General features: G+C 72.3%; 51 protein-coding genes and 1 tRNA gene. 27 read left to right on the top strand and 25 right to left on the bottom strand.

From position 1 onward, the window contains the following. Positions 1-119: 119 nt before the first annotated feature. Positions 120-1,022, top strand: a complete 903-nt coding sequence (locus ACFZBD_RS28150) for a PD-(D/E)XK nuclease family protein (RefSeq protein ID WP_391144749.1) — start codon at positions 120-122, stop codon at positions 1,020-1,022. 10 nt (positions 1,023-1,032) lie between these two features. Then, positions 1,033-1,704 (top strand): response regulator, encoded by a 672-nt coding sequence (locus tag ACFZBD_RS28145; protein WP_391144746.1) that lies wholly within the window; start codon positions 1,033-1,035, stop codon positions 1,702-1,704. A gap of 72 nt (positions 1,705-1,776) precedes the next feature. Here the strand turns inward: ACFZBD_RS28145 and ACFZBD_RS28140 are convergent, their stop codons facing one another. The 4 genes from ACFZBD_RS28140 to metH form a co-directional block, all read right to left on the bottom strand. Further along, positions 1,777-3,357, bottom strand: coding sequence for an ABC transporter substrate-binding protein (locus tag ACFZBD_RS28140; protein WP_391144743.1), 1,581 nt, complete (start codon positions 3,355-3,357; stop codon positions 1,777-1,779). A 76-nt stretch (positions 3,358-3,433) separates the two neighbouring features. Continuing rightward, positions 3,434-5,026 (bottom strand): ABC transporter substrate-binding protein, encoded by a 1,593-nt coding sequence (locus tag ACFZBD_RS28135; RefSeq protein WP_391144740.1) that lies wholly within the window; start codon positions 5,024-5,026, stop codon positions 3,434-3,436. 492 nt (positions 5,027-5,518) lie between these two features. Then, positions 5,519-6,217, bottom strand: a complete 699-nt coding sequence (locus ACFZBD_RS28130; RefSeq protein WP_391144737.1) for an HAD-IA family hydrolase — start codon at positions 6,215-6,217, stop codon at positions 5,519-5,521. Between the two features lie 178 nt (positions 6,218-6,395). After that, positions 6,396-9,905 carry a methionine synthase gene (gene metH / locus ACFZBD_RS28125; RefSeq protein WP_391144734.1) on the bottom strand — a complete coding sequence of 1,170 codons (3,510 nt, stop codon included), beginning with the start codon at positions 9,903-9,905 and terminating at the stop codon, positions 6,396-6,398. A 289-nt stretch (positions 9,906-10,194) separates the two neighbouring features. On the opposite strand from metH, the gene ACFZBD_RS28120 reads away from it, so the two are divergent. The 5 genes from ACFZBD_RS28120 to ACFZBD_RS28100 all read left to right on the top strand — a co-directional run bounded on the left by ACFZBD_RS28120 (position 10,195) and on the right by ACFZBD_RS28100 (position 16,588). Then, positions 10,195-10,959 (top strand): IclR family transcriptional regulator C-terminal domain-containing protein, encoded by a 765-nt coding sequence (locus ACFZBD_RS28120; protein WP_391144731.1) that lies wholly within the window; start codon positions 10,195-10,197, stop codon positions 10,957-10,959. Positions 10,960-11,215: 256 nt separating this feature from the next. Beyond that, positions 11,216-11,974: an MIP family channel protein gene (locus ACFZBD_RS28115; RefSeq protein WP_391144728.1), complete on the top strand. Its 759-nt coding sequence runs from the start codon at positions 11,216-11,218 to the stop codon at positions 11,972-11,974. A 34-nt stretch (positions 11,975-12,008) separates the two neighbouring features. After that, the gene (glpK, locus tag ACFZBD_RS28110) at positions 12,009-13,556 is read left to right on the top strand and encodes a glycerol kinase GlpK (RefSeq protein WP_391144724.1); all 1,548 of its coding nucleotides are present in this window, start codon (positions 12,009-12,011) and stop codon (positions 13,554-13,556) included. Between the two features lie 16 nt (positions 13,557-13,572). After that, entirely contained in the window at positions 13,573-15,177 is a 1,605-nt protein-coding gene (locus ACFZBD_RS28105) for an FAD-dependent oxidoreductase (RefSeq protein WP_391144720.1), read from the top strand. Between the two features lie 223 nt (positions 15,178-15,400). Then, positions 15,401-16,588: a PAC2 family protein gene (locus ACFZBD_RS28100; protein WP_391144718.1), complete on the top strand. Its 1,188-nt coding sequence runs from the start codon at positions 15,401-15,403 to the stop codon at positions 16,586-16,588. A 74-nt stretch (positions 16,589-16,662) separates the two neighbouring features. On the opposite strand, the gene mshC is transcribed toward ACFZBD_RS28100, so the two are convergent. The 4 genes from mshC to ACFZBD_RS28080 all read right to left on the bottom strand — a co-directional run bounded on the left by mshC (position 16,663) and on the right by ACFZBD_RS28080 (position 20,228). After that, the gene (gene mshC / locus ACFZBD_RS28095) at positions 16,663-17,892 is read right to left on the bottom strand and encodes a cysteine--1-D-myo-inosityl 2-amino-2-deoxy-alpha-D-glucopyranoside ligase (protein WP_391144716.1); all 1,230 of its coding nucleotides are present in this window, start codon (positions 17,890-17,892) and stop codon (positions 16,663-16,665) included. 145 nt (positions 17,893-18,037) lie between these two features. After that, complete coding sequence (locus ACFZBD_RS28090; protein WP_391145332.1) at positions 18,038-18,892, bottom strand: SCO1664 family protein; 855 nt, start codon at positions 18,890-18,892, stop codon at positions 18,038-18,040. After that, the gene (locus ACFZBD_RS28085; RefSeq protein ID WP_391144713.1) at positions 18,856-19,446 is read right to left on the bottom strand and encodes a DUF3090 family protein; all 591 of its coding nucleotides are present in this window, start codon (positions 19,444-19,446) and stop codon (positions 18,856-18,858) included. The genes ACFZBD_RS28090 and ACFZBD_RS28085 overlap by 37 nt, the downstream gene beginning before the upstream one ends. 83 nt (positions 19,447-19,529) lie before the next feature. Then, positions 19,530-20,228 carry an MSMEG_4193 family putative phosphomutase gene (locus tag ACFZBD_RS28080; protein ID WP_391144712.1) on the bottom strand — a complete coding sequence of 233 codons (699 nt, stop codon included), beginning with the start codon at positions 20,226-20,228 and terminating at the stop codon, positions 19,530-19,532. Positions 20,229-20,366: 138 nt separating this feature from the next. Between ACFZBD_RS28080 and ACFZBD_RS28075 the strand changes: the two genes are divergently transcribed. Then, positions 20,367-21,359, top strand: coding sequence for a CorA family divalent cation transporter (locus tag ACFZBD_RS28075; protein ID WP_391145329.1), 993 nt, complete (start codon positions 20,367-20,369; stop codon positions 21,357-21,359). Positions 21,360-21,413: 54 nt separating this feature from the next. Here ACFZBD_RS28075 and ACFZBD_RS28070 read toward each other — a convergent pair whose 3' ends face one another. After that, positions 21,414-22,199, bottom strand: coding sequence for a ferritin-like domain-containing protein (locus ACFZBD_RS28070; protein WP_391144709.1), 786 nt, complete (start codon positions 22,197-22,199; stop codon positions 21,414-21,416). 266 nt (positions 22,200-22,465) lie between these two features. Then, the gene (locus ACFZBD_RS28065) at positions 22,466-23,515 is read right to left on the bottom strand and encodes an LLM class F420-dependent oxidoreductase (protein ID WP_391144707.1); all 1,050 of its coding nucleotides are present in this window, start codon (positions 23,513-23,515) and stop codon (positions 22,466-22,468) included. A gap of 129 nt (positions 23,516-23,644) precedes the next feature. Between ACFZBD_RS28065 and ACFZBD_RS28060 the strand changes: the two genes are divergently transcribed. Then, positions 23,645-24,631 carry an aldo/keto reductase gene (locus tag ACFZBD_RS28060; RefSeq protein WP_391144706.1) on the top strand — a complete coding sequence of 329 codons (987 nt, stop codon included), beginning with the start codon at positions 23,645-23,647 and terminating at the stop codon, positions 24,629-24,631. Next, on the top strand, positions 24,628-26,895 hold the full coding sequence (locus tag ACFZBD_RS28055; protein WP_391144704.1) for a helix-hairpin-helix domain-containing protein: 2,268 nt from the start codon (positions 24,628-24,630) through the stop codon (positions 26,893-26,895). Before ACFZBD_RS28060 ends, ACFZBD_RS28055 begins: the two co-directional genes overlap by 4 nt. A gap of 88 nt (positions 26,896-26,983) precedes the next feature. Here the strand turns inward: ACFZBD_RS28055 and ACFZBD_RS28050 are convergent, their stop codons facing one another. Continuing rightward, complete coding sequence (locus ACFZBD_RS28050; protein ID WP_391144701.1) at positions 26,984-27,631, bottom strand: hypothetical protein; 648 nt, start codon at positions 27,629-27,631, stop codon at positions 26,984-26,986. Positions 27,632-27,678: 47 nt separating this feature from the next. Here ACFZBD_RS28050 and ACFZBD_RS28045 point away from each other — a divergent pair, with 47 nt between their 5' ends. Beyond that, positions 27,679-27,867 carry a DUF5703 family protein gene (locus ACFZBD_RS28045; RefSeq protein WP_005319466.1) on the top strand — a complete coding sequence of 63 codons (189 nt, stop codon included), beginning with the start codon at positions 27,679-27,681 and terminating at the stop codon, positions 27,865-27,867. 80 nt (positions 27,868-27,947) lie between these two features. Here the strand turns inward: ACFZBD_RS28045 and ACFZBD_RS28040 are convergent, their stop codons facing one another. The 3 genes from ACFZBD_RS28040 to ACFZBD_RS28030 all read right to left on the bottom strand — a co-directional run bounded on the left by ACFZBD_RS28040 (position 27,948) and on the right by ACFZBD_RS28030 (position 30,631). Then, on the bottom strand, positions 27,948-28,763 hold the full coding sequence (locus ACFZBD_RS28040; RefSeq protein WP_391144698.1) for a chaplin family protein: 816 nt from the start codon (positions 28,761-28,763) through the stop codon (positions 27,948-27,950). 155 nt (positions 28,764-28,918) lie between these two features. After that, complete coding sequence (gene chpH, locus ACFZBD_RS28035) at positions 28,919-29,152, bottom strand: chaplin ChpH (protein ID WP_030315925.1); 234 nt, start codon at positions 29,150-29,152, stop codon at positions 28,919-28,921. A gap of 153 nt (positions 29,153-29,305) precedes the next feature. Continuing rightward, complete coding sequence (locus tag ACFZBD_RS28030; RefSeq protein WP_391144694.1) at positions 29,306-30,631, bottom strand: M20/M25/M40 family metallo-hydrolase; 1,326 nt, start codon at positions 30,629-30,631, stop codon at positions 29,306-29,308. Between the two features lie 230 nt (positions 30,632-30,861). Between ACFZBD_RS28030 and ACFZBD_RS28025 the strand changes: the two genes are divergently transcribed. Together ACFZBD_RS28025 and ACFZBD_RS28020 are read left to right on the top strand one after the other, a co-directional pair. After that, a tRNA-Leu gene (locus ACFZBD_RS28025) sits at positions 30,862-30,949 on the top strand. A gap of 51 nt (positions 30,950-31,000) precedes the next feature. Continuing rightward, entirely contained in the window at positions 31,001-31,936 is a 936-nt protein-coding gene (locus ACFZBD_RS28020; RefSeq protein ID WP_391144692.1) for a pseudouridine synthase, read from the top strand. Here the strand turns inward: ACFZBD_RS28020 and ACFZBD_RS28015 are convergent. The 4 genes from ACFZBD_RS28015 to ACFZBD_RS28000 all read right to left on the bottom strand — a co-directional run bounded on the left by ACFZBD_RS28015 (position 31,920) and on the right by ACFZBD_RS28000 (position 36,137). Then, positions 31,920-32,549 carry an MBL fold metallo-hydrolase gene (locus ACFZBD_RS28015; protein WP_391144689.1) on the bottom strand — a complete coding sequence of 210 codons (630 nt, stop codon included), beginning with the start codon at positions 32,547-32,549 and terminating at the stop codon, positions 31,920-31,922. The genes ACFZBD_RS28020 and ACFZBD_RS28015 overlap by 17 nt on opposite strands. Further along, positions 32,549-33,637 carry an S-(hydroxymethyl)mycothiol dehydrogenase gene (locus tag ACFZBD_RS28010; RefSeq protein ID WP_391144687.1) on the bottom strand — a complete coding sequence of 363 codons (1,089 nt, stop codon included), beginning with the start codon at positions 33,635-33,637 and terminating at the stop codon, positions 32,549-32,551. Before ACFZBD_RS28010 ends, ACFZBD_RS28015 begins: the two co-directional genes overlap by 1 nt. Positions 33,638-33,754: 117 nt before the next feature. After that, positions 33,755-35,233: an amino acid permease gene (locus tag ACFZBD_RS28005; protein WP_391144685.1), complete on the bottom strand. Its 1,479-nt coding sequence runs from the start codon at positions 35,231-35,233 to the stop codon at positions 33,755-33,757. Positions 35,234-35,435: 202 nt separating this feature from the next. After that, complete coding sequence (locus tag ACFZBD_RS28000; protein ID WP_391144682.1) at positions 35,436-36,137, bottom strand: FCD domain-containing protein; 702 nt, start codon at positions 36,135-36,137, stop codon at positions 35,436-35,438. 152 nt (positions 36,138-36,289) lie between these two features. Here ACFZBD_RS28000 and ACFZBD_RS27995 point away from each other — a divergent pair, with 152 nt between their 5' ends. From ACFZBD_RS27995 to ACFZBD_RS27985, 3 genes are all read left to right on the top strand, one after another. Continuing rightward, entirely contained in the window at positions 36,290-36,799 is a 510-nt protein-coding gene (locus ACFZBD_RS27995) for a gluconokinase, GntK/IdnK-type (RefSeq protein WP_391145327.1), read from the top strand. Between the two features lie 156 nt (positions 36,800-36,955). Beyond that, positions 36,956-38,353: a gluconate:H+ symporter gene (locus ACFZBD_RS27990; protein ID WP_391144679.1), complete on the top strand. Its 1,398-nt coding sequence runs from the start codon at positions 36,956-36,958 to the stop codon at positions 38,351-38,353. A gap of 65 nt (positions 38,354-38,418) precedes the next feature. After that, positions 38,419-38,850 (top strand): ASCH domain-containing protein, encoded by a 432-nt coding sequence (locus tag ACFZBD_RS27985; RefSeq protein ID WP_391144677.1) that lies wholly within the window; start codon positions 38,419-38,421, stop codon positions 38,848-38,850. 30 nt (positions 38,851-38,880) lie between these two features. Here ACFZBD_RS27985 and ACFZBD_RS27980 read toward each other — a convergent pair whose 3' ends face one another. Then, a complete protein-coding gene (locus tag ACFZBD_RS27980) occupies positions 38,881-40,536 on the bottom strand; it encodes an FAD-binding dehydrogenase (RefSeq protein ID WP_391144674.1) in 1,656 nt (551 codons plus the stop codon). A 107-nt stretch (positions 40,537-40,643) separates the two neighbouring features. Here ACFZBD_RS27980 and ACFZBD_RS27975 point away from each other — a divergent pair, with 107 nt between their 5' ends. The 3 genes from ACFZBD_RS27975 to ACFZBD_RS27965 are packed head-to-tail and all read left to right on the top strand — an operon-like array spanning position 40,644 to position 41,910. Then, positions 40,644-41,159: an NUDIX domain-containing protein gene (locus ACFZBD_RS27975; RefSeq protein WP_391144671.1), complete on the top strand. Its 516-nt coding sequence runs from the start codon at positions 40,644-40,646 to the stop codon at positions 41,157-41,159. 23 nt (positions 41,160-41,182) lie between these two features. After that, the gene (locus ACFZBD_RS27970) at positions 41,183-41,578 is read left to right on the top strand and encodes a DUF202 domain-containing protein (protein WP_391144668.1); all 396 of its coding nucleotides are present in this window, start codon (positions 41,183-41,185) and stop codon (positions 41,576-41,578) included. After that, complete coding sequence (locus ACFZBD_RS27965) at positions 41,563-41,910, top strand: DUF202 domain-containing protein (RefSeq protein ID WP_391144666.1); 348 nt, start codon at positions 41,563-41,565, stop codon at positions 41,908-41,910. The genes ACFZBD_RS27970 and ACFZBD_RS27965 overlap by 16 nt, the downstream gene beginning before the upstream one ends. 88 nt (positions 41,911-41,998) lie before the next feature. Here ACFZBD_RS27965 and ACFZBD_RS27960 read toward each other — a convergent pair whose 3' ends face one another. Further along, positions 41,999-42,937, bottom strand: a complete 939-nt coding sequence (locus ACFZBD_RS27960; RefSeq protein WP_391144663.1) for a zinc-binding dehydrogenase — start codon at positions 42,935-42,937, stop codon at positions 41,999-42,001. 146 nt (positions 42,938-43,083) lie between these two features. On the opposite strand from ACFZBD_RS27960, the gene ACFZBD_RS27955 reads away from it, so the two are divergent. Continuing rightward, positions 43,084-43,380 (top strand): hypothetical protein, encoded by a 297-nt coding sequence (locus tag ACFZBD_RS27955; RefSeq protein ID WP_391144660.1) that lies wholly within the window; start codon positions 43,084-43,086, stop codon positions 43,378-43,380. Between the two features lie 62 nt (positions 43,381-43,442). Continuing rightward, complete coding sequence (locus ACFZBD_RS27950; RefSeq protein WP_391144659.1) at positions 43,443-44,339, top strand: MBL fold metallo-hydrolase; 897 nt, start codon at positions 43,443-43,445, stop codon at positions 44,337-44,339. A 42-nt stretch (positions 44,340-44,381) separates the two neighbouring features. Here ACFZBD_RS27950 and ACFZBD_RS27945 read toward each other — a convergent pair whose 3' ends face one another. Then, entirely contained in the window at positions 44,382-45,707 is a 1,326-nt protein-coding gene (locus ACFZBD_RS27945; protein WP_391144657.1) for an enolase C-terminal domain-like protein, read from the bottom strand. 133 nt (positions 45,708-45,840) lie between these two features. Here ACFZBD_RS27945 and ACFZBD_RS27940 point away from each other — a divergent pair, with 133 nt between their 5' ends. Continuing rightward, the gene (locus ACFZBD_RS27940) at positions 45,841-46,863 is read left to right on the top strand and encodes a phosphotransferase (protein WP_391144654.1); all 1,023 of its coding nucleotides are present in this window, start codon (positions 45,841-45,843) and stop codon (positions 46,861-46,863) included. Positions 46,864-46,869: 6 nt separating this feature from the next. Next, on the top strand, positions 46,870-48,084 hold the full coding sequence (locus ACFZBD_RS27935) for an acyl-CoA dehydrogenase family protein (protein WP_391144651.1): 1,215 nt from the start codon (positions 46,870-46,872) through the stop codon (positions 48,082-48,084). A gap of 74 nt (positions 48,085-48,158) precedes the next feature. On the opposite strand, the gene ACFZBD_RS27930 is transcribed toward ACFZBD_RS27935, so the two are convergent. From ACFZBD_RS27930 to ACFZBD_RS27915, 4 genes are all read right to left on the bottom strand, one after another. Continuing rightward, positions 48,159-48,305 carry a hypothetical protein gene (locus ACFZBD_RS27930; protein WP_391144649.1) on the bottom strand — a complete coding sequence of 49 codons (147 nt, stop codon included), beginning with the start codon at positions 48,303-48,305 and terminating at the stop codon, positions 48,159-48,161. 61 nt (positions 48,306-48,366) lie between these two features. Continuing rightward, positions 48,367-48,960, bottom strand: a complete 594-nt coding sequence (locus tag ACFZBD_RS27925; protein WP_391144647.1) for a TetR family transcriptional regulator — start codon at positions 48,958-48,960, stop codon at positions 48,367-48,369. A 29-nt stretch (positions 48,961-48,989) separates the two neighbouring features. Further along, a complete protein-coding gene (locus tag ACFZBD_RS27920; RefSeq protein ID WP_391144644.1) occupies positions 48,990-50,675 on the bottom strand; it encodes an AMP-binding protein in 1,686 nt (561 codons plus the stop codon). Beyond that, a complete protein-coding gene (locus ACFZBD_RS27915; RefSeq protein ID WP_391144641.1) occupies positions 50,672-51,436 on the bottom strand; it encodes an SDR family NAD(P)-dependent oxidoreductase in 765 nt (254 codons plus the stop codon). The genes ACFZBD_RS27920 and ACFZBD_RS27915 overlap by 4 nt, the downstream gene beginning before the upstream one ends. A gap of 174 nt (positions 51,437-51,610) precedes the next feature. Here ACFZBD_RS27915 and ACFZBD_RS27910 point away from each other — a divergent pair, with 174 nt between their 5' ends. From ACFZBD_RS27910 to ACFZBD_RS27895, 4 genes are all read left to right on the top strand, one after another. Beyond that, the gene (locus ACFZBD_RS27910) at positions 51,611-52,915 is read left to right on the top strand and encodes an exo-beta-N-acetylmuramidase NamZ domain-containing protein (RefSeq protein ID WP_391144638.1); all 1,305 of its coding nucleotides are present in this window, start codon (positions 51,611-51,613) and stop codon (positions 52,913-52,915) included. 198 nt (positions 52,916-53,113) lie between these two features. Beyond that, positions 53,114-54,376 (top strand): serine-threonine protein kinase, encoded by a 1,263-nt coding sequence (locus ACFZBD_RS27905; protein WP_391144635.1) that lies wholly within the window; start codon positions 53,114-53,116, stop codon positions 54,374-54,376. Between the two features lie 465 nt (positions 54,377-54,841). Beyond that, positions 54,842-55,453: a hypothetical protein gene (locus ACFZBD_RS27900; protein WP_391144633.1), complete on the top strand. Its 612-nt coding sequence runs from the start codon at positions 54,842-54,844 to the stop codon at positions 55,451-55,453. A gap of 17 nt (positions 55,454-55,470) precedes the next feature. After that, positions 55,471-56,211 (top strand): 3-keto-5-aminohexanoate cleavage protein, encoded by a 741-nt coding sequence (locus ACFZBD_RS27895; protein WP_391145324.1) that lies wholly within the window; start codon positions 55,471-55,473, stop codon positions 56,209-56,211. Positions 56,212-56,268 lie beyond the last annotated feature (57 nt).

Genomic DNA, 56,268 nt, shown 5'->3' with positions numbered 1-56,268 from the left:
TTTCGTCGCCGGACTGCATGACCCGCGTCACTGCGTCACGGTTCGATCATGCAGTGCGACGGGGTCTGCCGTCGATGGTATTCCGCTCGCTGTCGGTGGCGGGCCGTAGGGTCTGAGTCATGAGTACGAGCGAGCAGCCGCCGACCGGGTCCCGGGCGCCCATGTCGTTGTCCCCGTCACGGGCGAGCGACTTCATGCAGTGTCCCCTGCTGTACCGGTTCCGGGTGATCGACAGGCTGCCGCAGAAGCCGAGCGAGGCGGCCACCCGGGGGACGCTGGTGCACGCCGTCCTGGAGCGGCTCTTCGACGATCCGGCGGCGCACCGGACGGCTCCCCGGGCGAAGGCGATGATCCCGGGGCAGTGGGACCGGCTGCTGGAGTCGAAGCCCGAGCTGGCCGAGCTGTTCGCCGAGGACGCGGAGGGCGAGCGGCTCGCGCGCTGGCTGGGCGAGGCGGAGCGGCTGGTCGAGCGGTGGTTCACGCTGGAGGATCCGACGCGTCTCGAGCCGGCCGAGCGTGAGCTGTTCGTGGAGACGGAGCTGGATTCGGGGCTGCGGCTGCGCGGGGTGATCGACCGGATCGACGTGGCGCCGACGGGCGAGGTGCGGATCGTCGACTACAAGACGGGGAAGGCGCCCCGGCCGGAGTACAGCGAGGGCGCGCTCTTCCAGATGAAGTTCTACGCGCTGGTGATCTGGCGGTGGAAGCGGGTGGTGCCGCGCCGGCTCCAGCTGGTGTACCTGGGCAGCGGGGACGTGCTGACGTACGACCCGGTGGAGGCGGATCTGCTGCGGGTGGAGCGGAAGCTGCTGGCGCTGTGGGAGGCGATCCGGGAGGCGACGGAGTCGGGTGACTGGCGGCCGCGGCCGACGAAGCTGTGCGGCTGGTGCGACCACCAGGAGCTGTGTCCCGAGTTCGGGGGGACTCCCCCGGTGTATCCGCTGGAGATCGTTTCGCCGCGCCCGCCGGAGTCGGGCGAATCCGGGCAGGGCAGAATGGACGGGGTCCAGCCCGCCCCGTGAAGGAGTTCCTGTGGCTATCCGCGTCCTACTGGTCGACGACCAGCCGCTGCTGCGCACCGGCTTCCGGATGATTCTGGAGGCGGAGCAGGACATCGCGGTCGTCGGTGAGGCCGGGGACGGTCTTCAGGCCCAGGACCAGGTCCGGGCGTTGCAGCCGGACGTGGTGCTGATGGACATCCGGATGCCCCGGATGGACGGGGTCGAGGCGACGCGGCAGATCACCGGCCCGGGCCGGGACGGTCCGGCGAAGGTGCTGGTGCTGACCACGTTCGATCTGGACGAGTACGTGGTGGAGGCGCTGCGGGCCGGGGCGAGCGGTTTTCTGCTGAAGGACGCTCCGGCCAACGAGCTGGTGCAGGCGATCCGGGTGGTGGCGGCGGGCGAGGCGATGCTGGCGCCGTCGATCACGCGCCGGCTGCTCGACAAGTACTCCGCGCACCTTCCGTCGGGCGACGAGCAGGTCCCGGACACGCTGAACACGCTGACCGACCGTGAGGTCGAGGTGCTGAAGCTGGTGGCGCGGGGGCTGTCGAACGCGGAGATCGCGGCGGACCTGTTCGTCAGCGAGACGACGGTGAAGACGCACGTGGGGCACGTGCTGACGAAGCTGGGTCTGCGCGACCGGGTGCAGGCGGCGGTGTACGCGTACGAGAGCGGGCTGGTCCGTCCGGGCGCCCAGTAGCGGCGTACGAGGAAGGGCCCGGCGCGCGTCCCCGCGTGCCGGGCCCTTCGTCGTCGTGCGCCGGTGTCCCGGTCAGCTCTTCTTGATCTCCCAGAAGCGGAAGACGGTGGAGGCGTCCAGGGTCCACTCCAGGCCGGTGACGTTGTCGCGGGCGACGGCGTACTGCTTGCCCTGCCACAGCGGGAGCAGGGGCAGCTCCTCGGCGACGAGGTCCTGGAGCCGGCCGAAGTCCTGGGCCGTGGCGGCGCGGTCGGCGGCGGCCGCGGTCTTCGGGATGAGGGTGCCGGTGATGGTGGTGTTCTCGTACCGGTTGCCGAGGACGTTGCCCTTGCCGAAGAACGGGGTGGTGAAGTTGTCGGCGTCGGGGTAGTCGGGCACCCAGCCCTTGACGTAGACGCCGTACTTGCCGGCTTCGATGTCCTTCTCGTACTGAGCGAACGCGACGGACTTCACGTCGGCGTCGAACAGGCCGCTGGTGTTGAGCTGGCCGGCTATCGCCTTGAGCTCCTGGTCGGTGGCGGGGCCGTAGCGGCTGGGCGTGGACCAGAGGGTGAGCTTCACCTTGTCGGTGATGCCGGCCTTGCGGAGGGCCTTCTTCGCCTTGGCGGCGTCGGGGCTGCCGTAGGTGTCGAAGAAGGCGGTGTTGTGTCCGGCGATGCCGGCCGGGACGATCGAGTAGAGCGGCGTGGCCGTCGACTTGTAGACGTCCTGGACGAGGGCCTCGCGGTCGACGAGGTGGGCGATGGCCTGGCGGACGCCCAGCTTGCCGACGACGGGGTCCTTGACGTTGAAGACCAGGTGCTGGACTTCGGCGCTGGTGCCCTGGACGATCTCGATGCCCTTGTCGGCGGTGGTCTCGGAGGCTTCGAGGGCGGCGATGTCGTCGGCGGCGAGGCCGCGGTAGGCGACGTCGACATCGCCCGCGGCGAAGGCCTCGGAGAGGGCTTCGCGGTCGCCGGAGTAGAGCTTGAGGCTGACGCCGCCGTTCTTCGGCGTGGCACCGCCCTTGTAGCCGCCGTTGACGGAGAAGACGGCCTCGGTGTCGCTGAGGGAGTCCAGCGTGTACGGGCCGGAGCCGACGACCTTGCCGTCGGTGCGCAGCGCGTCGGCGGCGTACTCGCGGTGGTCGACGATGGAGCCGGCCCCCGAGGCGATCTTGCTCGGGAAGGTGGCGTCGGGGACCTTGAGGCGGAAGACGACGGTCCGGTCGTCGGGGGTCTCGATGGTGTCGATCGTCGAGAGCAGCGGTGCGGGCCCCGACGGGTCGTCGATCCTCAGCGCGCGCTCGAAGGAGAACTTGACGTCCTTCGAGGTGAGGGGGTTGCCGTTGGAGAACGTCAGACCCTCGCGCAGGGTGCAGCGGTACACCGTGCTGCCGGCCTGGAAGCCGCACTCCTCGGCGGCCTCCGGCTCGGGTACGGAGGCTCCCTTCGGGAAGCCGAGGAGGGACTGGAAGACGTTGTTGAACAGGAGCCAGGAGCCGGGGTCGTAGCCGGCGGCGGGGTCCGTGGCCAGGATCTCGTCGGACATGCCGACGCGGACGCTGCCGCCGGAGCCGCCGGAGTTCCCGCCCTGCTCCGCGCCGCAGCCGCTGAGCAGGGCGGCGGACAGACCCGCGGCGAGCGGAGCCGTCAGCCACTTGTTGTGCTTCACAGAACGTGCCTCTTGATCTCTTGCCAGGCCGGCCGCGCGCCCTGCGCGGCCGGTGTAACCGAGCTGGGTGAGGGGGTCAGGCGGTGCCGCGGCCCAGCTCCCACAGGAGCAGGTCCGAGGAGGTGTTCAGCGCCCATTCGACGCCGGTGACGTCGTCGCGCGCGGCGACGTACTGCTTGCCCTGCCACAGGGGGAGGACGGGGACGTCCTTGGCGACGATCTTCTGGATCTCTCCGAAGACGGGGCTCGCGGCGTTGCGGTCGGCCGAGCGGCGCGAGCGGGGGATCAACTGGTCGCGTACGGCCTTGTTGACGTAGGGGGTGTTGAGGAAGTTGTCCGTGTCGAGGAAGGGGGCGACGTAGTTGTCCGGGTCCGGGAAGTCGGGGAACCAGCCGAGGCCGTAGACGGGGTAGTCGCCGCGCTTCTGCGCGGTGCGGAACGTGGCCCACTCGGTGCCCTCGACGGTGACGTCGAAGAGGTCGGTGGCGTTGAGCTGGTCGCGCAGCGCCTCGAACTCCTTCTTCGTGGCGGAGCCGTAGTGGTCGCTGGTGTAGTGCAGGGTCAGCTCGACGGGCTTCTTGATGCCGGCGTCCCGCAGGATGCCGGCCGCCTTGGCGGTGCTGGGCTCGCCGTAGGTGTCGAAGAAGGCGGTGGAGTGGCCGGTGACGCTGGAGGGGATCAGCGAGTAGAGCGGCTTGGCGGTGGGGCCGTAGACGTCGTCGACGAGTTCGCCGCGGTCCACGACGGCGGCGATGGCCTGCCGTACGGCCTTGTTCCTGACCGAGGGGTCCTGGGTGTCGAAGGCGAGGTAGCGGATCTCCAGGCCGGGGACCTCGGTGAGCTCGACGCCCTCCTGGGGCTTGTCGGTGAGTTCCTTGATCTGGTCCTGCGACATCGAGCGGGCCATCATGTCGATCCGGCTGTCCCGCAGGGCCTGGCCCATGCTGTCCGCGTCGGCGAAGGAGCGCAGCTCGATCTTGTCGTTGCGCAGGGTGATGTCGCCCTTGTACGCCGGGTTGCGGGTGAAGACCACCTTGGTGATCTTGTCGCCGTCGTGTTCGGCCTTCATGGTGTACGGGCCGGAGCCGTCGACCTCGAAGCCTTCGCGCAGCTTCTTCGCGCCGTACGTCTTCTTGCTGAGGATGCCGGCGACCGGGGTGGAGAGCTTGTACGGGAAGGTCGCGTCGGGCGTCTTGAGGTGGAAGACGATCTCGCGCTCGCCGTTGGCCTCGACGGTGTCGATGTTGGCGAGGAGGGCGGCGGTGCCGTTGTCGGACTTGATGCCGAGGACGCGCTCGACGGAGAACTTGACGTCCTCGGCGGTGACGGGGGTGCCGTCGGCGAAGGTGAGGCCCTCGCGCAGTTCGCAGCGGTAGCTTTCGCTGGCCCGGTCGCTGAAACCGCAGCTCTGGGCGGCCTCGGGGACGGGCTCGCCGCCGCCGCGGGGCACGTGCATGAGGGTCTGGACGGTCTGCCGGAGGATGTTCCAGGCGCCGGTGTCGTAGGCGAAGGCCGGGTCCAGGGGGGCCGGTGCCTCGGCGGTGGCGACGAACTGGTCCGTGGTGCCGACGACGATGGCTCCGGCCTCGTCCGAGCCGCCGCAGGCGACGAGCAGGGGGGCGAGCATGCCGGCCGCCAGGGCGGGCAGCACCAGAGTCTTGCGGTTCATCGTGGTCGTTCTCCTCATCCGGCACTGGGATGCAGCGGGTACGGACACTCCGCCGCTGCCGCCCGGTCGGGGCGGGCGATCGGGCCGGGATGGTGAGCGATCGGTCCTGCGTTCACGGCGACTTGGGTGTGCGCCGGGGCACGCGGAGGGTGCGGCGAAGTACTCGCGAAAGGTTAGTCGGCGGCGCCGGTCGGGCCGGACCGCCGACGGTCCGGGAGGTCACCACACAGTGATCATGAATACGGCGGACCCGATAGTCATGCGTGGGAACGTATCGCTACGGAGGGTGCGAAACGGGACACAGAGGAAGGGCGCAACCACCGCGATCCGGACACGGTTCACAAGAAGGCCACCCGCCGGTCGGTACGCTGCGTGACCAAGGTCACGCGGCGGTCCGGAGGCGGGTGGCCGGAAGAGCTCGGTGAGGTGGCGCGGACGGGATGCCCGGAGAAGCGCCGTCGAAGGCGCGGAGGGCCGGGCCGGCCCGGGTCCTCAGGGGCCGGTGATGAGGGTCCGCAGGAAGGGGACGTCGACGTCCTCCAGGGAACGGACGACGACCCGGCCCTCGGAGGGTGCGATCGGGGCGACGGAGGGCACCGCCACCACCCGGCAGCCGGCCGCCTCCGCGGCCGCCACGCCCGTCGCCGTGTCCTCGATGACGGCGCACAGCGCCGGGTCGGCGCCGACGCCCCGGGCGGCCGTGAGGTAGGGCTCCGGGTGCGGCTTGGTCTGGACGACCTCGTCTCCCGCGACGCTGAGGGTGAACCGGTCGCGGCCGAGGGAGGCGAGCACCCGGTCGATGATGCGGCGGTGCGAGGCGGAGACCAGGGCGGTGGGGATGTCGTGGTGCGCCAGCTCGGCCAGCAGGCGCTCCGCGCCGGGCATGAGCGGCACACCGCGCTCGATGCGCTGCTCGAACTTCTCGTTGAGCAGGACCGTCAGCTCGGCGAGGGTGATGTCGGCGCCGGTGGCCTCGATGAGATAGCCGGCGCTGCGGGTCATGGGCCCGCCGACCACGATGTCGCGCCAGGTCTCGTCCAGCCGGTGCCCCAGGGCGGCGAAGGCCTCGACCTCGGCGTCCCACCAGAACCCCTCCGTGTCGACGAGGGTGCCGTCCATGTCGAGGAAGACCGCTTGCAGGGCGGAGCTTCCGTTGGCGTGGAACAAGGACGCGGGGACCGTACTGGTCATCCGGCACACCTCCATGGAGGGACGAGAAGGCCGGTCTCGCCCCCCAGCTACGGGGAGGGAGACCGGCCTGCGCTGGACCGACCAGTGTACGTCCCGATCATCCCGGGCGCTCGGAATCGGCCCGTGACGTGCGTCGCGGTGTCGCCGTGACCTTGCGGGCTCGTGGCGACCGCGGCGCTCAGCGCGCGTTGAAGTACTTCGCCTCGGGGTGGTGGATGACGATCGCGTCCGTCGACTGCTCGGGGTGCAGCTGGTACTCCTCGGACAGCTCGACGCCGATCCGCTCCGGCCGCAGCAGCTCGGCGATCTTCGCCCGGTCCTCCAGATCGGGGCAGGCGCCGTAGCCGAGGGAGAAGCGCGCGCCGCGGTACTTGAGCGCGAACATGTCCTCGACGTCGGACGGGTCCTCGCCGGAGAAGCCCAGCTCGGCGCGGACGCGGGCGTGCCAGTACTCCGCGAGGGCCTCGGCGAGCTGCACCGACAGGCCGTGCAGCTCCAGGTAGTCGCGGTAGGAGTCGGACTCGAAGAGCTTGGCGGTGGCCTCGCCGATCCGCGAGCCGACGGTGACGACCTGGAGGCCGACGACATCGGTCTCGCCGGACTCCTCCGGGCGGAAGAAGTCGGCCAGGCACAGGCGCCGGCCGCGGCGCTGACGCGGGAAGGTGAAGCGGGTCCGCTCGTTGCCCTGCTCGTCGAGGATGATCAGGTCCTCGCCCTTGGACACGCACGGGAAGTAGCCGTGCACGACGGCCGCCTCCAGGAGGTTCTCGGTGTGCAGGCGCTCCAGCCAGCCGCGCAGCCGCGGCCGTCCCTCGCTCTCGACCAGCTCTTCGTACGACGGTCCGTCGCCGGCCCGGTTCTGCTTGAGGCCCCACTGGCCCTTGAAGAGGGCGCCCTCGTCGAGCCAGGAGGCGTACTCCTTGAGCTGGATGCCCTTGACGACCCGGGTGCCCCAGAAGGGCGGCTCGGGGACGGGGTTGTCGACGGCGACGTCCGAGCGGCCCGCCGGCTCCGCCTCCTCGACCTCCACGGCGGAGGCGCGCGCGGCGACCCGGCGCTGCTTCAGCTCGGGCAGCGCCGCGCCCGGGACACCGCGCTTCACAGCGATCAGGGCGTCCATCAGGCGCAGGCCCTCGAAGGCGTCGCGGGCGTAGCGGACCTCGCCCTGGTAGATCTCGTGGAGGTCCTGTTCGACGTAGGCGCGGGTGAGGGCGGCGCCGCCCAGGATGACCGGGAAGTCGGCGGCCAGGCCGCGCTGGTTCAGCTCCTCCAGGTTCTCCTTCATGATCACCGTGGACTTGACCAGGAGGCCCGACATGCCGATGACGTCGGCGCGGTGCTCCTCGGCGGCGTCCAGGATCGCGGAGACGGGCTGCTTGATACCGAGGTTGACGACGTTGTAGCCGTTGTTGGACAGGATGATGTCGACGAGGTTCTTGCCGATGTCGTGGACGTCGCCGCGGACCGTCGCCAGCACGATGGTGCCCTTGCCGTCGGCGTCGGTCTTCTCCATGTGCGGCTCCAGGTAGGCCACCGCGGTCTTCATGACCTCGGCGGACTGGAGCACGAACGGCAGCTGCATCTGTCCCGAGCCGAACAGCTCGCCGACGACCTTCATGCCGTCGAGCAGCGTCTCGTTGACGATCTCGAGGGCCGGCTTGGTCTGGAGGGCTTCGTCGAGGTCGGCCTCCAGGCCGTTCTTCTCGCCGTCGATGATCCGCCGCTTGAGGCGCTCGTCCAGCGGCAGCGCGAGCAGCTCCTCCGCCTTGCCCGCCTTCAGCGACTTCGTGGTGGCGCCCTCGAACAGCGCCATCAGCTTCTGCAGCGGGTCGTAGCCCTCGGCGCGCCGGTCGTAGATCAGGTCCAGGGCGGTGGTGACCTGCTCGTCGTCGAACCGGGCGATCGGCAGGATCTTCGACGCGTGGACGATCGCCGAGTCGAGTCCGGCCTTCACGCACTCGTCGAGGAAGACGGAGTTCAGCAGGATCCGGGCGGCCGGGTTCAGGCCGAAGGAGATGTTGGACAGGCCCAGCGTGGTCTGCACGTCCGGGCGGCGCCGCTTCAGCTCCCGGATGGCCTCGATGGTGGCGATGCCGTCCTTGCGGGACTCCTCCTGACCGGTGCAGATGGTGAAGGTCAGCGTGTCGATGAGGATGTCCGACTCGTGGATCCCCCAGTTGCCGGTCAGGTCGTCGATGATCCGCTCCGCGATCGCGACCTTGTTCTCGACGGTGCGGGCCTGGCCCTCCTCGTCGATGGTGAGCGCGATCAGCGCGGCTCCGTGCTCCTGGGCCAGCCGGGTCACCTTGGCGAAGCGGGACTCCGGTCCGTCGCCGTCCTCGTAGTTCACCGAGTTGATCACGGCGCGGCCGCCGAGCTTCTCCAGGCCCGCCCGCAGGACCTCCACCTCGGTGGAGTCCAGCACGATCGGCAGGGTGGAGGCGGTCGCGAACCGGCCCGCCAGCTCCTCCATGTCGGCCACGCCGTCGCGGCCGACGTAGTCGACGCACAGGTCCAGCATGTGCGCGCCCTCGCGGATCTGGTCGCGCGCCATCTCCACGCAGTCGTCCCAGCGGCCCTCCAGCATGGCCTCGCGGAACTTCTTCGACCCGTTGGCGTTCGTCCGCTCGCCGATCGCCATGTACGCCGTGTCCTGGCGGAAGGGGACGGTCTGGTAGAGGGAGGCGGCGCCGGGCTCGGGGCGCGGCTCGCGGGCGGCCGGGGTGAGGTCGCGCACCCGCTCGACGACCTGCCGCAGGTGCTCCGGGGTCGTACCGCAGCAGCCGCCGATCAGGGAGAGGCCGTAGTCCCGGACGAAGCTCTCCTGCGCGTCGGCCAGCTCGGCCGGGGAGAGGGGGTAGTGCGCGCCGTTCTTGCCGAGGACCGGCAGGCCGGCGTTGGGCATGCAGGAGAGCGGGATGCGGGAGTGCCGGGCGAGATAGCGCAGGTGCTCGCTCATCTCGGCGGGGCCGGTGGCGCAGTTCAGGCCGATCATGTCGATGCCGAGCGGCTCCAGCGCCGTCAGCGCGGCGCCGATCTCCGAGCCGAGGAGCATCGTGCCCGTCGTCTCCACCGTCACCGAGCAGATGAGGGGTACGTCGGCGCCGAGGGCGTCCAGCGCGCGGCGGGCGCCGATCACCGACGCCTTGGTCTGCAGCAGGTCCTGGGTGGTCTCCACCAGCAGCGCGTCCGCGCCGCCCGCGAGCATCCCCTCCGCGTTCTGCTGGTAGGCGTCCCGCAGCGCGGCGTAGGGGGCGTGGCCCAGGGTCGGCAGCTTCGTGCCGGGGCCCATGGAGCCGAGGACCCAGCGCTGCCGGCCGGTGCTCGCCGTGAACTCGTCCGCGACCTCCCGGGCGATGCGCGCGCCGGACTCGGACAGTTCGTAGACCCGCTCCGGGATGTCGTACTCCCCCAGCGCCGCGAGGTTCGCGCCGAAGGTGTTGGTCTCGACGCAGTCGACGCCCGCCGCGAAGTACTCCTCGTGCACCGACCGCACGATGTCGGGCCGGGTCACGTTCAGGATCTCGTTGCAGCCCTCGAGGTTCTCGAAGTCCTCCAACGTGGGGTCCTGCGCCTGGAGCATGGTGCCCATCGCACCGTCCGCGACGACCACTCGACTGGCGAGTGCCTCACGGAGGGCGGCGGCGCGGGTCCGGCTGTCAGCGGAAGGGGTCGGCGACGAGGCCATGGATGAGCTCCCTGGGATGCGACGGCTGTCGGCTTTGCACGCTCGGTGGAGGGTGCACGGGGCCAGACTAGCCCCGCGGGTGCCGGGGTGGGCATGGCATCCCACGTGCCGGACGGCATCCTGTGTGCGGGGGCTCCCGTCCGCGTGTCGTCGTGGCGGACACTGTCGGGTACCACTCGGTCGGCATCGACCGATAGTGTTCAGCATTGTCGAACGGCATGATCCACGGGATCCTGTCCGTAGGACCCCGCGACCTGGCGGGATCGAGGAGAGGGAGAAGGGCCGGGCGATGGCGAAGAACATCCAGTCGCTTGAACGGGCGGCGGCGATGCTGCGACTGCTCGCCGGCGGCGAGCGCCGGCTCGGCCTGTCCGACATCGCCTCCTCCCTGGGGCTGGCGAAGGGGACGGCGCACGGCATCCTGCGCACGCTGCAGGCCGAGGGCTTCGTGGAGCAGGACGGGCCCTCGGGCCGCTACCAGCTCGGCGCGGAGCTGCTGCGCCTGGGCAACAGCTATCTGGACGTGCACGAGCTGCGGGCCAGGGCGCTGGTGTGGACGGACGACCTGGCCCGCTCCAGCGGCGAGAGCGTGCACCTGGGCGTGCTGCACCAGCAAGGCGTACTGATCGTGCACCACGTCTTCCGCCCGGACGACAGCCGGCAGGTCCTGGAGGTGGGGGCCATGCAGCCCCTGCACTCCACGGCGCTGGGCAAGGTCATCTCGGCGTACGACCCGGTGGCGCACAGCGAGGTCCTGGAGGTGCCGCGGGAGGCGTTCACGCCCCGGACGGTCACCGGCCTGGAGGAGTTCGAGACGCTGCTCGACACGACCCGGGCCCGGGGCTGGGCGGCGGACGTGGAGGAGACGTGGGAGGGCGTGGCCTCCGTGGCGGCGCCGATCCACGACCGGCGGCGGATGCCGGTGGGCGCGGTGGCCATCACGGGAGCCGTGGAGCGGGTCTGCGGCGACGGAGAGCTGCGCTCCGAGCTGGTCGCGGCGGTGCGCGACTGCGCCCGCGCCGTCTCCCGCGACCTGGGGGCCGGCCGCTTCTGAGAGGTTCGTACGACAACGGGGAACCCGCTGGTAACGATCGCGTTATCGGCGGGTTTTTCATTTCCCGGACCCTTGACGCGCTGTTAACCGGAGGGCAAAACTTCCGTTCATCGGTCGGCATTGTCGAACACCTACCGGCAATACGCGCTAGAGTGTGGCAGTGCCAAGGGCCGGCAACCGCCCTCACACGAGGGCGCGGACCACCGGAGGGACCCGGGGTTCGCCTTCCCCTGGACGAAGGACAAAGGAGTCGCGGGTGTCCAGCTCCGACATCTTCATCGGCGAGACCATCGGGACCGCCGTTCTCATTCTGCTCGGCGGTGGCGTCTGCGCCGCCGTCACGCTCAAGAGCTCCAAGGCCCGCAACGCGGGCTGGCTCGCGATCACCTTCGGGTGGGGCTTCGCGGTCATGACCGCCGTGTACATGACCGCTTCCCTCTCCGGTGCCCATCTGAACCCCGCCGTCACGGTCGGTATAGCGGTCAAGGACGGGGACTGGGGCAACGTCCCGGTCTACATCGCCGGCCAGATGCTCGGTGCCATGATCGGCGCGGCGCTGGTCTGGGTGGCCTACTACGGCCAGTTCCGGGCCCACCTCACCGACCCGGAGACGCTCGGCGAGAAGCCGCTGGAGGGCCCCGGCCCCGTGCTCGGCATCTTCTCCACCGGGCCCGAGATCCGGAACGTGTGGCAGAACCTCGCCACCGAGATCATCGGCACGGTCGTCCTGGTCCTCGCGGTGCTGACCCAGGGCCTCAACGACAGCGGCAAGGGACTCGGCGTCCTCGGCGCCCTGATCACGGCCTTCGTCGTCGTCTCCATCGGCCTCTCGCTCGGCGGCCCGACCGGTTACGCCATCAACCCGGCCCGTGACCTCGGCCCGCGCCTCGTGCACGCTCTGCTGCCGCTGCCGAACAAGGGCGGTTCCGACTGGAGCTACGCCTGGATCCCGGTCGCCGGTCCCCTGATCGGTGGCGCCCTCGCAGCGGGTATCTACAACATCGCGTTCGCCTGAGCCGTCCTTCTTCCAGACTTCCCTTGGAGTAACCGTGACCGACGCACACACCGCCGGGTCTTCCTCCCACGGCAGCGGCCCCTTCATCGCCGCCATCGACCAGGGCACCACCTCCTCGCGCTGCATCGTCTTCGACAAGGACGGCCGGATCGTCTCGGTCGACCAGAAGGAGCACGAGCAGATCTTCCCGAAGCCGGGCTGGGTCGAGCACGACGCCGCCGAGATCTGGGCCAACGTCCAGGAAGTCGTGGCGGGCGCCATCGACAAGGCCGGCATCACCTCCGCCGACGTCAAGGCCATCGGCATCACCAACCAGCGCGAGACCACCCTGCTCTGGGACAAGAACACCGGTGAGCCCGTCCACAACGCCCTCGTCTGGCAGGACACCCGCACCGACGGCCTCTGCAAGGAGCTCGGCCGCAACGTCGGCCAGGACCGCTTCCGCCGCGAGACCGGCCTGCCGCTCGCGTCGTACTTCTCCGGCCCGAAGGTCCGCTGGCTCCTCGACAACGTCGAGGGTCTGCGCGAGCGCGCCGAGCGCGGCGACATCCTCTTCGGCACCATGGACTCCTGGGTCATCTGGAACCTCACGGGCGGTGTCGACGGCGGCCACCACGTCACCGACGTCACTAACGCCTCCCGCACCATGCTGATGAACCTGCACACCATGGCCTGGGACGACAAGATCCTTCAGTCCATGCAGATCCCGTCGGCCGTGCTGCCCGAGATCCGCTCCTCCGCCGAGGTGTACGGCACGGTCAAGGGCGGCGTCCTGGACGGCATCCCGGTCGCCTCCGCCCTCGGCGACCAGCAGGCGGCCCTGTTCGGCCAGACGTGTTTCGCCGAGGGCGAGGCGAAGTCCACGTACGGCACCGGCACCTTCATGCTGATGAACACCAGCGACAAGATCATCAACTCCTACAGCGGGCTGCTGACCACCGTCGGCTACCAGATCGGCGACCAGAAGCCGGTCTACGCCCTGGAGGGTTCGATCGCCGTCACCGGTTCGCTGGTGCAGTGGATGCGCGACCAGATGGGCCTGATCAACTCCGCCGCCGAGATCGAGACGCTCGCCTCCTCGGTCGAGGACAACGGCGGCGCCTACTTCGTGCCGGCCTTCTCCGGCCTGTTCGCCCCGTACTGGCGCTCCGACGCCCGCGGCGTGATCGCCGGCCTCACCCGGTACGTCACCAAGGCGCACATCGCCCGCGCCGTCCTCGAGGCCACCGCCTGGCAGACCCGCGAGATCACCGACGCGATGACGAAGGACTCCGGCGTCGAGCTGACCGCGCTCAAGGTCGACGGCGGCATGACCTCCAACAACCTGCTGATGCAGACGCTCTCGGACTTCCTGGACGCGCCGGTCGTGCGTCCGATGGTCGCCGAGACCACCTGCCTCGGCGCCGCCTACGCCGCCGGCCTGGCCGTCGGCTTCTGGCCGGACACCGACGCCCTGCGCGCCAACTGGCGCCGGGCCGCGGAGTGGACCCCTCGCATGGACGCCGAGAAGCGCGACCGCGAGTACAAGAGCTGGCTGAAGGCCGTCGAGCGCTCCATGGGCTGGCTCGAAGAAGAGAACTGACGAGGAGTAGATCGACATGACCACCCTGCAGAGCGTCCCCGCCCTGGGGACGCACCCGGCTGCCGGTTCCCTCCCGAGCCGCGCCGAGACCCGGGAGCAGCTTTCCAAGGCGACGTACGACCTCCTGGTCATCGGCGGCGGCATCCTGGGCATCTCCACCGCCTGGCACGCCGCGCAGGCGGGTCTGCGGGTGGCCCTGGTGGACGCCGGCGACTTCGCCGGCGCCACCTCCTCCGCTTCCTCCAAGCTCCTCCACGGCGGCCTGCGCTATCTGCAGACCGGCGCGGTGAAGCTGGTGGCGGAGAACCACTTCGAGCGGCGCGCGGTCTCCCGCCAGGTGGCGCCCCACCTCGCCAACCCGCTCACCTTCTACCTGCCCGTCTACAAGGGCGGCCCGCACGGCGCCGCCAAGCTCGGCGCGGGCGTGTTCGCGTACAGCGCCCTGTCGGCGTTCGGCGACGGGGTCGGGCATCTGCTGAGCCCGTCGAAGGCCGCGCAGGACGTGCCCGAACTGCGCACGGACAACCTGAAGGCCGTGGCCGTCTACGGTGACGACCAGATGAACGACGCCCGCATGGCCCTGATGACGGTCCGCGCCGCGGTCGCCGCCGGGGCCACCGTCCTCAACCACGCCGAGGTCACCGGTCTGCGCTTCACCCGGGGCCGGGTCACCGGCGCGGAGCTGAAGGACCGCACCAGCGGGGACGAGTTCGGCGTCGACGCCCGGCTCGTGCTCAACGCCACCGGCCCCTGGGTCGACCACCTGCGGAAGATGGAGGACCCGGCCTCGGCCCCGTCGATCCGGCTCTCCAAGGGCGCGCACCTGGTCCTGAAGCGCACCTCCCCGTGGAAGGCCGCGCTGGCGACGCCGATCGACAAGTACCGCATCACCTTCGCCCTCCCCTGGGAGGACATGCTGCTGCTCGGCACCACGGACGAGGAGTACGAGGGCGACCCCGGCCAGGTCGAGGTCACCGAGAAGGACACCGCGCAGATCCTCGACGAGGCCGCCTTCTCCATCCGCGACCAGCAGCTGTCGCGCGATCTGATCACCTACTCCTTCGCCGGTCTGCGGGTGCTGCCCGGCGGCCCCGGCGACACCTCCAAGGCCAAGCGGGAGACCGTCGTCACCGAGGGCCGGGGCGGGATGCTGTCGGTGGCCGGCGGCAAGTGGACGACCTTCCGCCACATCGGCCGTACGGTGATGCGGAAGCTGGAGTCCCTGCCGGGCGGCCCGCTCGGCGAGGACTACGAGCCGGTCTCCGCGCTGCCGAAGCGGCTTCCGCTGCCCGGCATAGCCAACCCGAACGCGGTCGCGCACCGGCTGCTCTCGGACGGCCCGGCGCCCGGCCCGCGCATGGCCGCGGACACCGCCAAGCACCTGGCGACGCACTACGGTTCGCTCTCCTTCGACATCGCCCGGATGGCGAACGAGAACCCCGAGCTGGCCGAGCGCGTCCACCCGGACGCGCCGGAGATCTGGGCGCAGGTCGCCTACGCCCGGGACCACGAGTGGGCCGAGACGGCGGACGACGTGCTGCGCCGCCGTACGACGCTGACGATCCGTGGTCTGGCGACGGACGAGATCCGCGCCAAGGTGGAGGACGTCCTGCGCGCGTGAGCGGGTGAGCGGGTGAGCGGGTGAGGGAGGGGTGGGCTTCCGGACGGAAGTCCACCCCTCCCGCGTGTGCGGCGGGTGTCGGAAGGTTCGTGTGCCGACGGGAATTACTGGGTAGTCGATCATGGCGACGAAGGCCCTCGGTGGTGCACGAGGGCTGCGGACGGGTCGACGGAAAGCCGTAAGGTTGGTCCGTACGACAGGAACTTCGAAAAGGAGGCGCTGGGTGATCGAGCTCGAGGGGGTTCCCGAGCTGATCGACCCGGTCATGGTGGCCGCGTTCGAGGGCTGGAACGACGCCGGCGACGCCGCCTCCACCGCGGTCGCCCATCTGGACCGGGAATGGAAGGGCGAGGTGTTCGCGGCGCTGGACGCCGAGGACTACTACGACTTCCAGGTCAACAGGCCCACGGTATGGCTGGACAACGGCGTCCGGAAGATCACCTGGCCGACGACCCGGCTCTCCGTGGTCCGGATCGGCGGCGACAAGCCGCGCGACCTGGTCCTGGTGCGCGGGATCGAGCCGTCGATGCGCTGGCGGTCGTTCTGCAACGAGATCCTCGGCTTCGCCCACGAGTTGGGCGTGGAGATGGTGGTGATCCTCGGCGCGCTGCTCGGCGACACCCCGCACACCCGGCCGGTCCCGGTCAGCGGCGTCACCTCCGACCCCGACCTGGCGCGGACGATGGACCTGGAGGAGACGCGCTACGAAGGCCCGACCGGCATCGTCGGCATCCTCCAGGAGGCGTGCACGCACGCCGGGGTGCCCGCGGTCAGCCTGTGGGCCGCCGTGCCGCACTACGTGTCGCAGCCGCCCAACCCGAAGGCGACACTGGCGCTGTTGAACCGCCTGGAGGACCTGATCGACCTGCGCATTCCGCTGGGCGAACTGCCCGAGGACGCGCGGGCCTGGCAGCTGGGCGTGGACCAACTGGCTTCCGAGGACAGCGAAGTGGCGGAGTACGTCCAGACGCTGGAGGAGGCGCGGGACACGGCGGAGCTGCCGGAGGCCTCGGGCGAGGCGATCGCCCGGGAGTTCGAGCGCTATCTGCGGCGGCGTGAGCCCGGTCAGGGGCCGGGCCAGGGGCACGGAGTGGCCACCGAGGGCGGGGACACCTCGTATCTGCGGGACCCGTCCAGCGGCCGGACGCGACCGCCGAAACCGGAGCAGCCGGGGCCGGAGTCCGCGCCGGAGCTGCCGGGGGTCACGGGGCCGGACGCGACCCCGGAGCCGCCCGGGACGCCGAAGGTGTCACCGGCCGACGGCGCCACGGACGGCCCGGGGAACAGTCCGGAGGACACGCCGGATGCCGACCCGGGGACCGGCGGCACGGACCGTGGCAACACGGACGGCACGGAGGACGGTCCGGCCGGCGAGGCCGGGGACGGGTCCGCGGGCGACGCGGAGAAGTAAGGCGTACGGGAGAGGGGCCGCACCGGGATCGGTGCGGCCCCTCTCCCTTCTCAGGCGATGCGGCGGTGCGGGTGTTACAGCGCCACGCCGAGGAGGGCGTCGACGGCGCGGGAGACGAGGCCGGGCGCGGACTCGTCCGTGCCGCCCTCCTCGTTCTGCCGCGCGGCCCAGCGGTCGACCGCCGCGAGGGCGGCCGGGGCGTCGAGGTCGTCCGCGAGGGCTTCGCGGATCTCCTCGACGAGCGCGTCGGCGGACGTGCCGTCGGGGCGGGAGACCGCGGCGCGCCAGCGGTCGAGGCGCTCCACGGCGTCCCGGAGCACCTGGTCGGTCCACTCCCAGTCGGCGCGGTAGTGGTGCGAGAGCAGGGCCAGTCGGATGGCGGCGGGGTCGACGCCCTCACGGCGGAGCGTGGAGACGAAGACGAGGTTGCCCTTGGACTTGGACATCTTCTCGCCGTCCAGGGCGACCATGCCGGCGTGGACGTACGCCTTGGCCATGGGGAACTCGCCGGTGAGCGCCTGGGCGTGGGAGGCGCCCATCTCGTGGTGCGGGAAGATCAGGTCGGAGCCGCCGCCCTGCACGTCGAAGCCCATGCCGAGGTGGTCCAGGGCGATGGCGACGCACTCGATGTGCCAGCCGGGCCGGCCGGGGCCGAGGCTGTGCCCGTCCCAGCTCGGCTCGCCCTCGCGGGCGGCCATCCAGAGCATCGGGTCGAGGGGGTTCTTCTTGCCGGGGCGGTCCGGATCGCCGCCGCGTTCGGCGGAGAGGTGCCGCATCAGCTCGGTGTCGTAGTGCGACACCTGGCCGAAGTGCGGGTCGGCCTCGACGGAGAAGTAGATGTCGCCGTCCAGTTCGTAGGCGGCGCCGGAGTCCCGCAGCCGCTCCACGAGCGGCACGATGCCGGGTATGGCCTCGACGGCTCCGATGTACTGCTGCGGCGGAAGCATCCGCAGGGCCGTCATGTCCTCGCGGAAGAGGGCGGTCTCGCGCTCGGCGAGGCCGACCCAGTCGATGCCGTCGCGGATCGCCCGCTCCAGGAGCGGATCGTCCACGTCGGTCACGTTCTGGACGTAGTGAACCTGCCGCTTGGTGTCGAGCCACACGCGCTGCACGAGGTCGAACGCGTTGTAGGTCGCCGCGTGACCCAGGTGGGTCGCGTCGTACGGCGTGATGCCGCAGACGTAGATACGGGCGACGGGACCGGGGGCGAGGGTCACTCGTCCGCCGGTCGCGGTGTCGTGGATCCGGAGGTCGCGGCCCTTGCCGGGCAGGGCGGGGACCTCAGAAGCGGGCCAGGCATGCATGCCATGAGCCTAACCGGACAGCTGTTCCGGATACGAACCGGATCCGGGATCTTGACCTGATAGGCGGTCTTGCGGCCCAGGGGCCTGGCGTGCATACCCCAGGGGGGTGCGGCACGGGCAACAGGCCGTGGCCGGATCCGATCGGTCAGACCGGAGGCCAGGGGATGGCCGGCCACTGTCCCGACGGCTCGGGGTGCCGGCGGCTCGTGCGCAGAGCGGTGACGCGGCCGCGCAGCGCCTGCACCTCGGCGACGGTGAGCAACTGAGCCAGCCGGGTGGCGAGAGCGGTGCCCGGGGCGAGGGACCGGTCGAGCCGGTCCAGCACCTCGGACGCCTCGGCGGGCAGCTCCTCCCCCGCCCAGCCCCACAGCAGGGTGCGGAGCTTGTCCTCGACGTTGAAGGTGACGCCGTGGTCGATGGCGTACAGACGTCCGTCCGGGACGGGCAGCAGGTGGCCGCCCTTGCGGTCGCCGTTGTTGATGACCGCGTCCAGGACGGCGAGGCGGCGCAGGTCGGGACTGTCGGCGTGCACGAGGAGCGCGGTGCGGCCCTCGCCGGTCCTGGCGGGCCCGACGGCCTTCCAGCCGTCCCCCGGCTCCTCGTCCTCGGTGAGCGCGAGCAGGTTCGCGGTGGGGTCGGCCTCGATCCAGAGCTGGACCATGCCCTGTCCGTACGGTCCGTCGCGCAGCACGGTGGGCGGTACGAGCCCCCAGCCGGTGGCCTCGGAGAGCTCGTACGCCGCGACCTCCCGCTGGGCGAGCGTGCCGTCGGGGAAGTCCCACAGCGGCCGCTCCCCGGCGACCGGCTTGTAGACGCACGAGGCTTCCTCTCCGTCGTGGGCGACGGAGCAGAAGAGCACGGCGTTGGAGGCCTCGCGGACCTGCCCGCGGACGGTGAGCTCGCCCCGGGCGAGCAGCTCGATGACCGGCAGCGGCGGCGCGGTCGGCAGGCTCGGCACGTCGGTCATGCTCCGCGCCGGTAGCCGTTCTGGCGCGGGCAGACGTGCCCCTCCGGGTCGAGCGGAAGACTGCACAGGGGGCAGGGCGGCCGGCCGGCGTTGACCACGTCGAGGGCCCGCTTGGCGAAGGCTCTGGCCTGGGCTCCGGTGAGCCGGACCCGCAGCATCGGGGGGCCGTTCTCCTCGTCCTGCAGCAGGCGTTCCTCGGCCTCGGCGAGGTCCTCGTCGGTCTCGGCCTCGAGTTCGACCAGGGCCTGGGCCTCGACGATCATGCGCTGTTCCTCGCCGTCCCAGGCCAGCGCCATGGTGCCGACGCGGAACTCCTCCTCGATGGGGGCGTCCAGCGGGGCGGTGTCGGCGATGTCGGCGGGAGCGACCGCGGGGACGGGGGCGTTGCCCCCGGTGCGGCGCACCACTTCGTCGAGCAGCTCGTCGATGCGTTCGGCGAGCGCCGCCACCTGGGTCTTCTCCAGGGCCACGCTGGTGACCCGGCCGGCCCCGGACGCCTGCAGGAAGAACGTACGGCGGCCAGGCAGCCCGACCGTACCGGCCACGAAACGCTCCGGTGGGTCGTAGAGGAACACCTGACGGGACACGTCCCTGTCTCCCTTGCGTCTCGACGGTTCGAGGGCCCTGTGGAGGGCCTACAGCGGCCTGTCCACCCTACTGCGCGGATGGATCACGGTGCGCCCGCACCGCCACCGACCTCGGCGGCCCCGCCGCGGTCGGTGCCCTCGCCGCTCTCGCGGGGCGCGAGGGCGGCGAAGTCGCCGGTGTCGCCGAGGCGTACGAGGAAGGGGCGCAGGCGCGTGTAGCGGATCACGGTCAGGGAACACGGGTCGACATGGATCCGCTGGAAGAGGTCGAGGTGGAGGCCGAGCGCGTCGGCGACGACCGACTTGATGATGTCGCCGTGCGAGCACATGGCGTAGACCGCGTCCTCCCCGTGCTCGGCCTCCACGCGCGCGTTCCAGTCGTGTACGGCGTCGACGGCCCGCGCCTGCATGGCCCGCATGGACTCGCCGCCGGGAAAGGACGCCGCGGAGGCGTGCGCCTGGACGACCTGCATCAGCGGCTCGTCGCCGAGTTCGGCGAGCTTGCGCCCCGACCAGTCGCCGTAGTCGCACTCGTTGATCCGCTCCTCGGTGTGCAGCGGCAGCCCGGGCCGGGCGTCGAGGAGGGGCCGCACGGTCTCCTGGCAGCGCTGCAAGGGGCTGCTGACGACGGCCGCGAGCGGCACCCCGGCCAGCCGGCCGGGCAGGGCGGCGGCCTGCGCGGCCCCGCGCTCGTCGAGCGCCACCCCGGGCGTCCGCCCGGCGAGGACTCCGGAGGTGTTGGCGGTGGAGCGTCCGTGTCGGACGAGGATCAGGGTGACCATGGCGGCAAGCGTAGGCGGTGCGGCGCGCGTGGGTGAGTGCCGGAAGGACCGCGGGGACGGAACGGGGCACGCGCGCGTGGAGCCGGGGCGGGCGGGCCGCGCCCCCCAAGCGTGTGTGACGGGCCCCGGCGGGGGAGAATACGTCGCATGATCGTCGACTCCGCCCTGTACAAAGGCGGTGCTCGCGCCGTGGGGCCGTCCGATCTGTCGGACGCCCTCGCGGAGGCGCGGGCCACCGGGGACGCCTTCCTGTGGGTGGGCCTGCACGAGCCGACCGCCCGCGAGTTCGATCACGTCACCGCCGAGTTCGCCCTCCATCCGCTCGCGGTCGAGGACGCCCTGAAGGCCCATCAGCGGCCCAAGCTGGAGGTGTACGACGACTCGCTCTTCGTCGTCCTGAAGCCGGTGCTGTACGAGCCGGAGAGCGACCGGGTCAGCACCGGCGAGCTGATGGTCTTCATAGGCGATTCGTTCGTGGTGACCGTCCGGCACGGCGACGGCGCGCCCCTCGCGGCCGTGCGCCAACGCCTTGAGGCCGAGCCGGAGGTGCTGCGGCACGGTCCGACGGCGGTGCTGTACGCGATCAGCGACGCGGTCGTGGACCACTACATCGACGTGGCGGGTGAGCTCCAGGTCGACCTGGAGGAGCTGGAGGCCGACGTGTTCGCGCCGAGCGGCGGCTCCGCGTCGAACACGGCGGAGCGGATCTACACCGCCAAGCGCCAGGTCCTCGAGTTCCGGCGGGCCGGCGGGCCGCTGGCGGGGCCGATGGAGCGGCTGGCGGCCGGGACCGTACCGTTCGTGAGCGAGCACGCGCAGCCGTTCTTCCGGGACGTGAGCGACCACCTGATACGGGCCAACGATCAGGTGGAGGGGCTCGACCGGCTGCTCTCGGACGTGCTGTCGGCGCATCTGGCGCAGATGGGCGTGCGGCAGAACGACGACATGCGGAAGATCTCGGCCTGGGCCGCCATGGCGGCGGTCCCCACGATGGTCGCGGGGATCTACGGCATGAACTTCGACCACATGCCGGAGCTGCGGTGGGTGGGGTCCTATCCGGCGGTGGTCCTGGTGATGGCGGGCGCGGTGTTCGGCCTGTACCGGCTCTTCAAGCGCCGGGGCTGGTTGTAGCCGGTCCGTTCCGGCACTCCCCCGCACCCGCCGGCTCCGCCGAGGCGCCGGCCGTCAGAAGGCCGGGGCGGGGACCGGCGGGCCGCCCAGGGCGTCGCGCCGTTCGGGCATGGCGAGGTTCACCATCTTGTGCCAGCCGCCGACGCGTTCGTACGCGTACATGCCGTGGATGCCGGCGACGAGGGCCGCGGACTTCGCCTTGGGCCACTTCAGGATGCGGCCCATGTGGCCCATCACCGCGAGGCTGACGTCGCGGTAGATCCGGATCTCGGCGAGCGCGGACTCGTGCAGGGTCCGGTGGATGAGGCGGCCGTGACCGGCGTACGCGAGGCGCAGCAGCTCCTCGTGGCAGTACGCGAGGTGGTTCACCTCGTCGTCGCAGATCATGTGGATGGCCTTGCCCAGCTCGGGGTGGTTCCCGAAGTAGGTGACCAGCATGTCCATCTGGTCGGCGGCCCGCTGTTCGGTGACCCGGCTGTGGGAGAGGTAGACGATGATGTCCCGCTCGCTCAGCGGTTCCTCGCGGCGCAGCGTGTCGTGGGCCAGGCCGATGCCGTGGCGTTCCAGCAGCATCGTGTAGTCGGTCTCCGGCGGCACCGGTACGGGCTCCAGGCCCCGCTTCCTCAGCAGCGCGTTGAAGATCCGGCCGTGCTTGTCCTCGTCGGCACCGTGCCGGGTGATCTTGGGGGCCAGCTCGCGCATGCCCGGGGGGACGAGCGCCGCGATCCGGGCGTTCTCCCAGCCTCCCTGAGCCTCACCGCTGGCGGCGATCGAACAGAAGAGCTGGAAGGCCTCGTCGTCGTCGACGATCTCCTGGAACAGGCCCTTGGCCGTGAGCATTGCCGCCTCCTGACTGTGGGCGTCCGCACGCCGCACGTCCGCAGACCACGAGTCAAATGCGCTCCGGCGGCGCGGGCAACACGAGGGGCCGCGGGACTCGGCCGAAAGACGGAGCCCGCGATCCGTAACCGGCCGCGCGGTGGAGCGTTGTGCTCCGTGACGGCCGTGGCGGGGAAGACCCCCCGAGCCCCCACCACGGCCGCAGACTTCCCGCCCCGCGGGCCTCCCGGGCCCGGGCCCTTACGGGTCCGGCTCCCGGGTCGGGGTCAGGCCAGGCCCGCCCGTTCGAGGGCCTCGGTGCCCGCCCGCAGCGCCGCCACCCGCTCGTCGAGGGTGAAGCCGGCCGGGGCCAGGGTCAGCGTGGTGACGCCGGCGGCGGCGTAGGCCTTCATCCGGTCGGCGATGCGCTCGACGGAGCCGAGCAGCGTGGTCTGGTCGATCAGTTGGCGCGGCACGGCCGCCGCGGCGCCCGTCTTGTCGCCCGCCAGGTACTTGTCCTGGATCTCCGCGGCCTGCTTCTCGTACCCCATGCGCTGGGCGAGCTGGTTGTAGAAGTTCTGCTTCCTGCTGCCCATGCCGCCCACGTACAGCGCCGTGTACGGACGGAAGAGGTCCGCCAGGGCGTCGATGTCGTCGCCCAGGGCCAGCGGCAGCGTGGGGTGGACGTCGAAGCCGTCCATGGTCAGACCGGCCTTCTCGCGGCCCGCGCGCAGATGGCGCAGCGCGGTGTCCTCCAGATGCTCGGCGGACGGGAAGATCAGCAGCGCGCCGTCGGCGATCTCGCCGGTCTGCTCCAGGTTCTTCGGGCCGATCGCGGCGATGTAGAGCGGGATGTGCTCGCGCTGCGGGTGGACGGTGAGCTTGATCGGCTTGCCCGGGCCGTCAGGCAGCGGCAGCGTCCAGTGCTCGCCCTCGTAGCTGAGCCGTTCACGGGTCATCGCCTTACGGACGATCTCGACGTACTCGCGGGTGCGGGCCAGCGGCTTGTCGAACTTGACGCCGTACCAGCCCTCCGAGACCTGCGGCCCCGACACGCCGAGACCGAGGCGGAAACGGCCGCCGGAGAGCGAGTCGAGGGTGGCGGCGGTCATCGCCGTCATGGCGGGCTGGCGCGCCGGGATCTGCATGATGGCGGAGCCGACGTCGATCCGCTCGGTCTTGGCCGCCACCCAGGCGAGCACGGTGGGGGCGTCGGAGCCGTACGCCTCGGCGGCCCAGCAGACGTCGTACCCGAGGCGGTCCGCCTCCTGGGCCACGGCGAGATTGTCGCCGTCCATACCGGCGCCCCAGTAGCCGAGGTTGATGCCGAGCCTCATGACCGCTCCCTCTTTACTGATCAGTAACGTCCCTTGGGGCGGACTCTAGCGCGCGGGCACGGGATCCGTCAGGAGGAGGTTGTCCACAGGCTCTCTCCGCGTGGGGCCCTGGCCAGTAATCTCGCGCCCATGGAGCAGAGGCATCTCGGACGTACCGGCCTGCGCGTGTCCAGGATCGGGCTCGGCACCCTCACGTGGGGCCGGGACACCGACGAGCACGACGCCGCCGACCAGCTGAAGGCGTTCTGGGACGCGGGCGGCACCCTGGTCGACACGGCCGACGTGTACGGCGGCGGCGAGGCGGAGTATCTGCTCGGGCAGCTCATAGAGCGGCTGGTGCCGCGGCGGGATCTGGTCATCTCCACCAAGGCCGGCAGCGTGCCGGACCCCGACCGGCGGATGGACGGCTCGCGCGGCCATCTCCTGGCGGCTCTCGACTCCTCCCTGGAACGGCTCGGCACGGACCACGTCGACCTGTGGCAGCTGCACGCCTTCGACCCCCACACCCCGCTGGAGGAGTCGCTCCAGGCGCTCGACATCGCCGTGAGCAGCGGCCGGGCCCGCTATGTGGGGGTGTCGAACTTCTGCGGCTGGCAGCTGGCCAAGGCGGGGACCTGGCAGCTCGGCGCCTCCGGCGCGGGCAGGACCCGGCTCGCGGCGACCCAGATGGAGTACTCCCTGCTGCAGCGGGGCGTCGAACGGGAGGTGCTCCCGGCCGCGCTCGACCTGGGGATAGGGCTGCTGCCGTCCTCGCCGCTGGGGCGCGGTGTCCTGACGGGCAAGTACCGGCACGGGACGCCGACGGACTCCCGGGGCGGCTCGGAGACCATGGCGCCCTTCGTGGAGCCGTACCTCGACGACGCGGCGAGCCGGATCGTGGACGCGGTCACGACGGCCGCGGACGGACTCGCGGTGACGCCCTTGCAGGTCGCCCTCGCGTGGGTGCGGGACCGGCCAGGGGTGACCGCCCCGATCGTCGGCGCGCGCAACGCGCGGCAGCTCACGGCCGCCCTGTCAGTGGAGACCCTTAGTCTTCCTGACGAGATCTGCCGGGCTCTCGACGACGTGTCGGCGCCCGTGCACCGCTATCCGGACCAGGACTGGAGCACCCTGTGACCGAGCCTTCCCGGGAGACCCCTCCCGAGGCCGCCGAGCCCGTGCCGGGCGAGAACGACGACGCCCTCGCGAGCACGTCCGCCCCGGACCCCGTGGCGGCCGGCGCGGAGACCCACGCGGACGCGGACCCCGAAGCGGGGACGGGCGACACGGCCACGGGCGAGGGGGCGGCGGCCGACGCCGGGACCGCCGACGCGGAGAGCACCGACGCGGAGACCGCCGACGCCGGGACGGCCGCCGACGATGCCAGGACCGCCGAAGGTGCCGCCGGGGACGGGGCCACGGCGGCCGAGGTCTCCGAGGCGCAGGCCGAGCTGGCCGCGCAGCGGGAGCTGCGGGCCCGGATCGAGCAGCGCAAGGCGGAGAAGGAGGCGCCGATCGCCGCGGGCGCCAAGCTCAGTGGCAAGGCCGCCGACCTCCTCGCCGCCGTACGGGCCGTCGAGTCCGGTACGACCTCGGGCACCGCCTTCTTCGAGGAGCCGGAGACCGCGCCCCGGCGCCCTGCCCCGGCCGCGCCCGCCACGCCCGCGCCGGCTCCGGCGCCCCTGCGGCCGGCGCCACGGGAGACGGCGGCCGCCCCCGAGACCGTGGCGGCCGTGCGGGAGGTCCTGGTCCGCGGCGGGGCGCCGGACGCCCTGGCCGGGCAGGTGTCCGCCCTGCTCGGCGAGGGCGCCCCGCAGGCGCTGCTCGACGACCCCTGGCGGCTGCTCTCCGTGCCCGGGGTGCGCCCCGAGCACGCCGACGGCTTCGCACGGGCCCTGCTGGGCGCCGAGTGCGGGCCGGGCGACTCCCGGCGGGCCGTCGCGCTCGTCGTCTGGCTGCTCGAACGGGCCGCGGAGCGGGGGCACACGGCCCTGGAGGCGACGGACGTGAAGGCCGAACTCGGGAAGCTGTCCCTGCCCGACCCGGACGGGGCGGTCCAGGAGGCGATCTTCGAGGGGGCTGTCCTCGTCTTCCAGGAGGAGGAGGCGCCCGCCGGGGAGGAGGCGCCGGACGAGGAGGAACCGGCCGCGCCGGAGGAGGCGCCGGGCACGCCGGTGCCCGTGCTGCTGGGGCTCGACCGGTACGCCCTCGCCGAGGAGAGCCTGGCCGACGGCCTGGCCCGGCTCGTCAAAACCGTCTTCGCCGAGGTCTGGGAAGGTCCTGACCTGGTCCGCGCCGCCGGAGCGCACGGCCTGGTGCTCCACACCGGCGGCGAGGCGGCCCGCGCCGAGGCCGTCGCGCTCGCCGGGGCGGCCCGGGAGCGGGGGCTGCGGGTCGCGGTGGCCACGCACAGCGAGAACGGCCGGCGGCGCGTCGGCGGCGACGCGCTCACCCTCGCCGCGCTCCTCTCGGGGGAGGCGGGCCCCGGCCGCGACGCGGAGGGCGCGCTCGCCCTGGACCTGCTCGTCGTCCTGGACGCCCCGCAGCTCGACGTCGAGGGCGGCGCGGCGCTCGTGGAGTCCCTGCCGGACGGCTGCCGTCTGGTGCTCAGCGGCGACCCCGGGGTCCTCGGCTCCGCGGGCGCCGGCCGGGTCTTCGCCGATGTGCTGGCGTCCCGCGCGTGCCCGCAGGTGGCCTCCCGGGTGCCCGACCCGGGCCCGCTCGGCGAGCTGGTCTCGGGCATCGGCATCGGCGAGCTGAACCAGGTGGAGGCTCCGGGCAAGGAGGTCGTGATCGTCCCGGTCCGGGACGCGGGCGAGGCCGTCCACCGCACGGTGCAGCTGGTCGCCGACTCCGTCCCCCGGGCGATCGGGGTGCCGCCCGAGGACACCCAGGTGATCACGGTCGGCCACGGCGGCTCGGCGGGGACCCGGGCGCTGAACGCCGCACTGAAGCAGCGGCTCAACCCGGGCCCCGGCCGCTTCGGGGGCTTCGACCCGGGCGACCGCGTGGCCTATGTCCCGGCTCCGGGGCGGACGGTGGCGGGGACGGTCGTCTCGGCGGACGCGGAGGGGCTGCGCCTGACGTCCGAGAGCGGCGAGGAGCTGGTCGTACCGAAGGAGCGGGTGGAGTCGGCGCTGCGGCACGGCTGGGCGCTGACGGCGCACCAGGCGGCCGGGGCGCGCTGGCCGGCCGCGGTGGTGGTCCTGCCCGGCGACGCGGCGCAGGGGCTGAGCCGGGCCTGGGTGTACACCGCCTTCGGCCGCGGCGAACGGCATCTGTCGGTCGTCCACGGCGTGGACCAGGCGCTGCCGAGGGCGGTCGCCGAGGGCGTGCCCGCGGACCGCACGACCCGGCTGCGTCCGCTTCTCGAAGCGCTGCTGGCCGACACCGAGGAGTAGCGCCCGCCGGCCGGCCCGTGGGGGGGTGCGGGAACGACGCGAGGGTGGAGCGCCCGGTGCCGGGTGCTCCGCCCTCGCGAGGGGTCGGTCAGGCCCTCTGCGGCCTGAGGTCGTCGTCCGGTTCGTCGTCGAAGACCGCGCTGACGTCGAAGCGGCAGACGATCCGCTCGGGATCGGCGTGCTCGAAGGGGGCGCTCAGCCAGTCCCCCGGTTCCGGGAGCTCCTCGGCGGCCGAGACCCAGAGGGTGGAGTCCCCCTCTTCGAGGCCGAACTCCTTGTGCCGGGAGGCGATTTCGTCCGGCTCGAACTCGCCGAAGAGCAACCCCAGCGCCGCGTGGGTGCCCGCGGCGACCACGGAGGGCATGGCCGCGCCTTCCTCCTCGCTCTCCAGGTCGGCGATGCGCTGTGCCTGGGCGATCAGCCGCTGCGGCTCGACCACGGCGTAGTCGCGCCGGATCAGCACGCTGAGGGCGTGCGGCTCCTCGGGTCCGGCGTACGGCGGCAGGGAGTCGTCGGCGCCTGGGATCTCGAAGGGGGTGACCTCGTCGTACCGGTCGTAGAGCCGCTCGTCGTAGGACTCGGCGGCCGCGGCGAGGGCGTTGAAGGCTTCGTAGACGGCCGGGTCGTCGTCCCCCGTGCGGCGTTCGACCGCCGCGAGGTGACGGTCCAGTGCGGCTTTGACCGCCTCGGCGGCGGCACGTACCTCGGCAGCGGTGGGCTGCGCAGCATCAGACATGGGACAGACGCTATCCGTACCGGGCCCGTGCCCGCACAATAGATGCGATGCCGGAATACGAATTTGTCGACGTGTACGTGCCGCGAGGGGTCTCCCGCAAGGAGGCGACGCGGCTGTTGACCGACCATGCCGAGTACGGGCACTGGGAGTTGGACCGTCTGAGCCTGCACCGGGACGGCAGCCGCAGAGTGCGGCTGCGACGGCGCATCATCCGTCAGGTCCGCGCCACCTGGTGATACGACGAGGGGCCCCGCCCGGGCGGGGCCCCTCGTGTGCGCCCGGCCACCCGGCGTGAGCCGGTGGCACGGGGGCGCGCCTAAGCCGACTGGCGGGCGCGGCGGTAGATCACGGAGCCGGCGAGCAGCAGGGCCGCGCCGGCCGGGACGATCAGTCCGAGCGGACCGGAACCGGTCTCGGCGAGCTCCTCGGTGGCCGCCGGCTGCGTGATGGTCTGCGTACCGGGGGTGTTCGGCCCCTGCGGGGTGCCGGGGCCGCCGGGCCAGCCGGACCCACCGTCGTCGCCGGGGTTGCCGGGCGTTCCCGGAGTGCCCGGGTTGCCAGGGGTCCCGGGGTTACCCGGGTTGCCCGGGTTTCCAGGGTTGCCCGGGTTACCGGGGTTCCCCGGGTTTCCGGGGTTCCCCGGGTTTCCGGGGTTGCCCGGGTTACCGGGGTTGCCCGGCTCCCCCGGGGGCGTCGGCTCGATGCCGTTGCCGCACTCGTTGCCGAAGGGCGGATTGATCGCGCCGATGCCCGTGATGCTGTTCCCGCAGACGTTCACCGGGACGTGGACCGGGGCCTGCACGTGGTTGCCGGAGGCGATCCCCGGGGAGTTGGCGGTGCCCCCCTCGGCCGAGGCGCCGCGGTGCCGGCCGGACGGGCCCGCCGGCTTGGAGACGTTGGCGCATGAATTGCCGAACGTCGGATTGATCAGCCCGACCACACTGACGGTGTTCCCGCAGATGTTCACCGGGGCGTGCACCGGCACCTGGACGGAATTGCCGGACGCGATGCCCGGGGAATTCGCCGCCGTACCGCTCGCACCGGAATCGGCGTGTGCGTAACCGCCGCCGAGGGCCATGACCCCGCCCGCGGCCGCAACGGTGATCAGGCCCTTGCGCGTGACCTGTCGCATAGGTTCTTCCCTGCCTTTTGGCTCTGCCTGCTCGGCTTCAGAAAAGGCCCCGGGCTCGGCGCCCGGGGCCGGAAATGCCCACCGGCCCCGGAGTGCATGGCACGCACTCCGGGGCCGGCCTGGGGCTCAGACCCTCTGGGGGTCGAGGCTCAACGTCAGGCGTTGACGCAGGTGTTGCCGAAGGCGGGGTTCAGCAGCCCGATCACGGAGACCGTGTTGCCGCACACGTTCACCGGGACGTGAACCGGCACCTGGACGACGTTGCCCGAGAGCACGCCGGGGGAACCGATGGCGGCACCCTGGGCACCCGAGTCGGCAACGGCCATGCCCGCACCCGCGAGAACGAGACCGCCCGTGGCAGCCGCAGCAGCGACGACCTTCTTGATCATTATTCCTCCTTGTTGGCAATGCGATCCCAACCGCGGACCGCACCACCTGTAACGAGGAGGACCCATTGGGGCTACGAGCCTATGAGCGCATTCACCCTTTCCGGTCAATTAGCACGCACGACCGAATAGCGCAGGGTTCGCCACTCACGCCCCTCAGGAGGCGTCGATGAACCGGTCGAGGACCCGGACGCCGAACTTCAGACCGTCCACCGGGACGCGCTCGTCGACGCCGTGGAACATGCCGGCGAAGTCCAGCTCCGGCGGCAGCTTGAGGGGGGCAAAGCCGAAGCAGCGGATGCCGAGGTCGTCGAAGGACTTGGCGTCGGTGCCGCCGGAGAGCATGTACGGCACGGCCCGGGCGATCGGGTCCTCCGCCTTGAGCGCCAGCTGCATGGCGTCCACGAGGTCGCCGTCGAAGCTGGTCTCCAGCGCCTTGTCGCCGTGCACGTCCTCGCGCCGGACCCGCGGGCCGAGGATCCGGTCGAGGTCGGCCAGGAACTCGTCCTCGTACCCCGGCAGGAACCGCCCGTCGACGTGCGCGGTGGCCTGGCCCGGGATGACGTTGACCTTGTAGCCGGCGCCGAGCATGGTCGGGGCGGCGGAGTTGCGCAGGGTGGCGCCGATCATCTTGGCGATGCCGCCCAGCTTGGCGAGCGTGGCCTCCATGTCCTCGGGGTCGAGCGGGGTACCGAGCGCGTCGGAGAGCTCGTCCAGGAAGGAGCGCACGGTCTTGGTCATCCGTACCGGCCACTGATGGCGGCCCAGGCGGCCCACGGCCTCGCACAGCTCGGTGATGGCGTTGTCGTTGTTGGTCATCGAGCCGTGGCCGGCCGTGCCCTCGACGGTCAGCCGCATCCAGTGCATGCCCTTCTGGGCCGTCTCGACCAGATAGAGCCGCAGGTTCTCGTTGACGGTGAAGGAGAAGCCGCCGACCTCGCCGATGGCCTCGGTCACCCCGTCGAAGAGGTCCCGGTGGTGGTCGACCAGGTGGCGGGCGCCGTAGGTGCCGCCGGCCTCCTCGTCGGCGAGGAAGGCGAGGACGATGTCCCGGGGCGGCTTGCGGCCGCTGCGCAGCCGGTCCCGGACGACCGCGAGGGTCATCGCGTCCATGTCCTTCATGTCGACCGCGCCCCGGCCCCAGACGCAGCCGTCGGCGACCTCGCCGGAGAAGGGGTGGTGCGTCCAGTCGTCCGCGTTGGCCGGCACCACGTCGGTATGGCCGTGGATGAGGAGGGCCGGCCGGGACGGGTCCTCGCCCTCGATCCGGGCGACGGTGGAGGCCCGCCCCTGGTGCGATTCGATGATCTTCGGATCCAGGCCGACCTCGGCCAGCTTCTCCGCGATGTACTCCGCCGCCGCCCGTTCGCCCGGGCCGGAGTGGTCGCCGTAGTTGCTGGTGTCGATGCGGATGAGGTCGCGACAGAGGTCGACGACCTCGTCCTCGCCGGTGACGCTCCGGGCCGTGTTCGACTCGCTCACGCTGCTTCCTCCCACTACGTGCCCCACATGGTTGCTGGTGGTCTCCCCCCATCCTCCCGCGCCCGGGCCCGGGCACCCAAGGGCAGCCCCCGGCGGACATGTGCCCGTCACATGTGCCGTACGCGTTCCGCACCGGCCGGGGCCGGGGAAGGGTGGTGATCTGCCACTCCGAATGTTTGCTATGGTTTTCCACGTCGGAACGGCCCAGCGGCCGGAAAGACAGACACCTTGTCCGGGTGGCGGAATGGCAGACGCGCTAGCTTGAGGTGCTAGTGCCCTTTATCGGGCGTGGGGGTTCAAGTCCCCCCTCGGACACCAGCGGAAGACCCCACGTCTCGTGGGGTCTTTCTTCGTTACGGCGGTGGGACCGTGAGACGCAGAGCGAGGGCCATCGGGGCGCCGTTGCCGCAGCGGGGGGGGATCGATCCCGCGCGGGTGCGGCTGCCCGAGGACACGGAGGGCCGCTGGGCGACCGTCGGTGATCATCTGCGGGACCGCTTCGGCGGCGCCATCGGTGCCGGGCGGGTGGACGAGATGCTGCGGGACGGCCGCTTCGTGCGGCTGGACGGGCCCGTGACCGGCCGGGAGCCGTACGCCGCCGGACTGAGCATCTGGTTCCACCGCGACTTCCCCGCGGAGGAGCCGGTGCCGTTCGGGATCGGAGTGGTGTACCGCGACGAGCGGATCGTGGTCGCCGACAAGCCGCACTTCCTGGCGACGATGCCCCGCGGCCGGCACGTGACCGAGACGGCGCTGGCGCGGCTGCGCCGGGAGCTGGCGCTGGCGGAGCTCCAGCCGGCGCACCGGCTGGACCGGCTGACGGCGGGGCTGGTCCTCTTCGTCGTGCGACCCGCGGACCGGGGCGCGTACCAGACGCTGTTCCGGGACCGGCTGGTGCGCAAGGAGTACGAGGCGGTGGCGCCGTACGATCCGGCGGTCGCGCTTCCGGTCACCGTGCGGAGCCGGATCGAGAAGGAGCGCGGGGTGATGGCCGCCCGGGAGGTGCCGGGCGAGCCGAACAGCGAGAGCCGGATCGAGCTGGTGGAGCGGCGGGGGGCGCTCGGGCGCTACCGGCTGCTGCCGGCCACCGGGCGCACCCATCAGCTGCGGGTGCACATGAACGCCCTGGGGCTGCCGATCCTGCACGATCCGGTCTATCCCGTGGTGCGCGCGGACGGGCCGGAGGACTTCACGCGGCCGCTGCAACTGCTGGCGCGGACGCTGGAGTTCACCGACCCGGTCTCGGGCGTGGAGCTGCGGTTCGAGAGCCGGCTGAGCCTCGCCGGGCTCAGTGGCCCCGGCTGACCCACTCCTGGAGGTGCGGGGCTTCGGCGCCGATGGTGGTGGTGTCGCCGTGTCCGGTGCGGACGACCGTCTCCGGCGGGAGGGCGAGGAGGCGGTCGCGGATCGAGTCGACGAGGGTGGGGAAGTGGGAGAAGGACCGGCCGGTGGCGCCGGGTCCGCCCTGGAAGAGGGTGTCGCCGGTGAAGACGGTGGCCAGGTCGGGGGCGTACAGACAGACCGCTCCGGGGGCGTGGCCCGGGGTGTGCAGGACCTTGAGGTCGGTGCCCGCGATGGTGAGGGTCTGGCCGTCGGCGAGTTCGCCGTCGGGGGTGTGGTCGGGGTGGGTCTGCTTCCACAGGGGCTGGTCGTCGGGGTGGAGCAGGATGCGGGCGCCGGTGGCGGCGGCGAGGGCCGGGGCGGCGTCGATGTGGTCGTTGTGCGCGTGGGTGCAGACGATGGCGCGGAGGGTACGGCCGTCGAGGGCGGCGAGGATGGCGGTGGCGTCGTGGGCGGCGTCGATGACGATGGCCTCGGTGTCGTCGCCGACGATCCAGACGTTGTTGTCGACGTCCCAGGTGCCGCCGTCGAGGGAGAAGGTGCCGGAGGTGACCAGGTGGTCGATGCGGGTGGCCATCAGAACACCACCACCGAGCGCAGGACATCGCCCTCGTGCATGCGGGCGAACGCCTTCTCCACATCGCCCAGGCCGATGGTCTCGGTGACGAACGCGCCGAGGTCGATGCGGCCCTGCTGGTGCAGGTCGATCAGCATCGGGAAGTCCCGGGAGGGCAGGCAGTCGCCGTACCAGGAGGACTTCAGCGCACCGCCGCGGCCGAAAACATCCAGGAGCGGGAGGTCCAGACGCATCTCAGGGGTGGGCACACCCACCAGGACGACGGTGCCGGCCAGATCGCGGGCATAGAACGCCTGCCTGTACGTCTCCGGGTGGCCGACGGCCTCGATGACGACATCGGCGCCGAAACCCCCGGTCAGTTCGCGCACCGCCTCGACCGGATCGGTGGAACGGGAGTTGACCGTGTGGGTGGCGCCCATGGAACGGGCCGTCTGCAGCTTCCGGTCGTCGATGTCGACGGCGATGATCCGCGCCGCACCGGCGAGGCGGGAGCCGACGATCGCCGCATCCCCCACACCACCACAGCCGATGACCGCGACACTGTCGCCGCGGCCGACGTTCCCGGTGTTGATCGCCGCGCCGATACCGGCCATGACACCACAGCCCAACAGGCCGGCCACCGCCGGAGCCACGGAAGGGTCGACCTTGGTGCACTGGCCCGCGGCGACGAGGGTCTTCTCGGCGAAGGCACCGATACCCAGGGCCGGGGAGAGCTCGGCCCCACCGGCGAGCAGCGTCATCTTCTGCCGGGCGTTGTGCGTGTCGAAGCAGTACTGCGGACGCCCCCGCAGACAAGCCCGGCACACCCCGCACACCGCACGCCAGTTCAGGATCACGAAATCGCCCGGAACCACCTCGGAGACACCCGCGCCGACCGACTCGACGACACCCGCGGCCTCATGACCGAGAAGGAAGGGAAAGTCCTCGCTGATGCCACCCTGCTTGTAATGCAGGTCGGTGTGACAGACCCCGCAGGCCTGGACCTTCACCACGGCCTCACCCGGACCCGGATCGGGAACGACGATCGTCTCCACCCGTACGGGCTCGTTCCGGCCGGGGGCGACGACCCCCTGGACCTGCTGCGCCATCGTGCACTTCCCTTCCTCGGTAAGCCTCTTGGCTACCACTATCTCCTGACGAACGGTGAGACCCCCGCAGATCGTGCCCGCGGGGGTCTCACTGTTTGTCAGGTGTCCGTGCCGAGGTCAGCCCTTGAGGGAGGCCTCGGTGGCGCGGACCCGCTTGCGGACGAGGAACCAACCGCCGACGAGCAGGAGGCCGATCAGCGGGAGGCAGTTCACGGTGGTGCGGCTGATGCCGCCGTCCATCCACATCAGGACGAGGACGGAGCCGAGGAACACCAGCGTGACGATCTGGGTGTACGGGGCCCAGGGCAGGCGGTAGGAGGGGCGGGTGACCCGGCCTTCCTTGGAGCGGTTCACGAACAGCAGCGAGCAGACCATGATCATGGCCCAGGTGCCGATGATGCCGACGGAGGCGAAGTTCAGCACCAGCTCGAAGGCCTCGCCGGGCATGACGTAGTTCAGGCCGACGCCGAGGACACCGAAGGCGGCGGTCAGCAGGATGCCGCCGTAGGGGACGCCGCCCTTGTTCATGACGCCGGTGAACCGGGGCGCGGAGCCCGCCAGCGACATGGAGCGCAGGATCCGGCCGGTCGAGTAGAGACCGGAGTTCAGGCTGGAGAGCGCGGCGGTGAGGACGACGAGGTTCATCACGCCGGCGGCGCCGGGGATGCCCAGCTTGTCGAAGACGGTGACGAAGGGGCTCTGGTCGCCGGAGTACGCGGTGTACGGCAGGAGCAGGGCGAGGAGGACGACGGAGCCGACGTAGAAGAGGCCGACGCGCCACATGATCGAGTTGATCGCCTTGGGCATGATCTTCTCGGGGTTCTCGGTCTCGCCGGCGGCGACGCCGCACAGCTCGACGGAGGCGTAGGCGAAGACGACGCCCTGGATCAGCAGCAGCATCGGCATGACACCGCTGGGGAAGATGCCGCCGTTGTCCGTGATGGTGGACAGGCCCGGGGTGTGGCCGCCGACCTCGTGCGAGGTCGCGATCAGGAAGATGCCGATGAGCATGAAGGCGACGAGGGCGCCGACCTTGACGATCGCGAACCAGAACTCCATCTCGCCGAAGTACTTCACCGAGATGAGGTTGGCGGCGAGGACGACCGCGAGGGCGATCAGGGCGAGGATCCACTGCGGGACGTCGCTGAACATGGCCCAGAAGTGGGCGTAGGTCGCGGCCGCGGTGATGTCGGCGATGGCGGTGGTCGACCAGTTCAGGAAGTAGAGCCAGCCGGCGGTGTAGGCGCCCTTCTCGCCCATGAACTCACGGGCGTAGGAGACGAAGGCTCCGGAGGAGGGGCGGTAGAGCACCAGCTCGCCGAGGGCGCGCACCACGAAGAAGGCGAAGACGCCGCAGACCGCGTAGGCGATGAAGAGGGACGGTCCGGCGTTGGCCATGCGGCCGCCGGCGCCGAGGAACAGGCCGGTGCCGATGGCGCCGCCGATGGCGATCATGTTGATGTGCCGGGACTTCAGGTCCTTGCGGTACCCGGCGTCACCGGCGTCGACGTGGGGGGACGCCCCGGGCGCGGGGGGCAGGCCCGCCGGTGGGGTGGCGGACAGCGTGTCGGCCGCAGGGGAGATGCGGTCACTCATGGACTTGTTCGCCTTCGTGAGGGGGAGGGTCTGTGCGGTACCCGGCCACGCGCGCGGGAGGTCGTCCTCGACGCGGCCAGCGCACATCGTCACGGCAAGACGGGGGTTCTGACAGTGGCCAATGTCACTGAACGCCCTTATTTGAGCTACTTCTGAGCTTGCGCCGGGGTGTACGGGGCGAGATCGGGCGGTTGACGCGCGTTTACGGCGCGAGGACGTCCAGCTCCTTGAGGGCGCCGACCGCGATCTGCCGGGTCAGCTCCTCGGCGCGGGCCGCGTCCCGCTCCCGAACGGCCTCGGCGACCTGGACGTGGAGGGTGACGGCGGCCGGGTCGGGGTCCTCGAACATCACCTGGTGGTGGGTGCGGCCGGTGAGCACCTCGGCGACCACGTCGCCGAGCCGGGCGAACATCTCGTTGCCGGAGGCGTCGAGGACCACGCGGTGGAAGGCGATGTCGTGGACGAGGTACTCCTCCAGCCGGCGACCGCGCGAGGTGGCGACCATGCCGAGCGCCTGCTCGGTCAGCTCGCGGCACTGCGCGGGGGTGGCGTGGAGGGCGGCGAGGCCGGCTGCGACCGGTTCCACGGCGGAGCGCAGGACGGTGAGCGAGCGCAGCTGACGGGGCCGGTCGGCGCCGGCCAGGCGCCAGCGGATGACCTGGGGGTCGTAGACGTTCCACTGCGGGGTGGGCAGGACGGTCACCCCGACGCGGCGGCGGGACTCGACCAGGTGCATGGATTCCAGGACGCGCACGACCTCGCGGACGACCGTCCGGGAGACGTCGAAGCGCTGGGCCAGCTCGTCGGTGCGCAGCACGCTGCCGGGCGGGTACTCCCCCGCGGTGATCGCGAGGCCCAGGGTGGCCAGGACGTGCGAGTGGAGCCCCGGGGCCGGTGTCGTCATGGGGTCAGCCTATGCGGCGACGCGATCACCGAACTAGAAGTATGACTTTTATGTCACAGGCTCTTGAATACGTCGTACTCAATGGGTTTCATGAGCGCGACGGAATCGATGTCGAGGAAGACAGCGAGGCACCACCCATGAGCACCACCCCTCTGACGGCGCCCCTGGTCGTCGTCGTGATGGGCGTCGCGGGCACCGGCAAGACCACCATCGGTCCGCTGGTCGCCGACGCCCTCGGCGTCCCCTACGCCGAGGGCGACGACTTCCATCCGCCGGCGAACGTCGCCAAGATGTCCGCCGGCGTCCCGCTGGACGACGAGGACCGCGGCCCGTGGCTCGACGCGATCGGGCGATGGGCGCACGGCAGGGCCGGGCTCGGCGGGGTGGTGAGCAGCTCCGCGCTGAAGCGGATCTACCGGGACCGGCTGCGGGCGGCCGCCCCGGGCGCGGTCTTCCTCCACCTCACCGGTGCGCGCGAGCTGATCGAGCGGCGGATGGCCGAGCGGAAGGGCCACTTCATGCCGACCGCGCTGCTCGACTCGCAGTTCGCCACCCTGCAGCCCCTGGCGGACGACGAGGCGGGGGTCGCCGTGGACGTCTCCGGCTCCCCCGAGGAGATCGCCGCCCGGGCCGTCGCCGCGCTGCGCCGGCTCGGCGGCTGACGCCGGAGCCGTCGCGGCGGCGCGGGACGTGCATCCGCGCCGCCTGGCCCGATCACCGGTCCTCTGAGCCGTATCCGCGCCGCCGGAACCGTCTCCGCGCCACGGGCGCTCCCCCAGCGCCCGCTCCTCCCCTACGACCGTCCCTAAGGAACCACCGTGACCAGTCTCAGCGTCGAGACGCTGGCAGCGGACGCCGTCGAGCCGATCACCTCGGCCGGCAACGCCCAGCTCGGCATCGCCGTGCTCGCGGGCATCGCCGTCATCGTCCTGCTCATCACCAAGTTCAAGCTGCACGCCTTCCTGGCGCTGACCATCGGGTCCCTGGCCCTGGGCGCGTTCGCCGGCGCCCCGCTCGCGGCGACCATCGAATCCTTCACCTCCGGCCTCGGCAAGACCGTGGCCGGTGTGGGCGTGCTCATCGCGCTCGGCGCGATCCTCGGCAAACTGCTCGCCGACTCCGGCGGCGCCGACCAGATCGTCGACACGATCCTCGCCCGGGCGAGCGGCCGGGCCATGCCGTGGGCGATGGTGCTGATCGCCTCCGTCATCGGGCTGCCGCTCTTCTTCGAGGTCGGCATCGTGCTGCTGATCCCGGTGGTCCTCCTGGTCGCCAAGCGCGGCAACTACTCGCTGATGCGGATCGGCATCCCCGCCCTCGCCGGCCTCTCGGTGATGCACGGACTGATTCCGCCGCACCCCGGTCCGCTGGTCGCCATCGACGCGCTCGGCGCCGACCTCGGCGTCACACTCGCCCTGGGCGTGCTGGTCGCCGTACCGACCGTGATCATCGCCGGTCCGGTCTTCTCGCGGTACGCCGCCCGCTGGGTGGACATCCCGGCCCCCGAGAACATGATCCCCAGCCGTCCTTCCGAGGAGCTGGAGAAGCGTCCCGGCTTCGTCGCCACCGTCTCGACCGTGCTGCTGCCCGTCGTCCTGATGCTGGTCAAGGCGCTGGTCGACATCGTCGTGGACGACCCCGCCCACCCGGTGCAGAAGGTCACCGACGTCATCGGCTCGCCGTTGATCGCGCTGCTCGCCGCCGTGCTCGTCGGCCTGTTCACGCTGGGCCGGGCGGCCGGCTTCACCAAGCAGCGGCTCTCCACGACCGTCGAGAAGTCCCTCGCCCCGATCGCGGGCGTGCTGATGATCGTCGGCGCCGGCGGCGGCTTCAAGCAGACCCTGATCGACGTCGGCGTGGGCCAGATGATCCTGGACTTCTCCGAGAACTGGTCGATCCCCGCGCTGCTGCTCGCCTGGCTCATCGCCGTGGCGATACGGCTGGCGACCGGCTCGGCGACGGTGGCGACGATCTCCGCCGCCGGTCTCGTGGCCCCGCTCGCCGAGGGCATGGGGACGAGCGAGACGGCCCTGCTGGTGCTGGCGATCGGCGCCGGCTCGCTCTTCTTCAGCCATGTGAACGACGCCGGGTTCTGGCTGGTGAAGGAGTACTTCGGCATGACCGTCGGCCAGACGATCAAGACCTGGTCGGTGATGGAGACCATCATCTCGGTGGTCGGCATCGTCTTCGTCCTGCTGCTGTCCCTGGTGTTGTAGCGGGCGCCGGACGGAGCGGCGGGAACGGGCGGCGAGGGCCGGTCGTGGCTGACAGACTGTCGGCCATGACCGGCCCTCACGCGCTCAAGCCGTTCCTGCTCGCCTTCCCCGGACCGCTGCGCGACCGGCTCGTCGCCGCGGTCCTCTCCGGCGAGAAGGTCTCCACCACCGGGCTGCTCGCCGAATGGGAGGCGGAGGGCGAGGACCTCCCCGAGGTCGGCGAGCGCTCGGCCCTGATCGACTCGGACGGGCGCGAGGTCGCGGTGGTGGAGGTGGTCGGGGTCCGGACGCTGCCCCTCGGCGAGGTCGACCTGCGGCACGCGCGCGACGAGGGCGAAGGGCACACGTCGGTGGCCGCGTGGCGCGCGGACCACGAGCGGTTCTGGCACTCCGAGGAGATGCGGGAGGCGCTCGGCGATCCCACCTTCACGGTGGACGACGCGACGCCGGTGGTGGCGGAGCGGTTCCGGGTCGTGGAACTGCTGCCGCCCGCCTGAGGCTCGCGGACCTCCGCCCACCGCCCTCCGTTACGACACCGCCTGCGCCGCCGCCCGGCCTGCCGCGCGGCCCGAGAAGATGCAGCCGCCGAGGAAGGTGCCCTCCAGGGAGCGGTAGCCGTGCACGCCTCCGCCGCCGAAGCCGGCCGCCTCGCCCGCCGCGTACAGGCCGGCGAGCGGCTCGCCGCCCTCTGTCAGGACCCGCGAGGAGAGGTCGGTCTCCAGTCCGCCGAGCGACTTGCGGGTCAGGATGTTGAGCCGTACGGCGATGAGCGGACCGGCCTTGGGGTCCAGGATGCGGTGCGGGGCGGCGGTACGGATCAGCTTGTCGCCCAGGTACTTCCGGGCCCCTCGGATCGCCGTGACCTGGAGGTCCTTGGTGAACGGGTTGGCGATCTCCCGATCGCGGGCGGTGACCTCGCGGCGCAGTTCGGCCTCGTCGATGAGCGGCTCGTCGGTGAGCGCGTTCATGCCCCGGACGAGCGCGGCCAGATCGTTCTCCACGACGAAGTCGACGCCGTTGTCCATGAACGCCTTCACCGGGCCCGGGACGTCCGCCCGCGCGCGGCCGATCACGTCGCGGACCGACTTGCCGGTCAGGTCGGGGTTCTGCTCGGAGCCGGAGAGCGCGAACTCCTTGCCGATGATCCGCTGGTCGAGGATGAACCAGGTGTGGTCGTGGCCGGTGCGGGTGATGTGTTCGAGGGTGCCGAGGGTGTCGAAGCCGGGGAAGAGCGGGACGGGCAGCCGGCGGCCGCGCGCGTCCAGCCAGAGCGAGGAGGGCCCGGGCAGGATGCGGATGCCGTGGCGGGCCCAGATCGGGTTCCAGTTCTCGATGCCCTCGGTGTAGTGCCACATCCGGTCGCGGTTGATGTGGTGGGCCCCGGCCTTCTCCGCGATGCCGAGCATCAGCCCGTCGACGTGGGCGGGGACCCCGGAGAGCAGCTTGGCGGGCGGGGTGCCGAGCCGCTCGGGCCACTGGGCCCGGACCAGGTCGTGGTTGCCGCCGATGCCGCCCGAGGTGACGATCACGGCCTGTGCGCGGTAGGAGAAGGCGCCGGTCACCTCGCGGCTGCTCGCGGCGCCGCGGGCGGCGGACGAGGGGGCGAGGGTCTCGCCGTGGACGGTGTCCACGGCCCCGGCCGTGCGACCGAGGCCCGTCACCCGGTGGCGGAAGCGGAACCGGACCCGGCCGGCGGCGGCGCCCTCCCGGACCCGGCGCTCGAACGGGGCGACGAGGCCCGGGCCGGTGCCCCAGGTGATGTGGAAGCGGGGGACGGAGTTGCCGTGGCCGGTGGCGCCGTACCCGCCGCGCTCGGCCCAGCCGACGACGGGGAAGAAGCGCACCCCGCGCGCGTGCAGCCAGGACCGCTTCTCGCCGGCGGCGAAGTCGACGTACGCCTCCGCCCACTTCCGCGGCCAGCGGTCCTCCTCGCGGTCGAAGCCGGCGGTGCCGAGCCAGTCCTGGTGGGCGAGGTCGCGGCTGTCCTTGATCCGCATCCGGCGCTGCTCGGGCGAGTCGACGAGGAAGAGCCCGCCGAAGGACCAGTGGGCCTGTCCGCCGAGGGACTGCTCGGGTTCCTGGTCGAGCAGGATCACGCTCCGTCCCGCGTCGACCAGTTCCGCGGTGGCCACGAGTCCGGCGAGCCCGGCTCCGATCACGATCACATCAGCGTCGTACGACATGGTCCGAATATTGGATACACCGATGTATCCAGTCAACCGTCCGGCACCGATCGACCGCATCTGTTTTCTCCGCGTCGGGCACGACCCGCCACTGATTGAATGACGTCATGAGCGCCGCGGATGAGGTACTGGACGTCGTGGACGAGTCCGACCGGGTGGTCGGGCAGGCTCCGCGCGGTGAGGTGTACGCGCGGGGGCTGATCCACCGCTGCGTGTTCGTCCGGGTCCGGGACGCCGAGGGCCGGACCTTCATCCACCGCAGGACCCCGGGGAAGCTGCTCTTCCCCTCGATGTACGACATGTTCGTCGGCGGTGTGGTCGGCGCGGGCGAGTCGTACGACGCGGCCGCCCTGCGCGAGGCCGAGGAGGAGCTGGGGGTGCGCGGGCTGTCCCGCCCCGAGCCGGTGCTGCGTTTCCTCTACGACTCCGGCGGCGTCGCCGGGAAGTGGTGGTCGGCGGTCTACGAGGTCCGGTGCACCCTGCCGGTGAACCCGCAGGTGGAGGAGGTCGCCTGGCACGGCTTCGTCACCGACGCGGAGCTGGAGCGGCGGCTGCCCGAGTGGGAGTGGGTCCCCGACGGCCTCGCCGCGTACGAGCGGCTGCGCGCGCACAGGAGGCGCTGAAGAGCGGCGGATAGGGTGCCGGGGTGAGCGATTTCGTACGGAGCCTGCGCCTGTGGTTCGCCCCCCAGCGGATCCGGGAGGAGGGTGACACCCCCGACTACCGCTTCTCGCTGGCCAACGAGCGGACGTTCCTGGCGTGGATACGGACCTCGCTCGCGCTCGTCGGCGGCGGATTCGCCGTCGACCAGTTCCTGCCGGATCTGCGCTGGGGGGTACGGGTCGGGCTCGCGCTGGCCCTGCTCGCCGCCGGGGTGCTGTGCGCCCTGCGGGCGGTCAACCACTGGGTGCGCTGCGAGCGGGCGATGCGGCGCGGCGAGGACCTGCCGGTGTCGCGGTTCCCGACGGTGCTCGGTCTCGCGGTGGCCCTGGTGGCCCTCGCGATGGTGGTGGTCATCATCTTCGGGTGGGCCGGGCGGTGACCGGCGCGTCGGGGTCCGCGGGGGCGGTCGACGCGAAGGACCCGGGGCTGCAACCCGAGCGGACCCGGCTCGCCTGGCGGCGTACGACGCTGGCCTGCACGGTCGTGGCGGTGCTCGCCGTACGGGCGGCGATCGACGACGAGATCACGGCCGGGGCGCTGGTCGGCATGGCGCTGTCGGCTCTGGTCTGGATCGGCTTCCTCGCCGTCGCCCACCGGCGCATCGGAGCGCTGGACACGGCCCGGCCCCGCGCGCTCTCCCGCCGGGGCGCTCTCCTCGCGGCGGCGTGCACGGTCGCCCTGGCCGGGCTCGCGGTCGCGGTGGTGCTGTGACGGGGCGTACGCCATTCGCACCGGCCCTTGCGCTGAGGGGCGCGGGCGGCTGCCAGCGGCGTGCGCCGGAAGCGTCGTACGCCGTGCGTCAGTCGGGCCACTCCACCGTGACCACCACTTTTCCGTTCAGTCCCCCCTCGGCGTTGGCGCGCTGGGCGTCGGCGGCCTGGTCCAGCGGGAACGACCGCGCGACCCGTACGGACAGGACGCCTTCGTCGACCAGGCCGGCCAGGGCGGCGAGGTCGTCGGCGTCGGGGCGGACCCAGAAGTAGCGGCCGCCGAGGGCGATGACCTCGCCGTCCGCGATGGAGGCCAGGCGCCCCTCAGGGGCCAGGATCCTCGGCGTGAGCTTGAGGAAGGCGCCGCCGATGGTGTCGACGACCGCGTCCACCCCTTCCGGGGCGAGCGCGCGGACCTGCTCCACGAAGGTGTGCTCGTCGTAGAGCACAGGCTCCGCGCCCAGTTCCACGACCCGGTCCCGACCCGCCTCGCGGGCCGCGCCGATGACGCGGCAGCCGAGGTGGCGGGCGATCTGAACGGCCATGGAGCCGACCCCGCCGGCGGCGGCGTGGACGAGGACGATCTCCCCGGAGCGGACGCCGAGGGCCCGGTGCAGTACCTGATAGGCCGTGAGGCCGACCAGGGGGAGGGCGGCGGACTCCTCGAACCCCACGGTCCGGGGCTTGCGGGCGAGGGTGCGGACCGGGGCGGCGACGTACTCGGCGAAGGTGCCGTGCGCGAGGAAGTCCTCGCGGACGTAGCCCATCACCTCGTCGCCGACGCCGAACTCGGTCACGGAGACACCGGGCTGGACGACGACCCCGGCCACGTCCCAGCCCGGGATGACCGGGAACACGGCGTCCAGCATGCCGTCCAGGTACCCGGCCTGGGCCTTCCAGTCGACGGGGTTCACGGCGGCGGCCCGCACCTTGACGAGGACGTCGTCGGGGCCGACCTTCGGGTCGGGCCGCTCGCCGTACTCGAGCACCTCGGGTCCGCCGTACCGGCTGTAGCTGATCGCCTTCATACCCCGAACCTTCGAGGCGGCCCCGGTGCCCCGCAAGCCGGGCTCCCCCGGCGGAGCGACCCGACACCCCCACCCAGAACCGGGATGACCGGGGCAAACGGGACTAGCCTGGTGCCGTCACACCGCACCCTCACAGAGGCGATGTCATGACCGTTCTCCACCACGAGCACCCGACGCACGAGCACACCCACGGGGCCGCGTGCGGCCATCCCGCGGTCGAACACGAGGACCACGTGGACTACGCCCACGACGGGCACCTGCACCGCGAGCACTCCGGCCACTGGGACGAGTGCGAGCGGGCGGAGCACCTCGCGCACGAGGGGCACACGCACGAGCACGGGCCGGCGTGCGGGCACACCTCGGTGATCCACGGTGATCATCTGGACTACCTGCACGACGGGCACCGGCACGCGGCGCACGACGGGCACTGGGACGACCACTGAGCCTCGCCTCGGGGCCGCTGAGCCCGCCGCTTGCGGCGCCGGCCGGCGCCGAGCCGTACGTCGTGAGGCTCGCGCCGTCCGTCCACGCCTTCGTGCAGCCCGACGGGGGCTGGTGTCTGAACAACGCCGGGTTCCTCGGCGCAGGCGGGACCGGCGGGGAGACCCTGCTGGTGGACACGACCGCCACGGAGCGGCGGGCCCGGCTGCTGCGCGCGGCCGTGCTCGCCGCCGGTCTGCCGCTCCCCCGGACGATCGTGTCCACCCATCACCACGGCGACCACACCTACGGCAACGGCGTGTTCCTGCCCGATGCGCGCGTCATCGGGCACGAGAACTGCCGGACCGAGCAGCTCGCGGCCGGGCGCCAGCTGCATCTCCTCTGGCCCGGGACCGACTTCGGCGACATCGAGGTGGCGCCGCCGACGCTCACGTACCGCGAGCGGCTGACCGTGCACGTGGGTGACCTGGAGGTACGACTGCTGCACCCGGGCCCCGCGCACACGACCGGCGACACGGTCGTCCACGTCCCGGAGGCGGGGGTGGTCTTCACCGGCGACCTCGTCTTCCAGGGCGGCACGCCCTTCCTCCCGATGGGCTCACTGGCCGGCTCCCTGCGCGCCCTGGAGCTGCTGCGCTCGCTGGACGCCCCGACCGTGGTCCCCGGGCACGGCCCGGTGACCGACCCCTCGGCGTACGACGCGACGGAGCGGTACCTGCACTGGGTCGCCGCGCTCGCCCGCGAGGGGTACGCCCAGGGGATGACGCCGCTGGAGACCGCGCGGCGGGCCGATCTCGGCGAGTTCGCGGCATGGCGGGAGAGCGAGCGGCTCGTCGCGAACCTGCACCGCGCCTACGCGGAGCTGGCCGGCCTCCCGGAGGGCTCGCCGCTCGACCCCGCGCTCGTCTTCGGCGACATGGCGGCGCTGAACGGGTGCGTGCCGGTGGCGTGCCACGTGTAGGGGGTGTCCCGCGGGCGGGCGCCGGAACCGCGACCGGGGGTGTCACCAGCGGGGGACCTCCGGGGTGGTCCAGTCCGGGCGTGCCCTCCGCATCGCCGCCGCGTCGTCGCGGTCGCGGAGGGAGCCGTCGTTCTCCTGCCAGCGGCGGTGGAGGGCGGCGAGGCGCTCCCGGTCGAGTGCGATGCCGAGGCCGGGGGCGTCGGAGACGGTCAGGCGGCCGTCGCGGAAGACGGGGCGGGTGGTGACGACGTCCTCGGTCTGCCAGGGGTAGTGGGTGTCGCAGGCGTGCCGGAGGTCGGGGAGGGTGGCGGCGACCTGGGTCATGGCGGCGAGGCTGATGCCGAGGTGGGTGTTGGAGTGCATCGAGAGCCCGACGCCGTACGTCCGGCACAGCGCGGCGAGTTCGCGGGTGCGGTGGAGGCCGCCCCAGTAGTGGTGGTCGCAGAGGACGATCCGTACCGCGTCGCGGGCGAGCGCCTCGGGCAGCTCCTCGAAGGTCGTGACGCACATGTTGGTGGCGAGCGGGACGTCCGTGCGGGCCGCGACCTCGGCCATCGGCGCCGTGCCGCTCGTCGGGTCCTCCAGATACTCGAGGACGTCCTTCAGCTCCCGGGCGACGGCGAGGGAGGTCTCCACGGACCAGGCGCCGTTCGGGTCGAGACGGAGCGGGCGGCCGGGAAACGCCTCGGCCAGGGCGCGGATCGCGGCGATCTCCTCGTCGGGCGGGTGGACGCCGCCCTTGAGCTTGAAGGAGCGGAAGCCGTACGTACGGTCGAAGCGGCGGGCCTGGGCGACGATGCCGGCCGGGTCGAGCGCCGCGCCCCAGTCGTCCGTACCGGCCCCGCCCTCCCGGCGGTCGTCAGCGCCGTCGTCCGCGCCGGTGGGGTGGGCGGCCCAGCGGTAGAAGAGATAGGCGCTGTACTCGACGGAGTCGCGGACCTTGCCGCCGAGGAGAGCGTGGACGGGGAGGCCGAGGGAGGTGCCGAGGGCGTCCAGGCAGGCCACCTCGAAGGCGGAGACGACGGAGAGCCGCAGCTTGTCCGCGGTCTGCACGCCGCGCAGCCCACCCGCGTCGACCCGACCGTCGGCAGCGCGGGAGTCACCGCACACCTGCTCGGCGAGCGCGAACAGGCCGTTCACGTCCGTGACCGTACGGCCGGGCAGCGCCTCGGCGAGCGGGCGGGCCAGGTCCAGGTACTTCCCGTCGCCGTAGGTCTCCCCGAGGCCCGTGACCCCGCCCCGTGTGATCACTTCGACCACGAGGCGGGGGGTGAAGGGTTGGTGGACGCCCTGGGTGTTGAGCAGCGGCGGGTCGGAGATGAGGATCGGGGTCAGCCGGACGTCGTCGATGATCAGCCGTGAATCCATATGTGAACCCTATTCATGAACAGGATCGGGTGGCCAGACCCGCGCGGCCATTTCCGGCCCCGCCCTGGACGACATACCGACTGGTCGGTCATCATGGTCGCCGATCCCTCGACGCCCCCCGGAGGTACGCACGATGAGCTCAGCCCAGCCGCCAGGTCTCGACCCCGAGCAGCTGCGCGGACACCTCGACCGCGAGCGCCCCGGACTGGTGGCCGGTCCGCTCACCGCCCGGCTGATCGAGGGCGGCCGGTCGAACCTCACGTACGTCGTCACCGACGGCACCGGCCAGTGGGTGGTGCGCCGGCCGCCGCTCGGCCATGTCCTGGCCACCGCGCACGACATGAAGCGCGAGCACCGCGTCATCTCCGCGCTCCACCCCACGGCCGTCCCGGTCCCGGAGACGGTCCTGCTCTGCGAGGACGACAGCGTGCTCGGCGCGCCGTTCTACGTCATGGAGTTCGTCGCCGGAACGCCGTACCGCTCGGCCGGGCAGCTCGCCCCGCTCGGCGCCGAACGGACCCGCGCCGCCGTCCTCGGCCTGGTCGACACCCTCGTCGACCTGCACGCCGTCGACCCCGAGGCGGTGGGCCTCGGCGACTTCGGGCGCCCCGAGGGCTTCCTCGACCGCCAGCTGCGTCGCTGGGGCAAGCAGCTCGACGCCTCCCGCAACCGCGATCTCGCGGGCATCGACGAGCTGCACGCCGCCCTCGGCCGGAACCTGCCCCGCTCCCCCGCCGCCACCGTCGTCCACGGCGACTACCGCCTCGACAACGTCCTGATCGGCGAGGACGACCGGATCAAGGCGGTCCTCGACTGGGAGATGTCGACCCTCGGCGATCCGCTCACCGACCTCGGCCTGCTGGTGATGTACAGCGCGAAGCTCGACCTCCCGCACTCCCCCGTCAGCACCACCGCGGCCGCGGCCGGGCACCCCGACCCCGCCGAGCTGATCGAGCGGTACGCCGCCCGCTCGGGCCGCGACACCTCCGCCCTCGCCTGGTACACCGCCTTCGCCTGGTTCAAGCTCGCCGTGATCCTGGAGGGCATCCACTACCGCTACACCCTCGGCCAGACCGTCGGCGCCGGCTTCGACCGCATCGGCGACCTCGTCCCCGTCTTCATCGAGCACGGCCTCACCACCCTCCAGGAAGGCTGACCCGCCATGGACTTCGCATTCGACGCGCGCACCGAGGAGCTGCGGGCGAAGCTGCTCGCCTTCATGGACGAGCACGTGTACCCCGCCGAGCGGACCGCCGAGGAGCAGCGGGCGCTGCTCCCCTCGCCGTGGGACACCCCGCGGGTGGTGGACGAGCTGAAGGCCGAGGCCAAGCGGCAGGGGCTGTGGAACCTCTTCCTGCCCGACGAGGAGTACGGAGCCGGGCTCACCAACCTGCAGTACGCGCCGCTGGCCGAGATCACCGGCCGCAGCCCGCACCTGGCCCCCACCGCCCTCAACTGCGCCGCGCCGGACACCGGCAACATGGAGGTGCTCGCCCAGTTCGGCGACGAGGCGCAGAAGAAGCAGTGGCTGGAGCCGCTCCTCGCCGGGGAGATCCGTTCGGCGTTCGCGATGACCGAGCCCGAGGTGGCCTCCTCGGACGCCACCAACATCGAGACCCGGATCCTCCGCGACGGCGACGACTACGTGGTCAGCGGCCGCAAGTGGTACATCTCCGGGGCGATGAACCCCGACTGCAGGATCTTCATCGTGATGGGGAAGACCGACCCCGACGGCGCGGACATCCGCCGCCAGCAGTCGATGATCCTGGTGCCGCGCGACGCCCCCGGCGTGGAGGTGCGACGGGCCATGAAGGTCTACGGCTACGAGGACCACTCCCACGGCGGCCACGCCGAGGTGCTCTTCCACGATGTGCGCGTCCCCGCCGCGAACCTGATCGGCGAGGAGGGCGGCGGTTTCGCCATCGCCCAGGCCCGCCTCGGCCCGGGCCGTATCCACCACTGCATGCGACTGATCGGCATGGCGGAGCGCGCCATCGAGCTGATGTGCCGCCGGGCCGTGTCCCGGACCGCCTTCGGTAAGGCCATCGCCCAGCAGGGCGTCGTGCAGAACTGGATCGCGGACGCCCGGGTGACGGTCGAGCAGCTGCGGCTGCTGGTCCTCAAGACGGCCTGGCTGATGGACACCGTCGGCAACCGGGGCGCGCACACCGAGATCCAGGCCATCAAGATCGCGACCCCGCGCGCGGTGGTCGACATCCTCGACAAGGCGGTCCAGGTGCACGGCGCGGGCGGCGTCTCTCAGGACCATCCGCTGGCCGAACTCTGGGCCGCGGCACGGACGCTGAAGCTGGCGGACGGGCCGGACGAGGTGCACCAGCGGTCGCTGGCGCGCCGGGAGCTGAAGAAGTACCTGTAGCCGCAACGGCGTCGGACGGAGGTACGGCGGCCGGCCGATCGTCCGGCCGCCGTACCGCGTCGGCGGGGGGCGGGTCAGGGGCTGACGAACGGCTGGTGCTCGGCGAGGGCCAGGGAGCGGACGAAGGCGGTGACCCGCAGGGCGGTGCGGGCGAGCAGCCGGGTGAGCGGTGCCCGGGACGGTCCGTACGCGGCGCTCCACAGCCGGGGTACACGGTCCATACCTCCACCGTGACCCCGTTGCCCCGGCCGGTCCACCGCAGGGCGGTGGACCGGTGTGCCGTCAGGGCCGCAGCGCGCGCAGGAGCAGGTCGGCGAGCTGGTCGGCGACCTGCTGGGGAGTGAGCGGGCCGTCGGGGCGGTACCAGGTCGACAGGTGGTGGACCGAGCCGAAGTGGTAGTCCACGACCAGGTCGGCCGGGGTCGCGGCGGAGAACACCCCGGCCTGCTGCCCCTCCTCGATGAGCGCGCGGAAGCGCTCGTGGTAGCGCCGCCGCTCCGCCCTGACCTGCTTGTTCTTCTCCGGGCTCAGGTGGTGCATGGAGCGGAAGAAGATCGACGCGTCGTCGAGGTTGTCGATCGTGGTGACGACGACGTCGGCGGCGGCGTCCCGCAGTCGCTGTTCGACCGGGGCGTCGGCGTCGGCGAAGGCGTCGAGCCGCTCCTGCTGGAGGCGCAGGACCCGGGAGTAGACCTCCTGGAGGAGGTCCTCCTTGGAACCGAAGTAGTGGTAGAGCGCCCCCTTGGTGACGCCCGCCGCCTCCACGATCTCCTGGACGGAGGTGCGGTCGTAGCCCCGCTCCGCGAAGAGCCGGGTGGCGGCGGCCAGCAGCCTCTGGGGGACGGGAACGCCGCTCCCGTCCGTGGTCCTGGCCATGCGCCGCCGCCTTTCGCTCGTGCTCGTCGTCATTTCGGGGAACGCAGTTCCCGCCTGAGGATCTTCCCACTTGTCGTCTTGGGCAGCTCCGGCTGGATCTCGACCTCGCGCGGGTACTTGTACGCGGCGAGCCGCCGCTCGCAGTGGGCGGACAGTTCGGCGGGGTCGGCGCTCGCGCCCGGGCGCAGGCTGACGTACGCCTTCACCGTCTCCCCGCGGTAGGCGTCGGGGACGCCCACGACGGCCGCCTCGCGGACGGCCGGGTGGGTGTACAGCACGTCCTCGACCTCGCGCGGCCAGACCTTGAACCCCGAGGCGTTGATCATGTCCTTCTTGCGGTCGACCACGTACAGCCAGCCGCCCTCGTCCATGAAGCCGATGTCGCCGGTGCGCAGCTCGCCGTCGGGGAAGCCGGCGGCGGTCGCCTCGGGCAGGCCCCAGTAGCCGGGGACGACCTGGGGCCCGCGGACGGCGATCTCGCCCGGTGTGCCGAGGGGGACCTCGGCGCCGTTCTCGTCGAGGACGCGCACGATCGTGTCGGGGCCGGGGACGCCGACCGAGAGGGTCCCGGAGGCCGGGTCGACGGGTGCCTCCTTCTCGGGCGGTACGGAGGCGCAGGGCGCCGTGCACTCGGTGAGGCCGTAGCCGTTGCGGATGTACGGGCCGAATCCGGCGCGGAACCGCTCCACCAGCGCGGGCGGCAGGGGAGCCCCGCCGGAGGAGATGACGCGGAAGGAGGAGAAGTGGTCGGGGGTGGCGCCGGGGTGGGCGCCGAGCGCCATGAAGGCGGTGGAGGGGCCGACCGTGTAGGCGGGCCGGTGCTCCAGGAAGGCGTCCAGGACGACCCCGGCCTCGAAGCGGTAGGCGAGGACGAGGGTGCCGCCGTTGGCGAAGCAGGCGGCGAGTTCGCAGACGAGGCCGGTGATGTGGAAGAGCGGGGCGAGCGCGAAGTAACCGGCTCCCGGGGGGACGGGGTGGCCGGTGCGCTGGCGTTCGGCGTTGTGGATGACGCCCCGGTGCAGGTTGAGCGCGCCCTTGGGGGTGCCGCTGGTGCCGGAGGTGTAGCTGATCAGGGCGATGTCGTCCCCGTCGAGCTCGCGGTCCCGGGGCGCCGGGTGCCCGGCGCGGGCCACGGCCAGCAGGTCGTCCGTCTCGGTGGGGACCCGGTCGAAGCCGAGGAGGCGCGGGTCGTCGCGGGTCTGGAGATCGCGCTCGCAGGCGGTGAGCGCGATCCGTACGGGAGTGTCGGCGGCGGCGTCCCGCAGGTGGCTCTCCCAGGCGCGGTCGGAGCAGATCAGGGCGATCGCCCCGGAGTCCCGCAGGGCGTGGCCGACCTCGGCCGCCTTGTACATGGGGTTGACCGGGACGACGGTGGCGCCGGCCTTCCAGGCGCCGAGCAGGGCGAGCACGAAGTGCGGGCTGTTCTGGAGCATGATCGCGACCCGGTCGCCGCGCTCCACGCCGTGGGCGGCGAGATGGCCGGCGACCGAGTCGGAGAGGGTGTCGGTCTCGCGGTAGCTCAGCCGCCCGTCGAAGTAGGCGAGGGCGGGGTGGTCGGGGGTGCGGACGGCGGCGGTCCGGAAGGCGTGCAGCACGGTGGGGGGCGGCGATATCGGCGCCCGCTGGGCCTCGCTGAGCTGCGCGAGCCAGGGCCTGGCCGCGTAGGGGCCCGGCCCGGGCGAGGGCGTGGGGCTCGGCGACTCGGCCGGGGTCATGCGCCGGCCCCTTCCCACTTCCGCTGGATGTGGTTCATGTTGCCCAGCCAGCGCTCCGGGTCGTTGGCGCGGGCCCGGTAGAAGTCGGCGACCTCGGGGTGCGGCAGGACGAGGAAGCGGTCGGCCCCGATGGCGTCGAAGAGGGAGTCGGCGACGTCCTCGGGCTCGATGGCGGTGGGGGCGAGGACGAGCTTCCCGGCGGATCCGGCGGCGGTGAGCATGTCCGTACGCACGCCCTGCGGGCAGATGGCGTGGACCTTGACCCCGCGGTGGCGGTAGGTGAGGGAGAGCCACTCGGCGAAGGCGTACACGCCGTGCTTGGAGACGCTGTAAGGGGCGGCGCCGACCATGGTGAGCAGGCCGGCGGCGGAGACGGTGGACACGAACCGGCCGCTGCCGCGCTCCAGCCAGTCGGGCAGCAGGGCCCGCGCCGCGCGGACGTGAGCCATGACGTTGACGTCCCAGGCGGCGGCCCAGACGGCCTCGTCGGCGAAGGCGTCGCCGGGTGAGGCAAGGCCGGCGTTGGCGCACCAGACGTCGACGGTGCCGCCGAGAGCCTCGCGGGCCTCCTCGACGATCGCCGAGGCGTCCCCGGCCACCGCGACGGCACCGATCTCGTCGGCGACGGCCTTGGTGCGACCCGGGTCGAGGTCGTTGACGACGACCCGCGCGCCTTCGGCGGCGAACCGGCGGGCCAGGGCGGCCCCGATACCGCCTCCCGCGCCCGTGACGACCACTCCAGCGCCCTGCACCGTACTCATCGAGATCCGCCTCTCCGTTGTGACAGTGTCAGCAGACTAACCAGTCGGTATGTTGCGGGGGAAGCCCCTTCGTGCGATGTCGGGCGTCGCGCCGCGCACGCCTCGTTCCCCGGGGGCCGGGTGCGCGCTAGCGTGCGTGGCCATGTCAGGAAGGGCGATCAAGGAGGTTTCCGCATGAGCCTGTCCAGACGGAATCTGCTGTCCGCCGGGGGCGCGCTGGGGGCGGCCGGTGCGCTGGGGGCGGCCGGTGCGCTGGGGGCGGGCGCCGCGCCGGCGGCGGCGCACGAGGGAGGGGCAGGGCGCGAGGGAGGGGCGGGGCGCGAGGGCCGCCACCGGGTCCGTACCGGCTTCGAACGGCTGGCCGCCGACGGGTACGCGCTCCTCGCCGGGCAGCGGGTCGGCGTCGTCACTAACCCGACCGGGGTCACCTCCGACGTCCGCCACATCGTCGACGTGATGCACGCCGACGACCGGGTGGACCTGCGGGCCGTCTTCGGGCCCGAGCACGGCTTCCGGGGGACGGCCCAGGCCGGCGGCTCCGAGGGCCGCCACGAGGACCCGGCGACCGGGCTGCCCGTCTACGACACGTACCTGAAGAGCGGGCAGCCGCTCGCGGACGTCTTCACCGCCTCCGGCGTGGACACGGTCGTCTTCGACATCCAGGACGTGGGCGCGCGTTTCTACACCTACATCTGGACGCTCTACGACTGCATGGTGGCGGCCGCCCTGGCCGGGAAGCGGTTCGTGGTCCTGGACCGGCCGAACCCGGTCACCGGCCGGGCGGCGCTCGGACCCGTCCTCGACCGCGCCTTCGCGACCTTCGTGGGCCGCGAGCCGATCGCGCAGGCGCACGGCATGACGGTGGCGGAGCTGGCCGGGCTCTTCGCCGGGGAGTTCCTGGCGAAGCCGGTGGAGCTGGAGACGGTACGGATGTCCGGCTGGCGGCGCACGGAGTTCTTCGGGTCGACCGGGCTGCCGTGGGTGCCGCCGAGCCCCAACATGCCGACCCCCGAGACCGCGCTCGTCTACTCCGGCACCTGCCTCTTCGAGGGGACCAACCTGTCCGAGGGCCGGGGCACCACCCGCCCCTTCGAGCTGCTGGGCGCCGAGGGCGTCGACCGGCGGTGGGCGGAGGCGGCGAACGCGCTGGAGCTGCCCGGCGTGCGCTTCCGCGAGGCGTACTTCGCCCCCACCTTCTCGAAGTTCCAGGGCCGGACGGTCGGCGGGGTGCAGGTCCATGTGCACGACCCGGCCGCCTTCGATCCGGTACACGCCGGGATCGGGCTGCTGATCAGCGCCAAGCGGTCCTGGGCTGGCTTCGCCTGGCGCCCCGACCACTGGATCGACAAGCTGACCGGCTCGACACGGGTGCGGACCCTCGTCAACGCGGGCGCGGACACCGACGAGGTGGTGGGGGCCTGGGCCGCGGACCTGGCCGCCTTCCGGGCGGTACGGAGGGAGTACCTGCTCTACCGCTGAGCCGGGGGCGGCCTCGGGAGCCGGGGGCGCCGGCCCGGGGGACGCCCGGCCGGGCGCCGCGGCCTCGGGAGGCGGGGCACTGCGGCCGGGCGCCCTCCGCGGCGTCCGGCCGCCCTCCGCGGGACGTCTGACGGCCGCCGCGCGTGGGCACAATGCCCGTGGAGCAGCGCACCTCGACGGGGAGGGACGGGACGGGCCATGGCCGGACCGGCGGCGGCGGAGCCGTACCGCGAGATCATCTTCGACAAGGACGGCGACGGCGTGGCCGGGCAGCGCGAGGCGCTCGCGGGGCTCGCGGCCCGGGGAGTCACGGATCTGGTGGTGTTCGCCCACGGGTGGAACAACACCCCGTCCACGGCGCGCGGGTTGTTCCAGGCGTTCTTCGCGCCCTTCCCCGCCCTGCTGCGCCCCGGGGCGCGGGTGGCGTACGTCGGCGTGGCCTGGCCCTCCGTCATGTTCACGGACGAGCCGATCCCCGACGTCGAGGCCGTGGCGGCGGCGCACCCCGGCAAGGAGGCGGTGGCGGCCCGGCTCGGCGTCCTGCTGCGGGAACAGCCGGACGACGAGGCCGCCTTCGCCGAATTCGGCTTGCTCCTCCGGGAGTTGACCGGGGTCGGCTCCGACCCCGGGGCGGCCGGACGGCGCTTCACGGAGCCCCCGGACGGGTCCGGCGGCGCGGAGGCGTCCGAGGGCCCCGAGGTGCCCGACTTCCTGCTGGGCGATCCCGTCGCCGTCTGCGCGATGTTCGTCGACGCGATGGAGGAGGCGGCCGGACCGGGAAGCGTGCCCGCGCCCCGCGAGGCGGCGTTCGGCGGCGGTCTCGGGCGGTACTGGAAGGGGGCGCGGGAGGCGCTGCGCCAGGCCACGTACTACACGATGAAGCGCCGGGCGGGCACGGTCGGCGAGCGCGGGCTCGGCCCGCTGATCGGCGCGCTGGCCCGTTCCTCGCCCGGCCTGCGGATCCATCTCGTCGGGCACAGCATGGGCGCCCGGCTGGTCGCGTTCGCGCTGCGCGGACTGCCGGCCGGCGCCGGTAACGTCCGGTCACTGACGCTTCTTCAGGGCTCCTTCTCGCACTACGCGTTCGCGGCGAGCCTGCCGCACGAGCCCGGGCGCGGCGGGGCGCTGCGCGACCTCCAGCGGCGGGTCGACGGCCCCGTGGTCGCCTGCTACTCCCGCCACGACACCGCCCTCGGGGTGTTCTATCCGCTGGCCTCCCGGCTGGCCCGGGACGCCGCCTCGCTGCTCGGCTCCGACAAGCGCTGGTGGGCGATCGGCCACGACGGCATCCAGGCGGTGCGGGGCACGGCCGCCGTGACGCTCGCGGCGGCGCTGGACGGCGGGCTGCCGGCGTCGGGATGCGTCAGCGGGGACGCGGCGGAGGTGGTCGGGGGCCACAGTGACATCCGCCACCCGGAGCTGGCGCGGGTGGTGGCGCTGGCCGCCCGGATCGGAGGCTGACCCCCCGCCGCGAACATCGCGCGGCCCGGGGGCCGGCTCCGGCGAACGACGACCGGACGCCACGGCCCCCACGGCGAACGCCGAACGGACGCGGCGGCCGCCGCCGAACGCCGGAAGCGGAACGGTCGGAGCGCCGCCGCCGGGACGAAATCGCGCCATTCGTACGGGGGGACGGCGTCGCCGGGCGGGGCGGGATCGGCCCTTCCCGTACCCGTCCGCGATGGCGTCGACAGGGGGGTCCCCACACGCGCCTCCGCTTGGTGGTCGGCCTCCCCGTCCACCGCCCGACCCCGGCGCGACGGTTCCTCGCGCTGGTTGACGAGGGTGCCGCGGACGGCCGTGCGGGAAGCCGTCCGGTGTCTCGTATGGGCCCCGTCGAATTTTGGATGGAACAGGACGGGGCACTCGTTCGTCCATCCCATAACGTCCTTGACGCCGAAGTACGAGCGACGGAGGTGCGGAGCGATGGCCGGTTTCCGGAGTCTTGCGAGACAGGTGCGCGATCCGGGGTGCGACACGGCCCTGCGGAGGTACTCCCTGCGCAAGTGCCTGGAGCGGTTCGCCCCCTACGGGCACCGTGCGACCTGGGACCACCTGTGCCGCAGGCACAGGTTCGGGCCCGAGGACCGGGAGCTCGATCCTGGGCGGCTGGTGGCCGCGCTGGAGGAGCTGGAGGAGGCGCGGGCGGTGTGGCTCGCGTACGAGAGGGAGTTCGCCGAGCGCCGCCGGCGCGAGAAGCACGACGGGCTGCGCCGCCCCGGCGCGCTCGACGACTGGCACCGCCGGACCTGGGGCGGCAACGGAGTGGCGCGGTGCGACGATCCGGCGGTTCATCCGTCGGAGCCGCTGGCGGAGGTGCTGCGGCGGTTGATCACGGCCCTGGAGTCGGGTCCGGGCGAAGCCTGCCCGGTGTGCACGGGGCGGCGGATCGACTGGCGGCCCGACCTGGACGACGAACCGTGGTTCGGGCCGGTGTGCGGTGAGTGCGGTGTGGTCGTGCCCCGGGCGGTCCTCACCTCGCGGGCGCTGGCGCGGGCGCGCGGCGAGGCCCTGCCCCAGCTGGCGTCGGTGGCCTGAGGCGGGGCGAGGTGCCGATCCAGGCCTGTCTCAACGGGGGCCGCGGGCCGGGGGACGCGGCGGTCGTGCCGATGTCGCCGGGTGCCCTGGCCGAGGAGGCGGTGCGCGCGGTCGCGGCGGGGGCGGTGGACCTCCATGTCCACCCCAAGAGCCCGTGCGGCGGGGACACCCTGTCGCCCGGGGTGCTGGCGGACACCCTGACGGCGATCCGGGAGGCCGTCGACGTCCCGGTGGGCGTGACCACCGGCGCCTGGGCGGAGCCCGATCCGGTACGGAGGGTCGAGCGCGTCCGGTCCTGGACGGTGCTCCCCGACCACGCCTCGGTGAACTGGCACGAGGCGGGTGCGGAAGAGGTCGCGGCGGCGCTGCTTGACCGGGGTGTCGGCGTGGAGGCGGGTCTGTGGTCGGGCACGGACGGCCCCGCCCGGTTCCTCCGCTCGCCGCTCGGGCCGTACGTCCTGCGGGTCCTGGCCGAGGTGACGGATCCCGATCCGGCGACGGCCGAGTCGACCGCCCGCGCCCTGTTGGCCCGACTGGGCGCCTCCGGCTCCGCGTCGACGGCGGGTGACGCGGTCCGGCGGGCGCCCGTGCTGCTCCACGGCGAGGACGGCGGCGCGTGGCCGGTCCTGCGGCTGGCGGGCCGTCTCGGTCTGGCCACCCGGATCGGCCTGGAGGACACGCTGTTCCTGCCGGACGGCCGCGCGGCGCGGGACAACGCCGCGCTGGTGCGGGCGGCGCTCGCGGAGGGGGCAAGTTAACAGGCGAAAAACGGTTCGCCCAGGGGGATTCGGCACCGGCAGAGTGTCCGGCGATGC

The sequence above is a fragment of the Streptomyces sp. NPDC008121 genome (genome assembly GCF_042957155.1).
Taxonomy (GTDB): Bacteria; Actinomycetota; Actinomycetes; order Streptomycetales; family Streptomycetaceae; genus Streptomyces.
This window is presented reverse-complemented; position numbering and strand designations above follow the sequence as displayed.

Bases quoted from the DNA above. Each gene is read 5' to 3' on its own strand.
- ACFZBD_RS28150 (WP_391144749.1), top strand. From the start codon at position 120: ATGAGTACGAGCGAGCAGCCGCCGACCGGGTCCCGGGCGCCCATGTCG.
- ACFZBD_RS28135 (WP_391144740.1), bottom strand. From the start codon at position 5,026: ATGAACCGCAAGACTCTGGTGCTGCCCGCCCTGGCGGCCGGCATGCTC.
- ACFZBD_RS28130 (WP_391144737.1), bottom strand. From the start codon at position 6,217: ATGACCAGTACGGTCCCCGCGTCCTTGTTCCACGCCAACGGAAGCTCC.
- metH (WP_391144734.1), bottom strand. From the start codon at position 9,905: ATGGCCTCGTCGCCGACCCCTTCCGCTGACAGCCGGACCCGCGCCGCC.
- ACFZBD_RS28120 (WP_391144731.1), top strand. From the start codon at position 10,195: ATGGCGAAGAACATCCAGTCGCTTGAACGGGCGGCGGCGATGCTGCGA.
- ACFZBD_RS28105 (WP_391144720.1), top strand. From the start codon at position 13,573: ATGACCACCCTGCAGAGCGTCCCCGCCCTGGGGACGCACCCGGCTGCC.
- mshC (WP_391144716.1), bottom strand. From the start codon at position 17,892: ATGCATGCCTGGCCCGCTTCTGAGGTCCCCGCCCTGCCCGGCAAGGGC.
- ACFZBD_RS28080 (WP_391144712.1), bottom strand. From the start codon at position 20,228: ATGGTCACCCTGATCCTCGTCCGACACGGACGCTCCACCGCCAACACC.
- ACFZBD_RS28070 (WP_391144709.1), bottom strand. From the start codon at position 22,199: ATGCTCACGGCCAAGGGCCTGTTCCAGGAGATCGTCGACGACGACGAG.
- ACFZBD_RS28065 (WP_391144707.1), bottom strand. From the start codon at position 23,515: ATGAGGCTCGGCATCAACCTCGGCTACTGGGGCGCCGGTATGGACGGC.
- ACFZBD_RS28060 (WP_391144706.1), top strand. From the start codon at position 23,645: ATGGAGCAGAGGCATCTCGGACGTACCGGCCTGCGCGTGTCCAGGATC.
- ACFZBD_RS28050 (WP_391144701.1), bottom strand. From the start codon at position 27,631: ATGTCTGATGCTGCGCAGCCCACCGCTGCCGAGGTACGTGCCGCCGCC.
- ACFZBD_RS28045 (WP_005319466.1), top strand. From the start codon at position 27,679: ATGCCGGAATACGAATTTGTCGACGTGTACGTGCCGCGAGGGGTCTCC.
- ACFZBD_RS28040 (WP_391144698.1), bottom strand. From the start codon at position 28,763: ATGCGACAGGTCACGCGCAAGGGCCTGATCACCGTTGCGGCCGCGGGC.
- chpH (WP_030315925.1), bottom strand. From the start codon at position 29,152: ATGATCAAGAAGGTCGTCGCTGCTGCGGCTGCCACGGGCGGTCTCGTT.
- ACFZBD_RS28015 (WP_391144689.1), bottom strand. From the start codon at position 32,549: ATGGCCACCCGCATCGACCACCTGGTCACCTCCGGCACCTTCTCCCTC.
- ACFZBD_RS28010 (WP_391144687.1), bottom strand. From the start codon at position 33,637: ATGGCGCAGCAGGTCCAGGGGGTCGTCGCCCCCGGCCGGAACGAGCCC.
- ACFZBD_RS28005 (WP_391144685.1), bottom strand. From the start codon at position 35,233: ATGAGTGACCGCATCTCCCCTGCGGCCGACACGCTGTCCGCCACCCCA.
- ACFZBD_RS28000 (WP_391144682.1), bottom strand. From the start codon at position 36,137: ATGACGACACCGGCCCCGGGGCTCCACTCGCACGTCCTGGCCACCCTG.
- ACFZBD_RS27985 (WP_391144677.1), top strand. From the start codon at position 38,419: ATGACCGGCCCTCACGCGCTCAAGCCGTTCCTGCTCGCCTTCCCCGGA.
- ACFZBD_RS27980 (WP_391144674.1), bottom strand. From the start codon at position 40,536: ATGTCGTACGACGCTGATGTGATCGTGATCGGAGCCGGGCTCGCCGGA.
- ACFZBD_RS27975 (WP_391144671.1), top strand. From the start codon at position 40,644: ATGAGCGCCGCGGATGAGGTACTGGACGTCGTGGACGAGTCCGACCGG.
- ACFZBD_RS27960 (WP_391144663.1), bottom strand. From the start codon at position 42,937: ATGAAGGCGATCAGCTACAGCCGGTACGGCGGACCCGAGGTGCTCGAG.
- ACFZBD_RS27955 (WP_391144660.1), top strand. From the start codon at position 43,084: ATGACCGTTCTCCACCACGAGCACCCGACGCACGAGCACACCCACGGG.
- ACFZBD_RS27945 (WP_391144657.1), bottom strand. From the start codon at position 45,707: ATGGATTCACGGCTGATCATCGACGACGTCCGGCTGACCCCGATCCTC.
- ACFZBD_RS27940 (WP_391144654.1), top strand. From the start codon at position 45,841: ATGAGCTCAGCCCAGCCGCCAGGTCTCGACCCCGAGCAGCTGCGCGGA.
- ACFZBD_RS27935 (WP_391144651.1), top strand. From the start codon at position 46,870: ATGGACTTCGCATTCGACGCGCGCACCGAGGAGCTGCGGGCGAAGCTG.
- ACFZBD_RS27930 (WP_391144649.1), bottom strand. From the start codon at position 48,305: ATGGACCGTGTACCCCGGCTGTGGAGCGCCGCGTACGGACCGTCCCGG.
- ACFZBD_RS27925 (WP_391144647.1), bottom strand. From the start codon at position 48,960: ATGGCCAGGACCACGGACGGGAGCGGCGTTCCCGTCCCCCAGAGGCTG.
- ACFZBD_RS27920 (WP_391144644.1), bottom strand. From the start codon at position 50,675: ATGACCCCGGCCGAGTCGCCGAGCCCCACGCCCTCGCCCGGGCCGGGC.
- ACFZBD_RS27915 (WP_391144641.1), bottom strand. From the start codon at position 51,436: ATGAGTACGGTGCAGGGCGCTGGAGTGGTCGTCACGGGCGCGGGAGGC.
- ACFZBD_RS27910 (WP_391144638.1), top strand. From the start codon at position 51,611: ATGAGCCTGTCCAGACGGAATCTGCTGTCCGCCGGGGGCGCGCTGGGG.
- ACFZBD_RS27905 (WP_391144635.1), top strand. From the start codon at position 53,114: ATGGCCGGACCGGCGGCGGCGGAGCCGTACCGCGAGATCATCTTCGAC.
- ACFZBD_RS27900 (WP_391144633.1), top strand. From the start codon at position 54,842: ATGGCCGGTTTCCGGAGTCTTGCGAGACAGGTGCGCGATCCGGGGTGC.